45 protein-coding genes are annotated in these 48,670 nt (G+C 60.6%); 31 read left to right on the plus strand and 14 right to left on the minus strand.

The features are described from left to right. Nucleotides 1–16 precede the first annotated feature (16 nt). From serB to VWZ85_RS04700, 5 genes are all read left to right on the plus strand, one after another. A complete protein-coding gene (gene serB, locus VWZ85_RS04680; protein ID WP_416539851.1) occupies nt 17–892 on the plus strand; it encodes a phosphoserine phosphatase SerB in 876 nt (291 codons plus the stop codon). Nucleotides 893–896: 4 nt separating this feature from the next. Continuing rightward, nucleotides 897–1,655, plus strand: coding sequence for a TSUP family transporter (locus VWZ85_RS04685; RefSeq protein ID WP_416538108.1), 759 nt, complete (start codon nt 897–899; stop codon nt 1,653–1,655). Between the two features lie 98 nt (nt 1,656–1,753). Then, entirely contained in the window at nt 1,754–2,074 is a 321-nt protein-coding gene (locus tag VWZ85_RS04690) for an ArsR/SmtB family transcription factor (protein WP_340547200.1), read from the plus strand. After that, nucleotides 2,071–2,499, plus strand: coding sequence for an SRPBCC family protein (locus VWZ85_RS04695; RefSeq protein ID WP_416539849.1), 429 nt, complete (start codon nt 2,071–2,073; stop codon nt 2,497–2,499). The genes VWZ85_RS04690 and VWZ85_RS04695 overlap by 4 nt, the downstream gene beginning before the upstream one ends. A 62-nt stretch (nt 2,500–2,561) precedes the next feature. Continuing rightward, entirely contained in the window at nt 2,562–2,876 is a 315-nt protein-coding gene (locus VWZ85_RS04700; protein ID WP_340547202.1) for a hypothetical protein, read from the plus strand. A 72-nt stretch (nt 2,877–2,948) separates the two neighbouring features. On the opposite strand, the gene VWZ85_RS04705 is transcribed toward VWZ85_RS04700, so the two are convergent. Then, on the minus strand, nt 2,949–3,947 hold the full coding sequence (locus tag VWZ85_RS04705) for an asparaginase (protein WP_416534301.1): 999 nt from the start codon (nt 3,945–3,947) through the stop codon (nt 2,949–2,951). A gap of 174 nt (nt 3,948–4,121) precedes the next feature. On the opposite strand from VWZ85_RS04705, the gene VWZ85_RS04710 reads away from it, so the two are divergent. The 3 genes from VWZ85_RS04710 to rlmN all read left to right on the plus strand — a co-directional run bounded on the left by VWZ85_RS04710 (nt 4,122) and on the right by rlmN (nt 6,458). Continuing rightward, entirely contained in the window at nt 4,122–4,652 is a 531-nt protein-coding gene (locus VWZ85_RS04710) for an invasion associated locus B family protein (RefSeq protein WP_340547204.1), read from the plus strand. A gap of 141 nt (nt 4,653–4,793) precedes the next feature. Then, a complete protein-coding gene (locus VWZ85_RS04715; protein ID WP_416548906.1) occupies nt 4,794–5,177 on the plus strand; it encodes a lysozyme inhibitor LprI family protein in 384 nt (127 codons plus the stop codon). 96 nt (nt 5,178–5,273) lie between these two features. Next, entirely contained in the window at nt 5,274–6,458 is a 1,185-nt protein-coding gene (gene rlmN, locus VWZ85_RS04720; protein ID WP_416538111.1) for a 23S rRNA (adenine(2503)-C(2))-methyltransferase RlmN, read from the plus strand. 30 nt (nt 6,459–6,488) lie between these two features. Here rlmN and VWZ85_RS04725 read toward each other — a convergent pair whose 3' ends face one another. Further along, nucleotides 6,489–7,730, minus strand: coding sequence for a metallopeptidase (locus tag VWZ85_RS04725; protein ID WP_416587262.1), 1,242 nt, complete (start codon nt 7,728–7,730; stop codon nt 6,489–6,491). Nucleotides 7,731–8,236: 506 nt separating this feature from the next. Here VWZ85_RS04725 and VWZ85_RS04730 point away from each other — a divergent pair. After that, the gene (locus VWZ85_RS04730; RefSeq protein ID WP_340547208.1) at nt 8,237–8,446 is read left to right on the plus strand and encodes a hypothetical protein; all 210 of its coding nucleotides are present in this window, start codon (nt 8,237–8,239) and stop codon (nt 8,444–8,446) included. Between the two features lie 79 nt (nt 8,447–8,525). Here the strand turns inward: VWZ85_RS04730 and VWZ85_RS04735 are convergent, their stop codons facing one another. Beyond that, the gene (locus tag VWZ85_RS04735) at nt 8,526–9,374 is read right to left on the minus strand and encodes an LOG family protein (RefSeq protein ID WP_340547209.1); all 849 of its coding nucleotides are present in this window, start codon (nt 9,372–9,374) and stop codon (nt 8,526–8,528) included. A gap of 193 nt (nt 9,375–9,567) precedes the next feature. Here VWZ85_RS04735 and VWZ85_RS04740 point away from each other — a divergent pair, with 193 nt between their 5' ends. The 3 genes from VWZ85_RS04740 to dapD all read left to right on the plus strand — a co-directional run bounded on the left by VWZ85_RS04740 (nt 9,568) and on the right by dapD (nt 12,113). Further along, nucleotides 9,568–10,503 carry a threonine/serine dehydratase gene (locus tag VWZ85_RS04740; protein WP_416587263.1) on the plus strand — a complete coding sequence of 312 codons (936 nt, stop codon included), beginning with the start codon at nt 9,568–9,570 and terminating at the stop codon, nt 10,501–10,503. A gap of 58 nt (nt 10,504–10,561) precedes the next feature. Further along, the gene (locus VWZ85_RS04745) at nt 10,562–11,161 is read left to right on the plus strand and encodes a GntR family transcriptional regulator (RefSeq protein ID WP_340547211.1); all 600 of its coding nucleotides are present in this window, start codon (nt 10,562–10,564) and stop codon (nt 11,159–11,161) included. A gap of 124 nt (nt 11,162–11,285) precedes the next feature. Then, a complete protein-coding gene (gene dapD, locus VWZ85_RS04750; RefSeq protein ID WP_340547212.1) occupies nt 11,286–12,113 on the plus strand; it encodes a 2,3,4,5-tetrahydropyridine-2,6-dicarboxylate N-succinyltransferase in 828 nt (275 codons plus the stop codon). Nucleotides 12,114–12,300: 187 nt separating this feature from the next. Here dapD and hutU read toward each other — a convergent pair whose 3' ends face one another. The 4 genes from hutU to hutI are packed head-to-tail and all read right to left on the minus strand — an operon-like array spanning nt 12,301 to nt 17,493. Beyond that, entirely contained in the window at nt 12,301–13,980 is a 1,680-nt protein-coding gene (gene hutU, locus VWZ85_RS04755; protein WP_416587264.1) for a urocanate hydratase, read from the minus strand. Then, nucleotides 13,977–14,762, minus strand: coding sequence for an N-formylglutamate deformylase (hutG, locus tag VWZ85_RS04760; protein ID WP_416587265.1), 786 nt, complete (start codon nt 14,760–14,762; stop codon nt 13,977–13,979). Before hutG ends, hutU begins: the two co-directional genes overlap by 4 nt. Continuing rightward, nucleotides 14,759–16,282 carry a histidine ammonia-lyase gene (gene hutH / locus VWZ85_RS04765; RefSeq protein ID WP_416587266.1) on the minus strand — a complete coding sequence of 508 codons (1,524 nt, stop codon included), beginning with the start codon at nt 16,280–16,282 and terminating at the stop codon, nt 14,759–14,761. The genes hutG and hutH overlap by 4 nt, the downstream gene beginning before the upstream one ends. Further along, entirely contained in the window at nt 16,279–17,493 is a 1,215-nt protein-coding gene (gene hutI / locus VWZ85_RS04770; RefSeq protein ID WP_416587267.1) for an imidazolonepropionase, read from the minus strand. The genes hutH and hutI overlap by 4 nt, the downstream gene beginning before the upstream one ends. A gap of 74 nt (nt 17,494–17,567) precedes the next feature. Between hutI and VWZ85_RS04775 the strand changes: the two genes are divergently transcribed. The 3 genes from VWZ85_RS04775 to VWZ85_RS04785 all read left to right on the plus strand — a co-directional run bounded on the left by VWZ85_RS04775 (nt 17,568) and on the right by VWZ85_RS04785 (nt 20,107). Next, on the plus strand, nt 17,568–18,935 hold the full coding sequence (locus tag VWZ85_RS04775; RefSeq protein WP_416587268.1) for a formimidoylglutamate deiminase: 1,368 nt from the start codon (nt 17,568–17,570) through the stop codon (nt 18,933–18,935). Nucleotides 18,936–18,995: 60 nt separating this feature from the next. Next, complete coding sequence (locus tag VWZ85_RS04780) at nt 18,996–19,697, plus strand: GntR family transcriptional regulator (RefSeq protein WP_416587269.1); 702 nt, start codon at nt 18,996–18,998, stop codon at nt 19,695–19,697. Nucleotides 19,698–19,759: 62 nt separating this feature from the next. After that, nucleotides 19,760–20,107, plus strand: a complete 348-nt coding sequence (locus VWZ85_RS04785; RefSeq protein ID WP_340547219.1) for a hypothetical protein — start codon at nt 19,760–19,762, stop codon at nt 20,105–20,107. Nucleotides 20,108–20,173: 66 nt separating this feature from the next. Here VWZ85_RS04785 and VWZ85_RS04790 read toward each other — a convergent pair whose 3' ends face one another. From VWZ85_RS04790 to VWZ85_RS04800, 3 genes are all read right to left on the minus strand, one after another. Further along, complete coding sequence (locus VWZ85_RS04790; protein ID WP_340547220.1) at nt 20,174–21,229, minus strand: transporter substrate-binding domain-containing protein; 1,056 nt, start codon at nt 21,227–21,229, stop codon at nt 20,174–20,176. 75 nt (nt 21,230–21,304) lie between these two features. Continuing rightward, nucleotides 21,305–22,432 carry a Hint domain-containing protein gene (locus VWZ85_RS04795; RefSeq protein WP_416587270.1) on the minus strand — a complete coding sequence of 376 codons (1,128 nt, stop codon included), beginning with the start codon at nt 22,430–22,432 and terminating at the stop codon, nt 21,305–21,307. A 4-nt stretch (nt 22,433–22,436) separates the two neighbouring features. Continuing rightward, nucleotides 22,437–24,011 (minus strand): Hint domain-containing protein, encoded by a 1,575-nt coding sequence (locus VWZ85_RS04800; protein ID WP_340547222.1) that lies wholly within the window; start codon nt 24,009–24,011, stop codon nt 22,437–22,439. Nucleotides 24,012–24,428: 417 nt separating this feature from the next. Between VWZ85_RS04800 and dapE the strand changes: the two genes are divergently transcribed. Both dapE and rnr read left to right on the plus strand, forming a co-directional pair. Further along, nucleotides 24,429–25,598: a succinyl-diaminopimelate desuccinylase gene (dapE, locus tag VWZ85_RS04805; protein ID WP_416538122.1), complete on the plus strand. Its 1,170-nt coding sequence runs from the start codon at nt 24,429–24,431 to the stop codon at nt 25,596–25,598. A 103-nt stretch (nt 25,599–25,701) separates the two neighbouring features. Next, on the plus strand, nt 25,702–27,972 hold the full coding sequence (rnr, locus tag VWZ85_RS04810; RefSeq protein ID WP_416587271.1) for a ribonuclease R: 2,271 nt from the start codon (nt 25,702–25,704) through the stop codon (nt 27,970–27,972). 24 nt (nt 27,973–27,996) lie between these two features. Here the strand turns inward: rnr and VWZ85_RS04815 are convergent, their stop codons facing one another. Then, nucleotides 27,997–28,443 (minus strand): DUF1801 domain-containing protein, encoded by a 447-nt coding sequence (locus VWZ85_RS04815; protein WP_340547225.1) that lies wholly within the window; start codon nt 28,441–28,443, stop codon nt 27,997–27,999. An 86-nt stretch (nt 28,444–28,529) separates the two neighbouring features. Between VWZ85_RS04815 and VWZ85_RS04820 the strand changes: the two genes are divergently transcribed. Beyond that, nucleotides 28,530–29,264, plus strand: a complete 735-nt coding sequence (locus VWZ85_RS04820) for a helix-turn-helix transcriptional regulator (protein WP_416587272.1) — start codon at nt 28,530–28,532, stop codon at nt 29,262–29,264. Between the two features lie 102 nt (nt 29,265–29,366). Next, nucleotides 29,367–30,761 (plus strand): lytic murein transglycosylase, encoded by a 1,395-nt coding sequence (locus VWZ85_RS04825; protein ID WP_416587273.1) that lies wholly within the window; start codon nt 29,367–29,369, stop codon nt 30,759–30,761. 5 nt (nt 30,762–30,766) lie between these two features. Here the strand turns inward: VWZ85_RS04825 and ubiB are convergent, their stop codons facing one another. Together ubiB and ubiE are read right to left on the minus strand one after the other, a co-directional pair. After that, entirely contained in the window at nt 30,767–32,305 is a 1,539-nt protein-coding gene (gene ubiB / locus VWZ85_RS04830; protein ID WP_340547228.1) for a 2-polyprenylphenol 6-hydroxylase, read from the minus strand. A 3-nt stretch (nt 32,306–32,308) separates the two neighbouring features. After that, nucleotides 32,309–33,061 (minus strand): bifunctional demethylmenaquinone methyltransferase/2-methoxy-6-polyprenyl-1,4-benzoquinol methylase UbiE, encoded by a 753-nt coding sequence (ubiE, locus tag VWZ85_RS04835; protein ID WP_340547229.1) that lies wholly within the window; start codon nt 33,059–33,061, stop codon nt 32,309–32,311. 105 nt (nt 33,062–33,166) lie between these two features. Here ubiE and mutM point away from each other — a divergent pair, with 105 nt between their 5' ends. The 7 genes from mutM to VWZ85_RS04870 all read left to right on the plus strand — a co-directional run bounded on the left by mutM (nt 33,167) and on the right by VWZ85_RS04870 (nt 40,661). After that, nucleotides 33,167–34,018: a bifunctional DNA-formamidopyrimidine glycosylase/DNA-(apurinic or apyrimidinic site) lyase gene (gene mutM / locus VWZ85_RS04840; RefSeq protein WP_340547230.1), complete on the plus strand. Its 852-nt coding sequence runs from the start codon at nt 33,167–33,169 to the stop codon at nt 34,016–34,018. Between the two features lie 64 nt (nt 34,019–34,082). After that, on the plus strand, nt 34,083–34,859 hold the full coding sequence (locus tag VWZ85_RS04845; RefSeq protein ID WP_340547231.1) for an enoyl-CoA hydratase: 777 nt from the start codon (nt 34,083–34,085) through the stop codon (nt 34,857–34,859). Between the two features lie 281 nt (nt 34,860–35,140). Then, nucleotides 35,141–35,404, plus strand: coding sequence for a 30S ribosomal protein S20 (rpsT, locus tag VWZ85_RS04850; RefSeq protein WP_340547232.1), 264 nt, complete (start codon nt 35,141–35,143; stop codon nt 35,402–35,404). A gap of 592 nt (nt 35,405–35,996) precedes the next feature. After that, nucleotides 35,997–37,418, plus strand: a complete 1,422-nt coding sequence (gene dnaA / locus VWZ85_RS04855) for a chromosomal replication initiator protein DnaA (protein WP_340547233.1) — start codon at nt 35,997–35,999, stop codon at nt 37,416–37,418. A gap of 309 nt (nt 37,419–37,727) precedes the next feature. After that, the gene (gene dnaN, locus VWZ85_RS04860; RefSeq protein WP_340547234.1) at nt 37,728–38,849 is read left to right on the plus strand and encodes a DNA polymerase III subunit beta; all 1,122 of its coding nucleotides are present in this window, start codon (nt 37,728–37,730) and stop codon (nt 38,847–38,849) included. Between the two features lie 97 nt (nt 38,850–38,946). Next, entirely contained in the window at nt 38,947–40,044 is a 1,098-nt protein-coding gene (gene recF, locus VWZ85_RS04865) for a DNA replication/repair protein RecF (RefSeq protein ID WP_416587274.1), read from the plus strand. Then, nucleotides 40,041–40,661 carry a LysE family translocator gene (locus VWZ85_RS04870; protein WP_340547236.1) on the plus strand — a complete coding sequence of 207 codons (621 nt, stop codon included), beginning with the start codon at nt 40,041–40,043 and terminating at the stop codon, nt 40,659–40,661. The genes recF and VWZ85_RS04870 overlap by 4 nt, the downstream gene beginning before the upstream one ends. 20 nt (nt 40,662–40,681) lie before the next feature. Here VWZ85_RS04870 and VWZ85_RS04875 read toward each other — a convergent pair whose 3' ends face one another. After that, nucleotides 40,682–41,275, minus strand: a complete 594-nt coding sequence (locus tag VWZ85_RS04875; RefSeq protein WP_340547237.1) for a TetR/AcrR family transcriptional regulator — start codon at nt 41,273–41,275, stop codon at nt 40,682–40,684. A 101-nt stretch (nt 41,276–41,376) separates the two neighbouring features. Here VWZ85_RS04875 and VWZ85_RS04880 point away from each other — a divergent pair, with 101 nt between their 5' ends. From VWZ85_RS04880 to VWZ85_RS04900, 5 genes are all read left to right on the plus strand, one after another. Continuing rightward, nucleotides 41,377–41,970, plus strand: coding sequence for an NAD(P)H-dependent oxidoreductase (locus VWZ85_RS04880; RefSeq protein WP_416542751.1), 594 nt, complete (start codon nt 41,377–41,379; stop codon nt 41,968–41,970). 85 nt (nt 41,971–42,055) lie between these two features. Then, nucleotides 42,056–44,473, plus strand: coding sequence for a DNA topoisomerase (ATP-hydrolyzing) subunit B (gene gyrB / locus VWZ85_RS04885; protein ID WP_340547239.1), 2,418 nt, complete (start codon nt 42,056–42,058; stop codon nt 44,471–44,473). A 623-nt stretch (nt 44,474–45,096) separates the two neighbouring features. Then, complete coding sequence (locus tag VWZ85_RS04890) at nt 45,097–45,825, plus strand: hypothetical protein (protein ID WP_416595428.1); 729 nt, start codon at nt 45,097–45,099, stop codon at nt 45,823–45,825. Between the two features lie 148 nt (nt 45,826–45,973). Continuing rightward, nucleotides 45,974–47,053 (plus strand): peptidoglycan-binding protein LysM, encoded by a 1,080-nt coding sequence (locus tag VWZ85_RS04895; protein WP_416587276.1) that lies wholly within the window; start codon nt 45,974–45,976, stop codon nt 47,051–47,053. 11 nt (nt 47,054–47,064) lie between these two features. Next, complete coding sequence (locus VWZ85_RS04900) at nt 47,065–48,090, plus strand: transporter substrate-binding domain-containing protein (RefSeq protein WP_416587277.1); 1,026 nt, start codon at nt 47,065–47,067, stop codon at nt 48,088–48,090. Nucleotides 48,091–48,670 lie beyond the last annotated feature (580 nt).

Genomic DNA, 48,670 nt, shown 5'->3' on the forward strand with positions numbered 1-48,670 from the left:
CCCGATGGAGCTTGCCATGTTTGTCGCCACCCTGCTTTGCAATCCGCAAACCCCCTGCCTTGCACCCGCGCTAACCGAATCGCTGCGCAATGCCTGGGGGGGAGGTGATGTGCAGTGGCTGGCACCGGATATTGCGGCTGAATTCTCTCTGCAGGTGCGGCCGGATAATCACTGGGACGTTTGGGCGGATCTGCAGGATCTCGGCGTGGATCTGGTGATCCAGCCGACAGCGGGGCGCCGGAAGAAGATGCTGCTGGCGGATATGGACTCCACCATGATCCAGCAGGAGTGCATTGACGAACTGGCCGAAGAGGCCGGTGTGGGTGCGCAGGTGAAGGAGATCACGGCGCGGGCCATGAACGGTGAGCTGGATTTCGACGGTGCCCTGCGGGAGCGTGTCGCGCTGCTGAAAGGTTTGCCCGTCGCGGTGATTGATCAGGTTCTGGATCGCCGTATCACGCTGATGCCGGGCGGCCCCACGCTGCTGGCAACGATGAAGGCCGATGGAGCCTATGCCGCCCTGGTGTCTGGTGGTTTTACCGCCTTTACCGAATGCGTTTCGGATCGGTTGGGGTTTGATGAGAACCGGGCAAACACGCTGCTTGTGGCGGATGGCGTCCTCAGCGGTGAGGTCGGTCTGCCGATCCTGGGGCGGGCGGCCAAGGTCGACGCGCTAGAGCAGATCACTGCGCGTCTGGGATTGACCGAGGCGGATGTCATGGCGGTTGGCGATGGTGCGAATGATCTTGGCATGTTGGGGCGTGCCGGGGCGGGTGTAGCACTCCATGCCAAACCATCGGTTGCCGCAGAATGCGACATTCGTATCAACCACGGTGACCTGACGGCGCTTCTTTATATTCAGGGCTATGCCCTGAGCGATTTCAAAGGCTGATATTATGTTCGAGGTTGGGTTTGAAGTCCTGCTGCTGTTGCTGGCAGCAGGGTTTGCGGCTGGGTTCATTGATGCAATAGCCGGTGGCGGCGGGTTGATCACGGTGCCAGTTTTGCTCTTGGCTGGAGCCAACCCAATCACCGCCCTTGCCACCAACAAGATTCAGGGATTGTTCGGGGCGGCCACCGCTGCCCTCAGCTATGCGCGCGGCGGTCACGTCGATTTGCGCGGGCAGGCTGGATCTGCGCTGATTGCAGGTATTGCGTCAATCTGCGGCGCGCTGTTGATTTCGGTGCTGCCGACGACGTGGATCCGGTGGATCCTACCGCTGTTGCTGATCGGAATTGCCGTGTTCTTTGCCACCAAGAAGGGGCTTGATGACAGCGATCGGGCGCGGCGCCTGTCGCCAGCGATATTTGCTGCCACCATCGTGCCGCTCTGCGGTTTCTACGACGGATTGCTGGGGCCGGGTGCTGGCAGCTTCTACATGCTTGGTTTTGTGTCTCTGGCCGGGCTTGGCATCCTGCGTGCGACGGCACATACGAAACTACTGAATTTCGCGTCCAATGCCGGAGCACTGCTGGCCTTTGCTTTTGTTGCGACGCCATGGTGGGGCGTTGGCTTGGCGATGGGTATCGCGCAGATCGCCGGTGCCCGGGTCGGTGCCGGGTTGGCGCAGAAGCAGGGCGCTCGCATGATCAAGCCATTGCTGGTTCTGACCTCAGTTGTTCTGGCGCTGCGGCTGCTGTGGGACATGCTGTGATCTTCTGGACGTCGGCGTCAACGCGGCAAGACGGATCACAACACTGCTGCGATAAAATTTAACCTATCCATTAATTAACCCATGTGTTAATATTGGGTATGACTCCATTACTCAAATCATTCTCCGCCCTCTCTGACGGCACGCGTATGGCCATCATCGAACAGCTGATGGAACACGGAGAACTGCCAGCCGGTGATCTGGTGCGGGGATCGGGCATCACTGCGCCGGCGATCTCGCGCCATCTCAAGGTATTGCGTGAGGCTGGATTGGTGGCGCAGCGCGCCGATGGGACACGCCGATTGTATTCAGCGCGGCCTGAGGGACTGAAGCTGATCGCAGACTGGACCCTGTCGCGGCAATCGTTCTGGCAAAGCAGCCTCGATCGGCTGGAAGCAGCACTAAGGGAGGAAATGGAATGACGGATTTGCGCTTGGAACGCGAATTCCAGGTGTCGCCGGACCGGCTGTTTGCCTGGATCAGCGATACCGAGAAGCTCCTGCAATGGTGGGGACCAGAGGGGCTGACCGTGCCTGAATATACGCTGAATTTCCATCAGGAGGGGCCGTGGTCCACGGTCATGATGAATGCCGATGGAGACCGTTATCATGTCTCAGGTGTGGTCACCCATGTGCGTCCGCCGCAGTCGATCGGATTTACCTGGGCGTGGCACGACGAAGCAGGCGCGCGCGGGCACGAAAGCCATGTCACCCTCACCGTTGAAGCTATTGAGACGGGTGCTCGGCTGATTGTTGATCATCGGGATCTGGACAACTCTGAGATGGCCGAAAACCACCGGGTCGGATGGGAATCGTCTCTGAGAAAACTGGTGTCCAAGCTCCCGTGATTGCGGGCTTGCGACAATGAGAAGCTGTTTTAACCAAGACCTAAATAGGGAAGGAGTACCCAATGCCACAGTTCATTTTTGCATATCACGGCGGCAAGACACCGGAGACACCGGAAGAGGGCGCCAAGGTCATGGATGCCTGGAAAACCTGGATGGGCGGGATGGGCGACGCGCTTGTCGTGCCGGGGAATCCTGTCGGCATGTCAAAGACGGTTCAGAAGTCGGGCGTCGCGGACAACGGTGGTGCCAATCCGCTCTCCGGCTATTCCGTGGTCGAAGCGGTCGACATAGATGCCGCCTGTAAAATGGCCAATGGCTGCCCGATGGTGACCAGCGGTGATGGTTCTGTTGAGGTCGCCGAAATCATTGAAATGTGACCACATATAGCTGTCTTGGAACACGCCTTTGATTGCCCCGGTCCGCGTTCTGCGTGCCGGGGCAATCTTTGGTCAGAACTGCATTTCAGCTGAGGGCCGGATCGAACCACAGTCGATGCCTCGGCGATTGATCAGGGGGGCGTTGCGATATTTCAGTGTTGCCGGATGGTCGGCATCCAGAACGCCGAGCCCCACTAGAATGCTTGCAATTGCGCATTCGCTGGCGCGGGTGGCACCGTCGGTGATCTTCAGCGCCACACCCAGTTTCTGTTCGGGCAGGATGGCGATGAAGACGGCTTCAGCGCCGGTTTTGATCGCGACCTTGCCACCCATCGCACGCATAAGGTTGGTGCAGGCGCGGGTTTCGCCAGCGACCAGTTCGGGATGCGCTGTCATCGCGGCCACCAGCTGCTGCGCGGCATCGGCATCGCGGTCCGAACGGTCAGAGGCGGAGGCAAACCAGGCCATCGCCCGTGCCAGACCCTTCACGGAGGTTGCGAAATTCGGCGCTGAGCACCCGTCGATGCCATAGCCAGGGCTGGATTCGTCGGTCACCTGCTCAAAGGCGCTCCGGCAGGCCTGTTGTACCGGATGGTCGATCTCTACATATTCGGGTCCGGCCCCCAGGTGCTGGGACAGCGTCAGAAAGCCTGCATGCTTGCCGGAGCAGTTATTGTGAACCTGACACGGGCTTGTATCGGTTTTGATCAGCGCGTTTCGCGCCGGAATATCGTCTGGCAGCTGCGGGCCGCAGCGGAAATCATGATCGGTCATGGACAGCTGATCCAGCCAGGCGTTGACGCGGCTGGTGTGGATCTCGGCACCATTGTGCGAAGCACAGGCGAGGGCGAGCTGCTCAGAGGTCAGCCCGTATTTTGCCGCTGCGCCCGATGTGATCAGAGGCAGCGCCTGGATCATCTTGGCGGAACTGCGCGGGTAAATAATCGCGTCGGGATCGCCCCAGCTGCGCACGATCTCTCCCTTGGCGTTACAGACAACGGCATGGCCCAGATGCAGGCTTTCCAAGAGCGGACCGCGCCACACTTCAGTCATCGGTACGGGTTTGGTCATCACAAAACGCCTTTCCTGTTGGCAATTTCCCGCCAAAACGGGCTTTCACACGTGGCGATAGTTACGATAGTGTGTATGAGTACACAAGCGAGGGGATCGGGACCAGACGGCGAAGGTAACGCCGCATGTACCCTGGCTTATTTGAGGTAACGACAGTCTTTGGAGTTGGGACAAATGGCATCAAAACTCGTCCGCTGCGTCGCGGGCCTGTGTCTGGCCGCAATGGCCACCAGCGCATCCGCACAGCAGGCAGAATCTGACAATCGCGTCGCGAGCAATGTCGACTGGAGCGTGTTTCAAGGCGAAAGTCCCAAGGAATGCTGGGGTGTCTCCGCTCCGAAAGAGACCGTAAACACCCGTGACGGCCGCGTGAAAGCCGTGCGTCGTGGCAAGATCCAACTGTTCGTTTTCTATCGGCCAGAAACCGGCGACAAGGGGCAGGTGACTTTCACCGGCGGCTATCCCTTTGCGCCGGGCTCAACCGTGAATCTCGCAGTGGGCGATACCGAATTTGAGCTGTTCACAGAGGGTGAGTGGGCCTGGCCTGCAACGGCTGCGGATGACGCCAAGATCATCACCGCGATGAAACGTGGCGCGCAGGCTGTTCTGACAGCCCGGTCCGCACGTGGGACACAGACCAAGGACACGTTCTCGCTCCTTGGCTTTACCGCCGCGGTCGAGGACGCCGAAAAACGCTGTAACTGATTGCGCTCGGCGGTCGCCCCCAGAGCGTCGCGCACGTGCGAGGAGACCCGGCCTGCATCCGGGTTTTGAGCTGTCGAACGGGTCGGAGGTGTTTTGCCCGGCCCGATAACATCTGTCATGACACCCTAGGAGTTCCACATCATGCGGCGCCACATCGTCACACTCGCCCTGGCATTGCCGTTGCCGGTTCTGGCGGATCCTGCAATGGAATGCAGCGGTGCTGTTTCTCAGGTTGACCTGCGCAGCTGCCTTGAGGCGGATGAAACCCGCGCCAATATGGCTCTTTCACAGGCGTTTGATTATGCCCGCAATACGATGGCCGAACTTGATGATACCACCGGACGACCTGCCGCAATCCCTGCACTGGAGGCGGGGCAGGCATCCTGGGAGACGTTCCGTGACGAGCATTGCGCGTTTGTCGGGGAGACCTTTGCCGGCGGTTCGGGAACCGGTATCGCGGTTCTATCCTGTCGTATTGGCCTGACACGGGATCGGGTCGACGCGCTGATGGATTACGCCCGGTAAGAGAGTGCCGAAGCAAAATCGGGAGGATTCCTTTTGATCTTTGGCAAGAATCCTATATAGAGCCGCATCCACCCAAACAGACCGAGTCTTTTTGCCATGACCGCCAATGCGCCGATCACCCAGGACGTCCTGACCCTGCCTCGCAAGATGCCTGAGGGCGGCAAGATCAATCTAGTAGGTCTGACCCGCGACCAGTTGCGGGAAACACTGATCGCACATGGTACGCCGGAAAAGCAGGCCAAAATGCGGGTCGGGCAGATCTGGCAGTGGATCTATCAATGGGGCAAGCGCGACTTTGCGGAGATGACGAATCTCGCAAAGGCTTATCGCGCGCAGCTGGACGAGCATTTTGAAATCGCGATTCCCGAGGTGGTGAGCAAACAGGTCTCTACCGATGGCACACGCAAGTATCTGGTGCGTATCGCTGGCGGCCATGAGGTCGAGGTGGTCTACATCCCTGAGGAAGGGCGCGGTACACTGTGTATTTCCTCGCAGGTGGGCTGCACCCTGACCTGTTCGTTCTGCCATACCGGCACGCAGAAACTGGTCCGTAACCTGACGGCGGCCGAGATCGTTGGCCAAATCATGATGGCGCGTGACGATCTGGACGAATGGCCGGTTCCCGGCGCGCCCAAGGATGAGACGCGCTTGCTGTCGAATATCGTGCTGATGGGGATGGGAGAGCCGCTCTACAACTTTGACAACGTGCGCGACGCGATGAAGATCGCGATGGACCCCGAGGGGATCAGCCTGTCTCGGCGTCGCATTACCTTGTCAACTTCCGGTGTGGTGCCGGAAATCGCGCGCACGGCCGAGGAAATCGGCTGCCTGCTGGCTGTGTCCTTTCATGCGACCACCGATGAGGTGCGCGACAAACTGGTACCGATCAACAAACGCTGGAATATCGAAGCACTACTGGACGCTCTCCGCGCCTATCCGCGCCTGACCAATTCGGAGCGGATCACTTTTGAATATGTGATGTTGAACGGCGTGAATGACAGCGACGAAGACGCCCATCGTCTGGTTGAGCTGATTGATGGGATCCCGGCGAAGGTCAATCTGATCCCATTCAATGAATGGCCAGGTTCGCCCTATACGCGTTCGTCAAACAACCGGATTCACGCCTTTGCCAACATTATTTATCAGGCCGGCTATGCCTCTCCGATCCGTACACCACGGGGCGAGGACATTCTGGCGGCCTGTGGTCAGTTGAAATCGGCTACCGAGCGTGCGCGCAAGAGCCGTAAACAGATTGAGGCCGAGGCGGGGCTAAACCCCTGACCTCGACCTCCAGGCAGGTCCCCGGCTGCCTCAACTGAATATGAAATCCGCTCCCGTGAGGGTGTCGGTGTAGTTGGTCAATTCCACTTCGAACCAATTGGAATAGGAGATGGTGGTGCTGCCGTTGTCTTCGACGATGTCGAGCTGGTCGAGACTGCCGATCCAGAGGCCAGACACGTCAATCACATCTGCGCCACGGCCAAAGTCGGTGATCCGGTTGACGTCATAGGCATCTGCCTGATCAAAGACAAAAGTATCCGCACCGGAGCCGCCGGTCAGCGTATCGCTGCCATCGCCGCCGACCAGCGTGTCACGCCCGACCCCGCCCAGCAGTTGATCGTCGCCGGATCCGCCATGGAGCAGGTCGTGCCCACGCTTGCCGTGGAGGATGTCGCTATCGCTACCGCCGGAATAGGCATCATCAGTGGTGCCGCCTATCAAGAGATCTGCACCACTGCCGCCGAACAGCCGGTCTTCGCCCAAGCCCCCGATTATGGTATCGCTACCACCGGCACCGCGCAGGGTATCATCTGCCTCGCGCCCCTGAACATGGTCATTACCACCTCTGGCGTTGATCGTGGTGTTCTGGTCGGTGCCGATCACCGTTTCCGCCGCATTTGTGCTTCGGATGATAATGGGATCACTGCCACCGCCGAGGATCTGCCAACCTGCGAAGCTGTCGCTGCTTCCATAAACGTGCTGCATCGCCTGAATGTCGAACGTACCCAGCTCCGTTACATATGTAGGGCTGTGATTGTATGTCATTACCGTGTTTTCAGGCGTGTCGGCGTGGTGGTCCAGCGTCAGCCCGCCATCATGCGAATGCTGCAAGCCAAGGGCATGGCCAACCTCATGCAAAAGCGTAACATAACCATAGGTACCCTTGGTCATGATGGCTGTGTCGATGGTCAGGTCACCGCGACCGGTGAAGCCATCCCCGGACATCGCAATATTGGCCCAGCCGCCCGCCGTGCTACCGGTCGAGCCAAAGGCATTGATCATGCCTCGGCCTTCGACTTCGATGAAACGCACCCCCGAAATATCTTCGTATTGAGACAGGCTTTCGCGAAACAGATCGCGTTGATCGTCATCAAAGGCCCAATATTCGGTCGCGCCATAGGGGTCGCTCTCAGCCGGATCCGCGAGGCTACCTGTTTCGGTAAAGCTGTAGGTGATGATGGCCTGCGTTCCCAGATCTGCCGGGGAATTCCAACGGAAGTGGTCGCCGTCGAGGTAGTATAGAAGGGCTGAATAATCCGAAACTCGGGGCATGCGACAACTCCACTTGGGTTGTCGTCAATCTGGTCAATGAATGTGGCGCTGATGGGCCGATTCTTGGGGAATTTTTGGGGCGCTCGACGCCGCTACAGATAGAAAGGGCACGAACTGGGCCGGTCGGTACCCCAAGTTTCAGTTCTGTGATGCGCTTGATATTTCTGTTTATTCAGAGGCTTAACCTGATCGCCCTGGCTCCCTCTCGGATGTCGCTCCTAGGGGCTGCGAAAAATGGCGTTTCGGCGCCAAAGCCTCACATTGTGAACAATAGCATTAAATTTGACCGATTCTGATGATTGAGAACTGTCGCGACCGGGGAACAGGAGCGGTCACCGATTGAATCGTCACCAGTTGGTCTGATCTTGCGTTGTCGGCGCGTATTTACTGCTGTGTATACCAAGAATCGCGGTGCTGCCCAGAAATTTCCACAATACGGGTACATTTCCGCCATTCCGACGGAACAGTTTCCAAATTGTAGACAGTCGATGGAAGGGAAAGAGATCATGGCAAGTCATACAGCGGCCGCTGCGCCGATTGAGCCCACCGTATTGGATCTGGTTCGCGAGGAACGTGGCAAGGCGTTGAGCCCGCGTGAATGGAAGTTTCGCCTGCGTGGCTATGGTTATGCGATCAAGGATATCGAAGGCGCGCAAGTTCTGACACGTCTGCCCCACGGCAAGCCTCTGGGTGTTCTGCCGCCTGAATTCGCCTGAGCCATCCCTTTCTAGGGGCGGTTCCCTTCGGCAGGCCCCGCCACGCGCGCTTGGCGGCGCGACGGGGATTCCTGGGTAATCATCCGTTACGACCGGGCAAGCTGTCACGGGGCGGTGCCGGCTCCCAGTTGTCGATGATGTGAATCGCCTCCTCGGCGGTTTCCACGAACCGGAACAGGTCAAGATCTTCCTCCGAGATGGTTCCGGCATCCGCCAGAGCGTCCCAGTTGATGATTTTTTCCCAGAACTCACGGCCAAACAGCAGGAACGGTACGCGTTCCATGCGGCCGGTCTGGATCAGCGTCAGGCTTTCGAACATCTCGTCCAGCGTGCCAAAGCCGCCGGGAAACACGGTAATGGCCCGGGCGCGCATCAGGAAATGCATCTTCCGGATCGCAAAATAGTGGAAGTTAAAGCAGAGTTCCGGCGTGACGAATTCATTTGGTGCCTGCTCATGGGGCAGCACGATATTCAGCCCGACAGAGGCGCCGCCGGCGTCAACTGCGCCGCGATTGCCTGCTTCCATCACTCCAGGTCCGCCACCGGTCACGATGACATCTTTCCTGCCACCTGTGGTCATTGATTTCTCGGTCATGAGCTTAGCGAACTTGCGAGCTTCATCATAGAAATGGGACAGGTCCCGAAGCGTCTGCGTGCGCGCTTGCGCCTTGTCTTTTGGCGCCGGGATACGTGCACCACCGAACATGACGATGGTGCTTTCGATACCATGCTCATCCAGCATCAACTGCGGTTTCAGCAGCTCAAGCTGCAACCGAACCGGGCGCAGCTCCTCGCGACAGAGAAAATCTTCGTCTGCAAAGGCCAGCCGGTATGCCGGAGATTCGGTCTGCGGTGTCGATGGCATATGCTCGGCGCGATCCCTGTCAGAATGTGCATCCCGGAATCGGCTATGGCGATCGTCATTCATTGCAAACCTGCTATGTTATTTCAAAAAATACGGAGTTCTATTTCTACCGCTTTGGCGGGCGTGACGCTAGCCCGGATCCATCGCCTTGATATGAAGGTGATCCGGGGTGAAGCCCATCGAAGATGCAAGGAGGGCTTGCACAAGCTGGCACAGGGCTTACGGTCAGCGCGCCGACGGGAAAAGAGGACTGCTCATGCATTGGACACAAGATATTGGCGCCGCTGAAACGCGGATCCGCCCTTATATTCAGCGCACACCGATATTGGAAACCGTCGGCTTCGGCTTCGACCATCCGATCATGATGAAGCTGGAGCATATGCAGCACACCGGCAGCTTCAAGGCGCGTGGTGCCTTCAACACGCTTTTGGGCGGATCGGTGCCGGAGGCTGGGCTGGTGGCTGCATCCGGCGGCAATCATGGCGCGGCGGTCGCCTACGCTGCCAAGAGGCTCGGCTTTCGCGCGCGTGTATATGTTCCGGAAATGGCTGGCCCGGCAAAGATCGCATTGATCAGAGCCTGCGGCGCGGATCTCGAGGTTGTTCTGGGCGCCTATGCCAATGCCCTTGAGAAAGCGCAGGCCTACGAGCAGCGGACTGGTGCAATGCAGGTCCATGCCTATGACGCACCGGCAACGGTTATCGGGCAGGGTACCTGCTTTGCGGAATGGGACGCACAGGGGCTCGTGGCTGACACGCTATTGATTGCGGTGGGCGGAGGCGGGCTTATAGCGGGCGCCATGGCCTGGTACGGCGGATCGAAGAAGATCGTGGCGGTTGAGCCGGAAACCAGTTCGGCCTTAAATAGCGCGCTTGCCGCAGGCAAGCCCGTCGATGTTGAGGTTTCAGGCGTGGCTGCAAATGCTCTCGGCGCGCGGCGGATCGGCAATATCTGCTACGAGCTGGCTGAGGCTCAATCACATGCGGTGACCTCGGTGACGGTGCCCGACGATGCAATCACCGCGGCCCAGACGGCGCTGTGGCAGGAACGCCGCCTGCTGGTGGAGCCGGCAGGGGCAACCGCATTGGCTGCTCTGACCAGCGGCATCTACCAGCCGGCAGCAGGTGAGCGGGTTGCGGTGCTGCTCTGCGGTGGCAATATCGCCAATGATCCAGTTGGAGGCACCTCATGATCCTGCATAGCGCTGGGCCGGGATCTGTGATCGAGCCCCGACGTCGGAGCGACGCTGCATGAGCGCTACGATCTCCGACCGAATTTACCACGCGCTGAGCGAACGGATCGTGACCGGCGCTCTGCCTGCCGGCGAAAAGCTGCGTCAGGACCATATTGCACGCGAGTTCAACGCCAGCCACGTTCCGGTGCGCGAGGCCCTGTTGAGACTGGAGGCGCACGGACTTGCCCAGTCGATTCCACGGCGTGGCATGCGGGTGACAGCATTGGATCCTTCGGAAATACGCGAAGTCATCGAAATGCGCGTCTCGCTCGAGCTGCTGGCCTTGCAAAACGCCTTTGCCCATCTGGGACCCTCGGAGCTGGAAGCGGCAGACACCGCAAGACTCGCCTGCGATGCCGCAACAGACATGGCCGATTGGGAGCAAAAGAACCGCGCCTTTCACCGGGTCATCTTGTCGCCCTGTGCAATGCCGCGTTTGTTGGCGACAATTGACGACCTGCATATTGCCTCGGCTCGTCATCTTTTTGCCAATTGGAAACACCGCTGGAGCCAACGTGTCGACACCGATCATGCGCTGATCGTGCAGGCCATGCGACGTCGGGATGTAACCACCGCCTGCGATATTCTACGCCGCCATCTGCGGCGGGTCCGCTAGAACCACGCCGCTGCCGCCACGATTGGCCGCTGCGGGTGGGGATATTGACGCAATCCGCACATGACCCCGGAGTAAAATGAGGTTATGTAGCGGCGAAACCAACCACACGCCGGAGAAACCCCAGATGTCCAACGCCCAGCTGGAAACCGCAATCGAGGCCGCTTGGGAGGCCCGTGACACCATCACATCCGCCACCACAGGTGAGCAGCGCGAGGCTATCGAAGACACGTTGAACGCCCTGGATTCGGGTAAACTGCGCGTGGCCGAGCGCCAGGACAACGGGGATTGGCATGTCAATCAATGGGCCAAGAAAGCCGTTCTTCTGGGCTTCCGCATCAAGGATATGGAAGAGCAATCCGGCGGCCCCCAGGGTTCTGGGTGGTGGGACAAGGTCGATAGCAAGTTCAAAGGGTGGCGCGCATCCGAATGGAAAGAGGCGGGATTCCGGGCCGTTCCCAACTGCGTTGTTCGCAAATCGGCCTATATCGCCCCCGGCGTGGTCCTGATGCCATCCTTCGTGAACCTTGGTGCCTATGTCGACGAAGGCACGATGGTCGACACCTGGGCAACCGTTGGCTCCTGCGCTCAGATCGGCAAGAATGTGCATCTTTCCGGTGGTGTCGGTATTGGCGGTGTGTTGGAGCCGATGCAGGCAGGCCCGACCATCATTGAAGACAATTGCTTTATTGGCGCGCGCTCCGAAGTGGTTGAAGGCTGCATCGTGCGTGAAGGATCTGTCCTTGGAATGGGTGTGTTCATCGGCCAATCAACCAAGATCGTGGACCGCGAGACCGGTGAAGTCATGTATGGCGAAGTGCCGCCTTATTCGGTGGTGGTCGCCGGCTCCATGCCCTCAAAAAATGGCGTCAACCTCTACTGTGCGGTGATCGTGAAACGGGTAGACGAAAGAACCCGATCCAAGACCGGGATCAACGAGCTGCTGCGCGACTGATCCCATCCCTGCAGTTCGAGCGCATGGAACGCGCCCCACAGGGCGCGTTTTTATTTGTGCTAATTGCCGGGGCCTTGCCCCGGACCCCAGAGTATTCTTGGAAAGATGACAGGTAGGCCGAGCTGTCACTTTTCTCCAAATACTCTGGGGTGAGGCCGTTAGGCCGAGGGGCAGAGCCCCATTGGCGTTAGAGGATACCGGGCAGGTTCAGCCCGTGTTCGCGCGCGCAGTCCTTGGCAATGTCATAGCCTGCATCCGCATGGCGCATGACGCCGGTGGCCGGGTCGTTCCACAGCACCCGTCCGATACGGCGGTCTGCGTCCTCGGTGCCGTCGCAGCAGATCACCACGCCGGAATGCTGCGAGAAGCCCATGCCAACGCCGCCGCCGTGGTGCAGCGACACCCAGGTGGCGCCGGAAGCGGTGTTCAGTAGAGCGTTCAAGAGCGGCCAGTCGGACACCGCGTCGGAGCCGTCCATCATCGCCTCGGTCTCGCGGTTCGGGGAGGCCACGGAACCCGAATCCAGATGGTCGCGGCCAATGACGACGGGCGCCGACAGCTCGCCGTTGCGGACCATCTCGTTGAAGGCGAGGCCCGCCTTGTGGCGGTCGCCGAGGCCGATCCAGCAGATCCGTGCGGGCAGGCCCTGGAAGGCAATCCGCTCCTGCGCCATGTCCAGCCAGCGGTGCAGCCCCTCGTTCTCGGGGAACAGCTCCTTCATCTTGGCGTCGGTTTTCCTGATATCCTCCGGATCGCCCGAGAGTGCGGCCCAGCGGAACGGGCCGATGCCGCGGCAGAACAGCGGGCGGATGTAGGCGGGCACGAAGCCGGGGAAGTCAAAGGCGTTTTCCAGCCCCTCCTCCAGCGCCATCTGGCGGATGTTGTTGCCGTAGTCGACGGTGGGAACGCCCATCGCGTGGAAATCGCACATCGCCTTGACCTGCACGCGCATACTGGCGCGGGCGGCCTTTTCAACCGCTTTCTTGTCCGTTTCGCGGCGCTCTTTCCACTCACCCATGGTCCAGCCCAGCGGCAGGTAGCCGTTGACCGGGTCGTGGGCAGAGGTCTGGTCGGTCACGATATCGGGACGGATGCCGCCTGCTTCGGCGCGCTTCACCAGCTCCGGGAAGATCTCAGCCGCGTTGCCCAGAAGGCCCACGGATTTCGCCTCGCCCGCAGCGGTCCAGCGCTCGATCATCTCCAGCGCCTCGTCCAGGGTCTCGGCCTTCTCGTCCAGGTATTTGGTGCGCAGGCGGAAGTCGATGCTGTCGGGGTTGCACTCCACCGCCAGGCAGCAGGCACCGGCAAACACGGCTGCCAGCGGCTGCGCGCCGCCCATGCCGCCCAGGCCGCCGGTCAGGATCCACTTGCCCTTGAGGTCGCCGCCGTAGTGCTGGCGGCCGGCCTCGGCAAAGGTTTCATAGGTGCCCTGCACGATCCCTTGCGTGCCGATATAGATCCACGAACCAGCGGTCATCTGGCCGTACATCATCAGGCCCTTCTTATCGAGCTCGTTGAAGTGGTCCCAGTTGGCCCAATGCGGCACCAGGTTGGAGTTGGCGATCAGCACCCGCGGCGCATCCTTGTGGGTCTGGAACACGCCCACCGGCTTGCCGGACTGCACCATCAGGGTCTGGTCTTCCTCCAGGTTCTTCAGGGTCTCGACGATCAGGTCGAAATCCTTCCAGGTGCGCGCGGCGCGGCCGATGCCGCCGTAAACCACCAGCTCATGCGGGTTTTCGGCGACGTCGGGGTGCAGGTTGTTCATCATCATCCGCATCGGCGCCTCGGTCATCCAGGACTTGGCGGTGATTTCCGGGCCGGTGGGCGGAAAGATGTCGCGGGTGTTCTTGCGGGGATCGCTCATGCCGAGGGCCTCCAGTTTGTGAGATCAGTCAGAATTCGGGTGAGATGGGCGCGCAGTTGTTCCGCGCGCTCCGGCAGATAGGTCCAGGGCGCCGCCTCTTCGCAGTAGGTGGCCTGCGCCAGCTCCATCTGGATCGCGTGCAGGCCTTCGGCGGGGCGGCCATAGTGGCGGGTGGTCCAGCCGCCCTTGAAGCGCCCGTTCAGAGTGGAGGTATAACCCTCCGCCGCCTCGCAACGGGCCACGGTGAGGGCTTCGATAGACGGATCGCAGGTTTCGCCCATGTTGGTGCCGACGTTGAAATCCGGCAGGCGGCCCTCGAACAGGAAAGGAATATCGCCGCGGATCGAATGGCAGTCATAAAGGATCGCAAAACCGTGGATCGCCTTTACCCGTTCCAGCTCTGCCATCAGCGCCGCGTGATAGGGTGCGTGATAGGCATCGCGGCGGCGCGCGATTTCCGCCTCATCCGGCTCCTGCCCTTCGCGCCAGATCGGCAGCCCGTCAAAATCCGTGAGTGGCACCAAAGTGGTGGTGTTTTGCCCCGGATAGAGACTGGTTCCGGCGGGATCGCGGTTCACGTCGATCACATAGCGGTGGATCGGCGTGCGGACGGTCGTGATGTCTTCTGCCAGCCCAGAATACAGGTCATGGATATGCCAGTCTGTGTCGGCCAGCGCCCTGCCGGTGTCGTTCAGACACTCCCAGATTCCCGCTGGCACATCGGTGCCGGTGTGGGGCAAGCCTAGTACCAGCGGCGAGCTGCCTTGGGTCACTTCGATCATGCCGCCACCTTCACGCCAGCGGCCTCAGCAACCCGGCCTGCGCGGACCATGGCGCTGGCTGATTCAATATCCGGCGCCAGATAGCGGTCCTCTGCCAGCGCGGGGATATGGGCCCGCAGCATTGCCAGCACGTCCTGCAGCCGCGCGGAGGTCTGCAGCGGCGCACGCGCCTCCACCCCTTGCGCAGCACAGAGCATTTCGACGCCCAGGATCACCGACAGATTGGCGTTCATCCGTCCCAGACGCAGCGCGCCATGGGCCGCCATCGACACGTGGTCCTCCTGGTTTGCTGACGTTGGGGTTGAGTCTGTGACGCAAGGATTCGCCAAATGCTTGTTTTCACTCATCAGCGCGGCGGTGGTCACTTCGGCGATCATGAAGCCGGAGTTGAGACCCGGGTCAGGCGTCAGGAACGGCGGCAGGTCGTGGCTGAGGGTCGGGTCCACCATCAAGGCCACCCGGCGCTGCGCGATGGCGCCGATTTCCGCCACGGCGAGCGCGATCTGGTCGGCGGCAAAGCCCACGTATTCGGCATGGAAGTTGCCGCCGGATACGATGCGCCCCTCGTTCACGAGCACCAGCGGATTATCCGTTACGGCGTTGGCCTCGATCTCCAGCGTTTTGGCGGCCATCCGCAGCACGTCCAGCGCCGCGCCCACCACCTGCGGCTGGCAGCGGATGCAGTAAGGATCCTGCACCCGGGTGTCATCCTCGCGGTGGCTTTCGCGGATCTCGGACCCATCCATGATATCGCGCATTTGCTGCGCCACGTCGATCTGCCCGGCATGGCCGCGCAAGGAGTGGATGTCCGCCACCAGCGGCGCGGTGGAGCCCATGATGGCGTCGGTGGTGAGCGAGGCAATCGCCATCGAGGCCTCCGCCATGCGCCAGGCGTCAAACAAACCGGCCAAGGCGCAGGCGGTGGAGAACTGGGTGCCGTTGATCAGCCCCAGGCCTTCCTTGGGACCCAGCACAATAGGCTCTAACCCGGCCTTTTTCAGGGCATCAAGGCTGGACATGCGGGTGCCTTCGAACGTGGCCTCCCCTGCCCCGATCATCGCCGCCACCATATGCGCCAGCGGCGCCAGATCGCCGGAGGCGCCGACGGAGCCCTGCGACGGGATCACCGGCACCACGCCGCGCGCCAGCATCTGTTCGATCTGTTCGATCACCAGCCAGCGCACGCCGGAGGCGCCGCGGCCCATCGACAGCAGTTTCAGCGTCATCATCAGCCGGGTTTTATCTTCCGGCAGTGCCTCCCCTACCCCGCAGCAATGGCTGAGGATCAGGTTGCGCTGCAGGGTGGCGGTTTCTTCCGGCGCGATCTTGGTCGAGGCCAGCTTGCCGAAGCCGGTGTTGATGCCATAGACGGCGTCCTCACCTGCTGCCGCTTCGGCCACCATCTGCGCTGCGGCCTCCACCGGCGCACGCGCCGAGGCATCCAGCTTGGCCGGGGTCAGGTTGCGGTAGATATCTTCCAGCGTGGACAGCGTCACCGTGCCGGGGATCATCTCGATCATTGTTTGCCCTCATAGATACGGGTGTAAAGCGGGTTGAAGCCGATGCGGTAGGCGAGCTCGCCGGGCGTTTCCACGTCCCAGACCGCCAGATCGGCGCGCATACCGGCGGAAATCTCTCCGCAGTCCGTCAGCCCCAGCGCCCGGGCTGCGTTGCGTGTGACGCCTGCCAGCGCCTCCTCCGGGGTCATCCGGAACAGGGTGCAGCCCATGTTCATCGTCAGCAGAAGCGAGGTCAGCGGCGAGGAGCCGGGGTTGCAGTCGGTCGCCAGCGCCATCGGCACGCCGTGGGTCCGGAAGTGCTCAACCGGCGGCATCTGGGTTTCGCGGATGGTATAGAACGCACCCGGCAGGATCACCGCGACGGAGCCGGAGGCGGCCATCGCCCGGGCGTCGTCTTCGGTGGCGTATTCCACGTGATCGACTGACAACGCACCGTACTTTGCCGCCAATGCGGTGCCGCCCTGATGGCTCAGCTGCTCGGCATGCAGTTTCACCGGCAGGCCAAGTTCTTTGGCAACCTTGAACACCCGTTCGATCTGCGCAGGCGCAAAGGCGATGTTTTCGCAGAAGCCGTCGACCGCATCCACCAGCCCCTCCGCAAAAGCGGCGCGCAGGGCGGGGATGCAGACCTGATCAATATAATCATCGTCCCGGCCCTTGTACTCCGCCGGGGTGGCATGGGCGCCAAGGAAGGTGGTTTTCACCGTCACCGGGCGCAGCTCGCCCAGACGGCGGGCGGCGCGCAGCATATTGAGTTCGGTGTCCAGATCCAGCCCGTAGCCGGATTTCACCTCCACCACCGTGGCACCTTCGGCGATCAGGGCATCCAGACGCGGCAGCGCGCCCTGTACCAGCTGCTCCAGCGACGCCTCGCGGGTGGCTGAAACGGTCGAAACGATGCCACCCCCAGCGCGTGCGACCTCTTCATAAGAGGCCCCATTCAGGCGCATTTCGAACTCCAGCGCCCGGTTGCCGCCAAAGACGATATGCGTGTGGCAGTCGACCAGACCCGGTGTGATCAGGCGCCCGCCCATCGAGACACGGTCCCAGTTTTCATAGTCTTCTGGCAGCTGATCCTCTGGGCCGACCCACTGGATGCTGCCGTCTTTCACTGCGACGATACCGTCTCTGATCAGACCGTAGGGGGCGTCCCTATCGGCCATCGTGGCTAGCGTAGCGTCGCAGATCAGATAGGAACGGGGGCTGTTCATGGCATCCTCGCAAAAAGCTTGATGATATGAATGTATGTATATAACATTATTATGTCTATACATAAGAGGGGCAAATGCAGTCAATATTTGCACACCACGCGCGCCTGCCTCAGGGGTGGGTCACTGATCTGCGATTGACGGTTGCGGATGGCCGGATCGTCATGCTTGAACCCGGCGCGGTTGCACAGCCTCAGGATCATTGTGTCATGGCGCTGGTCCCGGCCCTCGCCAATCTGCATTCTCACAGTTTCCAGCGGGCCATGGCGGGCATGACCGAAACGCGCGTCTCGGGGAAAGAGAGTTTCTGGTCATGGCGCAAGCTGATGTATCAATTTGTCGATCACCTGACACCCGAACACTATGAGGCGATTGCTGGACTGGTCTTCATGGAAATGCTGGAGGCGGGTTATGCCTCGGTTGGGGAGTTCCACTATGTGCACCACCAATCCGGGGGACGGCCCTATGCCGCGCTGGGCGAGTTGAGCAATCGCGTCTTTGCGGCGGCGGACCTGACCGGGATCGGACTGACCCATCTGCCGGTTTTATACAGCTATGGCGGGGCAGGGCAGGTGCCTCTTTCCGGGGGTCAGCAGCGGTTTGGCAATGATGTGGCGCGCTATGCGGACCTTCTGTCCGATTGTCGTTCGATGGTGACGAAGAGCCTGCCGTCAGATGCGCGTGTCGGCATTGCGCCGCATTCGCTGCGGGCAACCGCACCACAGGATCTGAAAGAGGTCCTGTCGCTGCGGTCGGGCGCGCCGGTGCATATACATATTGCAGAGCAACCGCAGGAAGTGACCGATATCAGCACTTGGCTGGGAGCGAGACCGGTAGAGTGGTTGCTGGAGAATTGCGGTGTCGGCGCAGATTGGTGCCTTATCCATGCGACCCATATGACAGCGCAGGAAACCCGCGATCTGGCGCAGAGCGGTGCCGTAGCCGGCCTCTGCCCGATTACCGAAGCCAACCTGGGCGACGGTCCCTTCAACGGTGGGGCGTTTCTGAGCCACGGAGGGAACTTCGGTGTCGGATCAGATTCCAACGTGCGGATTTCCCTGTCGGAAGAGCTGCGCATGCTTGAGTATTCGCAGCGGCTGCGGGATCTGGCGCGCAATGTGATGGTACCGCAAGAGGGGTCCGTCGGAACGACCCTATATCTGGGTGCGGCCGAGGGTGGTGCGCAGGCGCTTGGCCGCGAGGCCGGTCGTCTGGAAGTCGGTGCTCTGGCGGATCTGATGGCTTTTGATACGACGCATGTCTCACTATGTGCGCTGCGCCCGGACCAGCTCCTTGATGGTCTTTGCTTCGCTTCCGATGATTCCGTGGTCAGCGATGTCTGGTCTGCAGGGCGTCATGTCGTCAGCGGCGGGCGCCATGCAAAGCGTGATCAGATCATCGCGGCTTATGCCTCAGCGGTTGCTGCGCTCCTTGACGCGCTTTAACAGAAGACACTGCTGCGCGCTGGCTGCCGGAGCAGTGGTCGAGCAGACTGGGGGACAGGTATGGTAGAACGGACAAAAATGGGTTTTCAGGATGTCCGTGACAACGTGCTGAAACGCATTCAGGACCGGGTCTGGGCGCAGGGCGACCTGTTGCCGACAGAGCAGGAACTGGCTGAGGAATTCGGATGTGCCCGCGCCACTGTGAACCGTGCGCTGCGTGAGCTGGCGGAGCGAGGTATCATCGACCGCAAGCGTAAAAGCGGAACGCGGGTGGCAATGTTACCCGTGAAACAAGCCAAGCTGGAGATCACGCTGACGCGGCAGCTGGTCGAGGACCGAAATGCCACCTACCGTTACGCATTGGTCCACCGGAGAGAGGGTCCGGCGCCGGGCTGGCTGGCATCGCAATTGCAACTGGCACCAGCGTCGCCCGTTTTGCACGTGCGCGCCATGCACTATGGCGACAACCAGCCGTTCCAATATGAAGATCGCTGGATCAATATCGCCGCGGTGCCAAAGGTGACAGAGGCCGATTTTAGTGCGGTCGGACCAAATGAATGGCTGCTCGCCGAGGTGCCGTTTTCCACCGCCGAGCTGAGCTTTGGTGCCATTTCTGCGGATGCTGAATTGGCCGAGTATCTTGCCTGTCCGGTTGGCGCGCCACTGTTCCAGATGGAGCGGTCGACCTGGTTTCAGGCCCAGCCGGTCACCTTTGTTCGGATGAGTTTCCATCCCGGCTACCAGATGCGCAGCCGCTATTAGATCGCCCGACCAAGCGGCGATCCGTATTGACCAAACCCATGCCGCAGGGATATGGCGAGCGCATGGAAAAAAAGAAAATCTCCCGTCAGCAGGTCTACACGCTTGTGGTTCAGATCGGTCGCAAGGAAGGTGATGGTCTGCCCGAAGGGGCCACTGGTGCCGCCCTGATGATCTATGCCTCTGGCGTGGATGAGGCTGAAGCCGTGCGTGAAACCGTTGCAATTCTGAAGCAGGCCGATACCGCGCCGCTGGATGTCACCGGCTATGGCACATTGGCCGATCGCGAGGCCGAGGATCACGACATCTCGGATGAGGAACGTGAGCTGATGCAGCGTGCACTGGATGAGAATTCGGTGATCGTTGCGCAGATGACGCCCTTTTTTGACGACGGGCCTGCAACCCTGCACTAGCACGCAGGCCTCGCGTCTGCCGACCAGACTGCCGCCTAAACGGCGACGGGGTGCCGGGCTGTCAGGTCAGGGCGCCTTGCCGAACCACTTTCGATAGATATCGTCGTATTCGCCGTTTTCGCGTAGGGCCAGCAGCGCGCGGTTGATATCTTCCAGATGCTCGGAGCTATCGGGGAGCAGCAAGCCGTAGTCCTCGCGCAGGAATACCTGTCCGACGGCGCGGCCATGCAGACGACCTTCGCCTTCCATGTAGTGGTCCAGAACCGGGGCGTCGAAGACGACAACCCTGGTCTCACCGCTTTCGAAATCCTTCAGCAAGGACGCCAGATCCGAATATCCGCGATAGCTGATGTCACGGCGTTCGAGAAACCGCGCCGCCGTAGAGCCGTCGAGTGTGCCGACGTCCTTGTCATAGAGGTCATTCACTGAGTTGATCGACCCGCTGATCGCCTCGACCGTCATGACGGCTGTGATCTTGGCCACGAAAAGCGACACTACGAACAGGGATGAGACGACGAGGATAACGCCAAATATGCGCCCAATCGGGGTGCGTGGGACGCGTTCCTCAAAGCCGCCGTTGACCACGAGGTTCAGCGCCCACCAGAAGGAGGGGAACCAGGCCTCTTTCAGTGGGCGGTCGAAATAGGGCTGGGCACGTCGCTCCAGGCCCCACATCAGCATCCCGCCCCCCATCAGCAGGACCACAGCGACTGCAATTGCAAGCATCAGGTCGGCGGAAAACAGCACGCGGATCAATGAGGGCGCACGGACATCGGCGGCCGCTACCATGATCCGCAGACCGCTTTCGAAGATCGGGTGGCTGAAGTCCATTTCGGTTTCGCGTGCCGAGGTGATCGAAATATTGGCCGCTGCCATATCCACCTGGCCGCTGCGCACCAGATCCAGCATTTCGCCGAATGTATCTGTCCGCACCAGCTGATAATCCCAGCCCAGCCGGTCGCTCAGGCTGCGCACCAGATCAATGGAAAACCCGGTGTCGCGATCACCCTCTGTCATCGAAAACGGCGGGCGCGTGACCGTGCTGACAGTCAGAGTCTCGGCGGCCGCTGCCAGCCCCCACAGCAGATAGATCAGGACAAATGGAGCAAGAAAACGGCGCAACGGAACGATAGAACCCCATGAGACATCATTCGTTTTGTCCTTAGAATGTCCCACAGGCTCAGGCAAGCGTCGTGGTCAGGCGATGCGTCGTTCTGCCAGAACTGCGGCATCAAAGCTGCGCAGCAACGGGGCCGGGTCCACTGCATGTTCGGGAATCGTATTGCGATCCAGATGCGCCAGTGCGCTGGCGTCATAGGCGGCGCGGTTGCGGCGCAAACGCCCCAGATAAAGGCTCTCGACCGCGGTGCCTGCCGCTATGAAACGCTCATGGCGTGGCAGGATGAGCTGCGCCAGATCGACCAGCGGGAAGGGAGCCTGAGGGTCATCGGTAGGATCGGTATCAGCTTGCGTTACCAGCGCAGTCCCCAGCATCATCGCCGCAGTCAGACGGACGTCTGGACGACCAAAAAGGTAGTCGACATCGGTTCCCGAGACCACCAGTGGCTGCTGCGGCGCCAGCAGCAGGTCATCTGTCAGCCCGAAGAACGGTGCGCGCAGTCGCAGGGGCGTATCATGGCCAATCGCGGGGACGCGGCGATCTAGCCGATGCAGGACCGGAACAGCTTCTCCTTCGGGTGTCAGAACCAGATCTCCGCGTTGCAGCTGCCCCAAGGGTATATTGCCGTCCGGCGTGGCAACCTTGGTGTGTGGCTCCAGCCCGCCCAGTGGTGACATCTGTACGATTTCGCTGCTGAGAGAGGCGGAAAGCAGGCCGCAGGCCTCGGCTGAGGCGGGCAGCGCTGCGAGAAGCGTTCTTGCATCGCCGATGCGCAGCGGTGGCGGCGCCTGCAGGTCGGCCGTTGCGATAGTGCTCCCCGAGGCGGTCATCAGCGCAAGTCGCCCCCAGCGTGCCAGACTATCCCAGGAATAGATCAGACGTGCCGCGTTGCTTTCGCTGCCCGAAGGGTTCGGGGCGAGGATGCGTTGGTCCAGATGGCAGCCGGGCTGGCTGAGCGTCAGGGTGACGCCGCGGCCCAGGTTGCGTTTGAGCCGCAATAGCAGCGGCCAACCTTCGCAATCATCCACCGAACGGTCCAGCAGCAGCAGGTCGCCGCTCGGCCTGGCCTCGTCCAGCGACAGATCCAGACACAGGCTGCCCCGTGTCATCAAAATGTCGTCGGGAGCGTTGAGGCAGGTCTCGCGTTCAGTCACCGCAACCGCGATGGACGCCCGTTCGATGCTGCGTGTTGCCAGCCAGCTCATCCGATCAGCGCGCTGCAAGCGTGGCACGCAGAAGCCGCGCTTCATAGCTGCGCAGGCTGGGACGCGCCGCGGGGCCGTACCCTTTTCCGGTGAGCGGATCCAGCTCCGGGAACAGCGCTTGCAACTCGGCCAGAACGTCAGCGTCGAAATGTCGGCTGGTCTGTGGTCCCGGCAGGAAACTCTCGGTCAACAGGCCTTCACTGATGACCAGCTGATGCTCATCGAACATCACATGCACATAGGTCACCCGACCTCCCGGGCGGCGGGTAATCGACTGATCGTTGATCAGATCTTTTGCTGCGATCAGTACCTCATGGGCGCCAAAGAGCATCTCTGCCATCCCGTCGCTGAGCAAGATGCGGTGCTGTGGCGATACCCAGAGTTCTTCATGATCTCCAAGCGCACCCGCCTTGATACAGATCGGAGCAAACCGCCCCTCGGCCTGAACCTGTCTTGAGCCGATCCAACGTAGCGGCTGCAAGCCGTTGTCGCGCGTCATGACCAGATCGCCGGGCCGCAGGGTCTCGACAGGTTGCAGCCCTTTGTCGGTCAGCAGGCGACTGCCGGTCACAAAGCAGGGGATGCTGGTGGCCTCGACATAGCCAACGTCACTATTGGTGCCGTTGCTGGCTGTATAGGTAAAGGCGAAGTCCTCGACGTCGCCATCGCCGATCAGGGTCAGCGTGCCGTTTGCATTCAGCTGAACCTGCTGGCCGGTGCCAAGGGTAACAACGTCCCCGGCGACAACCGCGACCCCATTGATATGGGTGATCGTCAGCGTGCTTGTGGAGGTGTTGGTGTCATTGGCCAGCACATTGACCACCCGGGATCCATTGGCATCAACACGGGCGAAATCGGTCTGCGCGATCACATCGGTTTGTGCCGAATCGGCAGCGATCAGAAGATTGCTGTCGTAGCTGCCATCCGACACATCGGCGATGCCGATCCGGATGGTGTTTTCCACGCCCGGATCAACCTGCATGGTCAGCGTCATCGTGACGGTCAGACCATCCATTTCGGTGTTGTAGTCGTCGTTGGCGTTGTCGAGATAGATATTGGAGTTCGTATTGGAGTTCACGTTGCCGGGATCGGTATCGCCGTTACCGAACTCCAGGTTGACCATCTCGCCGTTGACCCAGACGCCCACAAAATCCTGAAAGACAGAATCCTGGTATTCCGGGTATTCCTCTGAGGCGAAGACAAATTGAATCGTCATCACCGAGCCATCGGGCACAAACGTGACATCCAGATAGGAGGCGTCGAAGGTCTGCGTGCCAGCGGCGGCATTGAACGTGGGATCTCCGTTGGGGCCGTCGCTTGCGGTGGTCTGATTGGTGGACTGGTTGGCCTCTCCGGTTGAGTTGGTATAGGCGCTGGCCTGCCCGGTGGAGAGGATGATGCCGGTGTCCGACGGCGTCGCACCGGGCGCAATAGAATCACCGTTGGAATAGATAGCCGACGCGCGGGTGTCACCGGTGTAGCTTGCGCTGATCACCTGCACGCCATCGCCAAAGATGGTCTCGGCCATCTGCACCGCAGTGGCGTTTATGTCATATGTCAGCTCGGATGCTGCAACCATTGTCTTGTCCCACCTCTTCACGATGAGGCAGCGCATGGTCTGGAACATGACACCTCCGCAAGGGGTGCCCCTGCGCCGCCTTAGGGCGACGCGATGTCCGATCTGCTCTGTGGCCCCGCTGTTACGGTGGATCCACGGCGATTGATGCTCTGCCTCGAGTCGTATTTTAAGGATTTATTAACACTCTCACCTCCCGCTTGTCCGGTTGGCGCAGACGGGCGTTGGAAATAATGCTGATCTGCGCGGCATTTGCGCCACAAACCGGCGTTTGGATTTAGCCGCTGTGTGGCAGGGGACGTGGATCCGCAGTCTTCTCCCTCTCCGGCAGCAGGAGATTTGCACCGCCGACAGAACCGAGGTAGCCAGAGGTCATGGAAGGGGGCCAGCCATGTCCGGCCCGAGAACCGGAGGACCCAAATGATGCAGCCGCCCGCGCATTCGCCGCTTGACCCGCAACAGCTCACCGCTGACCTGATCCGCTGTGCCTCGGTGACACCGGAGGAGGGCGGCGCGCTTGTCCTTCTCGAGAAAATCCTGACTGCAGCGGGGTTTTCCTGCAGCCGGGTTGATCGCGGCGAGGTCAGCAATCTGTTTGCCCGTTGGGGGCAAAAGGGGCACCCGCGCACCATCGGCTTCAACGGCCATACCGATGTGGTGCCGGTTGGCGATACCGCCGCTTGGACCGTCGATCCCTTTGGCGCAGAGGAGAAAGATGGTTTCATGTACGGGCGGGGGGCGACCGACATGAAGTCTGGTGTGGCGGCATTTGTAGCGGCTGCCGTCGATCTGGTTCAGACCGCGCCACCCGAGGGTGCCATTGTCCTGACCATCACCGGCGATGAAGAGGGTGACGCAGTCGATGGCACCACCGCGTTGCTGGATTACATGGACCGGGCGGGTGAGCAGATGTCGGTTTGCCTCGTGGGGGAGCCGACCTGCCCAAATGAAATGGGCGAAATGATCAAGATCGGTCGTCGCGGCTCGCTGTCAGCGTGGTTCACGGTGACCGGTGTGCAGGGGCATTCGGCCTATCCGCATCGTGCCAAAAACCCGTTGAGTGCAATGGCGCGCCTTATGGATCGTCTCGCCAGTCATGAGCTGGATCAGGGAACCGAACATTTCGACGCCTCCACCCTCGCCGTGGTCACGATCGATACCGGTAATCCTGCGACCAATGTGATTCCGGCAACGGCCCGTTCGACGGTGAACATCCGGTTCAACGACGCCCATTCCGGTGCCGGTCTCAGCGACTGGCTGCGGGCAGAAGCGGATCGCATCGCGGAGGAGTTCGGTGTTGAGATCGGTTTGGAGATCAAGATTTCGGGCGAGAGCTTCATCACTCCGCCCGGCCCGCTGTCGGATCTGGTGAGCACAGCGGTTGAGGCCGAGACCGGGCGCAGACCAGAGCTGTCCACGACGGGCGGCACCTCTGATGCACGTTTTGTGAAACACCATTGCCCGGTTGTCGAGATCGGGCTGGTTGGCAAGACGATGCACCAGGTTGATGAACGTGTGGAGATCGCCCAGATCCATCAGTTGAAATCGATTTATGGCCGTATCCTGCGGGATTACTTCGCCGGGAAGTGACCGGCAGGTGATCTGGCACATGAAGAGCGCGCGCGTCGGACAATGACATCCGGCGCGCGCTTTTCACGATGACCTTGGAGAGCGGGCGTGGTAGCTCAGACCTATGACCCGTATTCCTTCCAAGGCAGAAATCCTCGAGTGGATCTCAGCCCATCCGACCCATAACTCCAAACGCGACATCGCCAAGGCTTTCGGCATCAAAGGCTCCGACAGGATCGACCTGAAAAGGACCCTCAAGGAGCTCGAGGCAGAAGGCCATCTGGAGAAGCGCAAGAAAACCTACCGCGACCCGGAGCGCCTGCCGCCGGTCAGTGTCCTTCAGGTTAAGGCACCGGACAGCGATGGCGATCTTTTTGCGCGTCCGCTGGAATGGCACGGCGAAGGCGTAGAACCCATCGTGCTGGTGATGCCGCGCGCGTCCGACCCTGCGCTGGGCGAGGGGGATCGGATCCTGGCACGGCTAACCCTGGTTCAGGACGCCGAATATCACTATGAGGCACGGCTGATCCGCCGTATTGGCACGAACCCGCGCCGGGTCATCGGGATCTTCCGCAAGGGTGATGAAGGCGGTCGTATCGTGCCTATCGACAAATCGGCATCGACGGAATGGGCAGTCGCGGAAAACGCCACCCATGGTGCGCGCGACGGCGAACTGGTTGAAGCTGAGCAGGCCGGACCGAAATCGCGTCTTGGCCTGCCGCGGGCCCGCGTTGTCGACCGTCTTGGTGATCCGTCAGCGCCCAAGGCGGTCTCGTTGATTGCCATCCATCAGCACGGCATCCCCGACCATTTCCCCGATGAGGTAATTGCGGAGGCCGATGCGGCCAAACCCATGGGGCTGAAGGGGCGCGAGGATCTGCGCGATCTGCCGTTGATCACCATCGACCCGGCGGATGCACGGGACCATGACGACGCCTGCTATGCCCATGCGGATGACGATCCGAAGAATCCCGGTGGCCATGTCATCTGGGTCGCGATTGCCGATGTCGCGGCCTATGTGCGCCCCGAGTCGATGCTGGATCGCGAGGCCCGTAAACGCGGCAATTCCAGCTATTTCCCGGATCGGGTCGTGCCGATGTTGCCTGACCGTCTGTCCGGCGATCTCTGCAGCCTCCACGAAGGGGTGCCGCGCGCCTGTATCGCCGTTCGGATGCAGATTGATGCGCATGGAAACAAGATCGGCCATCGCTTTGTGCGCGGGTTGATGCGGTCTGCGGCATCGCTGCACTACGGGGAAGTGCAGGAGGCCATGGATGGGACGCCGAATGATCGCACGGGCCCCTTCTTAGAGCCTGTTATCAAGCCGCTTTATGCTGCCTACGCAGCCTTGGTCAAAGCGCGCGCAGACCGTCAGCCGCTTGATCTCGACCTACCCGAACGCAAGATTGTTCTGGACGAGAACGGCACGGTCGTCTCGGTTAATTTCCGCGACCGGCTGGATGCGCACAAGCTGATTGAGGAGTTCATGGTGCTTGCCAATGTGGCGGCCGCCGAGACCCTGATCAAGAAGCGTACTCCGCTGTTGTTCCGCGTGCATGAGGAACCGGCACCAGAGAAGCTGGAAGCGCTCCGCGAAACCGCCCGCGCGGCCGGGCTTTCGCTGGCCAAAGGGCAGGTGTTGCAGACCCGTCATCTGAATGCACTGCTGCATGGGGCTGCGGGCACCGATGACGCTGAGTTGATCAACATCTCGACTCTGCGCTCCATGCAGCAGGCCTATTATGCGCCTGAGAACTTTGGGCATTTCGGTCTCGCCCTGCGCAACTATGCGCATTTTACCTCACCGATCCGCCGCTACGCCGACCTTATCGTGCACCGGGCGCTGATTTCAGCCCATGGCTGGGGCGACGACGGTTTGGCGACCTCCGAAATTGAGCGGCTGGAGCAGATCGCCACCCATATCTCCGAGACTGAGCGGCGGTCGATGATGGCGGAACGGGACACCACCGATCGTTATCTGGCGGCCTATCTGGCCGAACGGGTCGGCAATGAATTCGAAGGCCGGATCAGCGGCATCGCGCGCTTTGGCGCTTTTGTGAAACTGGACGAAACCGGGGCTGATGGCCTGGTGCCCGTCCGGTCCATCGGCCGGGAGTTCTTTCACTTTGATGCCGAGGCGGGAACCTTGATGGGCTCCGATACCGGGTTGATCATCGCCATCGGCCAGCGGGTGAAGGTGCGATTGGCACAGGCGACCCCGGTGACCGGTGGGTTGGAGCTTGAACTTCTGTCTATCGACGACAAGCCGATGCCTGCGGGGGGCGGCAGCGGACGCCGCAGCCCGGCCGGGCGCTCGGTGAAACGCAAATCCGCCAAAGCAAAGGCCAAGCGCAGCAAGATCAAGCGCAAGGTGGAGAGAAAGCGCCGCAGCTGACAGCGGCGCGCCCCTTGTTAGGCTCTAGTTGAAACGGTCCGGGTCAACCCGGGTCTCACCGGCTACGGTCGTGGAGGCATGATAGGTCAGCGCGTGACGGATCAACCAGCCGTGGCGCAATGGCTCCACATCTTCGACCCGGTCGAACAATACGCCGCGGGTCCCGTCGAATTTGTCCCAGGCTGGATAGCGACTGGCAAAATTGTCGATCACTCTGCTCTGGCAGTGAACCAGCAGGGCGAATCGCGCGTGCTTCGATGGACCCAGCCGCAGCGGTGTTCCAAGCCCGGAGCGCGCCGCCGCATATGACGGCTGACCCCATTTCAATGTCTCGGCCACCGCCCCGACCTCCGGGGCATTCTCTGCAACCTCAAAGATCAGCTCCCGCAGACGCAACAGGCCTTCGCGCGCGTCCGGGGGGGCTTGATCAAAGACGGCAGCGACTTCGGCGCTGGCAAAGGGGCGTATCATATCCGTTTGGCTCCTTGATGAATGGTCTCTCTGTTTTAGCGGCGCGTGATGACAGAAACTGTCATTAGGGTTAGAGAGTATGAGACATGTCTCGATCTCATCGTCTCTTTCAGCTTATGCAGTTGCTGCGCCAGGGTGCCGGTCCTCATACCGCCGCCGGACTGGCGCAGGATCTGGGAATTTCGGCCCGCAGCGTGCACCGGGACATCGCAACCCTGCGCGAGATGGGGGCGATTATCGACGGAGAGGCAGGCTATGGCTTCACCCTGATCGAAGACAACGCATTGCCGCCCATGGGGTTTCGCGACACTGAATTGGAAGCGCTGGTTCTGGGACTGCGCGAAGTTCAGCAGATCGGCGATCCGGAACTGGCGGATGCCGCCGCCGAGGCCTTGCGAAAGTTGCAGGCCAGATTGCCGGACCGGCAGGCCCACAGGCTGCGCCATGCTGTCCTGTCAGCCTATCGCTTTCAGAGACCGGAGCCGCCGGGTATTGCGCTGGCGGATCTGCGCCGTGCCACATGGGACGAGGTCGAGGTCCTGCTGGACTACTGCGATGCCAAAGGCGCGGTCACCAAGCGGCAGGTGAAACCGCTCGGTCTGGTCTATTTCGATCGCTCCACGGTGCTGATCGCCTGGTGCGGGCTGCGCGATGATGTGCGGGTGTTTCGGGTGGATCGGATTGCCGGGTTCGAGGCGACAAACATCAGCTTTCGCCCGCAACGCGTCCCGATGCTGCGGGATGCGCTGGTCCAGATGCGAGCCGACCGTGTCGCCTGCGAGCCAGTCCAAACAGCAGCCCCGGATCCGCCCGAGGCTTGATCCCGGCAGATCGGCAAACCTCCGCACATCCCTTCAGCGGCGCTTTGTGGGAACCTGCGATGCGGGTAGACTGGCGGCGAGCAGAAAAAAATGAGGTGTAAGATGCGATACGATCTTGGCGCCCGAAGGCAGATACTCCTGAAAACGGCGATGGTTGCGGCATTGATGATGACCGCTGTTGGCGCCCAATCCAGCCCGCCGGCTGCAACCGGACGACAGGTGGTGGAGGGGGCGACGTCGCAGCCGCCGCAGGTTTCCCTAAGACCGATTGCCCGCCCGGTGGCTGTTTCGGCTGTGACGGAGCCGCGATTGCGGCCTCGGACGCGCCCGCTACAGCAGACAACGGCAGCGGAACAGCCCAGCGTTTCGGCCGCCAAGCAGCGCGCCTTTCAGGCCTGGATAACGGCCTTTCATCCCCGGGCAAGGGCCGAGGGGCTGTCGCAGGCCACTTTGGACCGTGCGTTTGCCGATGTTAGTTTTGACCCGGATATTGTGCAGCGGGATGGCAATCAGTCAGAGTTTGTCACTCCTATCTGGACCTACCTTGAGCGCGCGGTTTCCGAGGCGCGGATCGACAACGGCAAGGCGGCGCTGCGCGACCATGCGCAGACGCTGGCACGAATCGAGGCCCGCTATGGCGTCGACAAGGAAGTCGTTGCGGCTGTTTGGGGCATGGAAAGCAACTATGGCCGGTTTCGTGGGGAGCGTGAAATCATCCGTTCGCTCGCCACATTGGCTTTTGACGGGCGGCGCGGGGCCTTCTTTGAGAGCCAGCTGATCGCCGCCTTGAAGATTCTTCAGGCTGGCGATGTCTCCCCGCGTGCCATGACGGGCAGCTGGGCAGGGGCCATGGGGCATACGCAGTTCATGCCGACATCTTATCTGGCCTATGCCGTGGATTTCACCGGGGATGGCAAACGCGATATCTGGTCGGAGGATCCCACAGACGCGCTGGCCTCAACCGCAGCCTATCTCAAGCGGTTTGGCTGGGTAAAAGGTCAGCCATGGGGGCTGGAGGTCCGACTGCCAGCCGGTTTCGACTATGCGCAGGCGGATCGCAAGATCACCAAATCCGCAGAGAGCTGGCGCAGGCTCGGCGTTACCCTTGCAGATGGCAGCCCCTTGCCCGACCATGGCGAGGGAGCGCTGCTGCTGCCCGCAGGCGCGCAGGGCGCGGCCTTCATGGTCTATCGAAATTTCGCGGCCATCGAACGTTACAATGCAGCTGATGCCTATGTTATCGGCGTGGGTCATCTGAGCGACCGGCTGCGGGGCGGTGGTCCGATTCTGGCCAGCTGGCCGCAGGACAGCCGCCCCCTGACCTACAAGGAGCGGCGCGAACTCCAGCAGCGGCTGACAGGGGCGGGATATGGCACCGGCGGCGCGGACGGGCGGATCGGGCCAAAAACCCGCGCCGCCCTGCGCGCCTATCAACTGGCGATGGGTCTGACGCCCGATGGTCACCCCTCGCTCACGGTATTGAATCGGCTGCGCTGACGGCCCTAGCCGAGCGCAGCCGTTGCAAAGGCAATGGCCAGTCCCAGCCCCAATCCGCAAAGACCGGGCACAACCCAGCCGGACGCCCCTTGGCGGCGTCGGCTTCGGTCGTCGTTTTCATGGGTCTGCGCGATCAGCGCCTGTTCGACCAGTGCGGGCAGGCGGGGGCCGAAGCGCGCCATCACCTTGGCGGTGCTCATCAGATCGCCGACCACCGCGCGCGGGCCGATGGATTTTTTGATGTAATCCTCAACCACGGGGCGCGCTGAATTCCAGATATTGATATGCGGATCCAGCGACCGCGCCACGCCTTCCACCACCACCATGGTGCGTTGCAGCAGAATCAGCTCGGTGCGGGTCTCCATGCCAAAACGTTCGGTCACCTCAAACAGGTAGTTGAGCAAGCGACCCATTGAGATATGGGTGGCATCCATGCCAAAAATCGGCTCGCCCACGGCGCGCAACGCACGGGCAAATTCATCGACATCGCGGTCGGCCGGTACGTAACCGGCCTCGAAATGCACCTCGGCCACCCGCTTGTAATCACGCTTGATGAAGCCAAAGAGGATCTCGGCGTAGACGCGGCGGGTGTATTCGTCGATGTGCCCCATGATGCCAAAATCATAGGCGATGATATCGCCATTGGCGGCGACCTTCAGGTTGCCCTGGTGCATGTCGGCATGGAAATAGCCGTCGCGCAACGCATGGCGCAGAAACAGCGAAAGCACGCGCTCCGCCAACACCCGGCGATCGTGGCCAGCGGCATCCAGCGCGGCATTGTCGCCAAGTGGGAGCCCATCGGCCCAGCCCAGTGTCATGACCCGGCGGGCCGAGTGATTCCACAGGATTTCCGGCAGCTGAAATCCGTCGTCATCCTTGGTATTGGCGGCAAATTCCGAGGCTGCCGCGCTTTCCAGTCGCAGGTCCAGCTCACCCTGCACCACGCCGTCGAAATGCTTGATCACATCCATCGGCTTGAGCCGCCGCGCGCCGGGCGCAAACAAATCGGCGATCCGTGCGGCAAAATAGAATGCGTCCACATCCTTGCGGAAGGCGCGTTCGATGCCGGGGCGCAGAACCTTCACCGCCACTTCGCGACCGCTCTCGACGAGCCTTGCGCGATGGACCTGCGCGATGGAGGCAGCCGCAATCGGTTCGCTGAATTCGGAATAGATATGCTCGACCGGCTGGCCCAACTCGTGTTCGACCTGTGCCATGGCTTCGGCTCGGGAAAACGGCGGCAGCTTGTCCTGTAGAACGCGCAGCTGTAGCGCCAGATCGTCACCGACCACATCGGGTCGGGTCGATAGCACCTGACCGAACTTAATGTAGGCAGGCCCCAGCGCGGTCAGCGCTCGGGTGGCGGGCGGCATCGAAGGATCGCCCTTGTAGCCGAGCCATTTGAACGGCCAGCCAAGGGTGCGGGCCAGAATACGCAGCGGTTTCGGCGCCTCGAAAGCATCAAGCACCACGTTCATCGCGCCAGTGCGCTCAAAAGTGGCGCCTGTGCGGATCAGGCGGATAATATTGTGGGGTCCACGCATGGATCAGATCTTCCAGCCGGAGTGCAGCGCAGCGATTCCCAACGACAGGTTGCGGTATTTGGCATTGGCAAAACCAGCCGCGCGCACCATCGACAGAAAGGTCTCCTGATCGGGGAAGTTGCGGATCGATTCGACCAGATACTGGTAGCTGTCATAATCGTTCGCGATCATCTGCCCCATGCGGGGAATCACGTTGAAGGAATAGAGGTCATAGGCCTTTTGCATGGCCGGGTTCGGCAGCTGGCTGAACTCCAGCACCATCAGGCGCCCTCCCGGCTTCAAGACACGGTAGGCTTCATTCAGGGCTTCCTGAGGGCGGGTGACGTTCCGAATGCCAAAGGAGATGGTGTAGACATCAAAGCTATTGTCCTTGAACGGCAGCGCCATGGCATCGCCGGTGACCCAATCCAGGCTATCGGCCATCTGCGCGGCTTCAGCGCGTTTGCGTCCCTCTTCCAGCATCGGGGCTGTCAGATCGAGCACCGTAGAGTGGCCATAGCCTGCGCGCTTCAGAAACCGGAAGGAAATGTCACCGGTCCCGCCGGCAACATCCAGCAGTCGCTGGCCGGGGCGCGGCGACAGCCAGTCCATCATCGCATCTTTCCAGATACGATGAATTCCCATGCTCATGACATCGTTCATAACGTCATATTTTGAGGCGACCGAGTTGAACACGCCCTGCACGCGCCCTGCCTTCTCCGACTCGGGCACGGTTTCGAACCCGAAATGGGTGGTATCTTCAGATCTCTGAGTCATGCGGCTTGCCGTTTGTTGTGTGTCGCCCCAGTTATAGGGCGCTGGAAGGGCGGTACAATGCGGCCCTTCGGCCCCATGTTGGTGCAATGTGTCAGGAGGGATGTAATGCCAGAATTGCCCGAGGTCGAGACGGTGCGCCGCGGATTGTCCCCCGCGATGGAGGGCGCGGTGATCGAAAAGGCCACTGTAAATCGCCCGGATCTGCGCTGGCCCTTCCCGGAGCGTATGGCGGAACGGCTGACAGGCCGCCGCGTCAATGCGCTTCGGCGGCGATCAAAATACATCCTGGCCGACCTCGACAGTGGCGAGACATTGCTGGTGCATCTGGGCATGTCGGGCCGCATGACGGTATCTGGGGATCCCTTGGGACAGTTTGTTCATGATCATCCGCAGGCGCAGAAACATGATCATGTGGTCTTCGATATGGATAATGGGGCGCGCATCACCTTTAACGATCCGCGCCGGTTTGGCGCCATGGACCTGCTGGATACGGCCACGGCGGATGAGCACAAGCTGCTGGCAGTTCTGGGACCGGAACCGCTGGGCAATGCCTTTCACGAGGATCATCTGATTTCTGCCTTCAGGGGGCGCAATACGCCGGTGAAATCGGCGCTGCTGGATCAGGGAATCATCGCGGGTCTCGGCAATATCTATGTCTGCGAGGCGCTTTTCCGCGCGGGAATATCACCGCGGCGCAAGGCCGGGCAGATCGCCGCGCAGCGGGTTGCCACCCTGGTCCCGATCATCAAGGAGGTCCTGGCAGACGCCATCAAAGCGGGCGGATCATCGCTCAAGGATTTCCGACAAGCTGATGGAGAACTTGGATATTTTCAGCACAGCTTTGATGTATACGGCCGCGAGGGAGAGCCCTGCCGACGCGCCGGATGTGACGGGAGCATTGCGCGGCTAGTCCAGTCCGGGCGATCATCCTTCTACTGCGGCAAATGCCAAAGATAGCTTGATCGCGAGGTGTCGCGTGATAATGACTCTTCCCTGAACGGAACAATCGAAAGCGAATACCATGGCCTATGAGACGATCAACGTCGAAGTGCAGGACCACGTTTGCCAAATTAAACTGAACCGGCCCGAAGCGTTGAACGCGCTCAACTCCGAGCTTTTGAGTGAACTTTGCACCGCCCTGGAAGAGGCCGATGCCAGCGACAAGGTGCGCTGCATTATCCTGACCGGATCGGAAAAGGCCTTTGCCGCCGGCGCCGATATCAAGGAGATGTCGGAACAGAGCTTTACCGAGGTTTTCTCGAACAATCTGTTTGCCGATGTGAACGACCGTATCAGCGCGATCCGCAAGCCGATCATCGCAGCTGTGGCCGGCTACGCACTGGGCGGCGGCTGTGAGCTGGCCATGCTCTGCGATTTCATCATTGCGGCAGATACTGCCAAATTCGGTCAGCCCGAGATCAATCTGGGCGTGATCGCCGGCATTGGTGGCACCCAGCGCCTGACTCGTTTTGTGGGCAAATCCAAATCCATGGATATGAACCTGACCGGTCGTTTCATGACCGCCGAGGAGGCAGAGCGCGCCGGGCTTGTCTCTCGCGTGGTGCCCGCCAAGAAACTGCTGGATGAGGCGACGGCCGCTGCCCACAAGATTGCGGAGAAATCCCTGCTGACGGCGATGGCCGTGAAAGAAGCGGTGAACCGCAGCTACGAGCTGCCGCTGAACGAAGGCCTGCTGTTCGAACGTCGTGTGTTCCACTCGATGTTTGCCACCGAAGATCAGAAAGAGGGCATGGCTGCCTTTCTTGAAAAACGCGAAGCCCAGTTCCGCGACAAGTGACCGACAGCATCGAATGAATGAAAACGGCAGGCCCTGGGCCTGCCGTTTTCTTGCTTAACCTTATGCAGAATGACTGCGCGTTTCCGTGCAGATGCGGATATTCCGATGGCCACTCACCAGCGCGGACGAGGTGGCTTGCATTCCGTCGGTTTTGACGCTACTACCCGCCGCCATACATGCGCGTGCAGCCCGCTTGGCTAGAATCACACCGGTGGATCGGATCCGGGTTCGGCTGGCATTGCGCCTATTGAAAACACGAAACCAAAGTTAGGTCCTACACCATGGCAAATTCGCCTCAGGCAAAAAAGCGCGCCCGTCAGAACGAGAAACGCTTTGCTGTCAACAAAGCCCGTCGTTCGCGCATCCGTACCTTCCTTCGCAAAGCTGAAGAAGCTATCGCATCCGGCGACAAAGAGGCAGCCGCCGCAGCCGTGCGCGCAGCTCAGCCCGAGCTGATGCGTGGCGTGACCAAAGGCGTCTACCACAAGAACACAGCAGCGCGGAAAATCTCCCGCCTGACAGCGCGCGTCAAAGCGCTGGGCTAATCGGGTCTTTCGTAGGCGCCTGCTGATTCCATCGCACCCGCGTTCAGCTGCCCCTCGACAAGCCGGAAAAAACACAAAGGCGTCGCGTTCAGCGGCGCCTTTTGCATTTTGGTCACAGCTGGTGCGGTGGTTGCGGGCGCAGGGGATTCTTTGTCCCCAATCCCTGAGTCAACATCATAGTTTCGTTGCTGCCACCCCTCCCGAATTGCTACCACTGTTACAGCGATTCACTCGCTGGGGGGACAGGCTGCTCGCGGTATCCTTGATGGGACTCAAGGAGGCTGATTGTGCTGGTACACAGGTATTTCGATACACCGTGCACCGCGCTCCTGCTGTGTTTCTGGATCTATCCAGACGGCGGGCCTGTTCCAATTGTGTATGTATTTGGTTCGACCATTCGACCGCTGCAAAGCGACTTGCCGGTTGATTTAGACGCGATCCTGAACTTTGCCTTCTGCAAGGCAGTGCTGCCCAAACTATGGGTCAGTACACACATCCGTTGTGCGTGAACGTCGTCTGGGATTGGGCCAGACTGGGGATGAAACAAGAGGCCAAATAAGGGCCGATGCTATTGGGACGCGTGAGGCGCAGAATGACGGAAGATAACTGGGGACGGTTGAGACAGCGTTTGTTGAAAACCGTGGGGCAAAACAACTTTACAACTTGGATCGAACCTCTGGAGTTTACCCGTGTTGATAATGGCGTTGCCATCTTCAACGTGCCGACGAACTTCATGGGCAACTACGTCAGCCAGAACTTTGCTGACCTGATTCTGCATGAGCTGAATATGTCGGGTGAACCGGTCCAGCGCCTGGCTTTCAAGGTTGCGGCCAATACGACGGCGCGACCGGCTGCCACTGCGACCAAGGGCGCTGCCGATGATCTGCCGCTGGACCTGGATGACGAGGCGCTGACCGAACTGCCGCGCGCCCGTGCTGCCACAGGTTACGCTGCCAAGGATCAGGGCGACACGCTGCAGGCTGCGCCTTTGGATCCGCGCTTTACCTTCGACAGCTTTGTCGTCGGCAAGCCGAACGAGCTGGCCCATGCCGCCGCTCGCCGCGTCGCCGATGGCGGTCCTGTTACGTTCAACCCGCTGGTGCTTTATGGTGGTGTTGGTCTGGGTAAAACGCACCTGATGCACGCGATTGCATGGGAGCTGACAGCGCGAAATCCAGAGTTGAATGTGCTCTATTTGTCGGCAGAACAGTTCATGTATCGTTTCGTGCAGGCCCTGCGCGAACGCAAGATGATGGACTTTAAACATCTGTTCCGCTCGGTGGACGTGCTGATGGTCGATGACGTCCAGTTCATCGCCGGCAAGGACAGCACGCAGGAAGAATTCTTCCACACGTTCAACGCGCTGGTTGACCAGAACAAGCAAATCATCATTTCCGCCGACCGCGCCCCGGGTGAGATCAAGGATCTTGAGGATCGTGTCCGGTCGCGTCTGCAATGTGGTCTGGTCGTTGACCTGCATCCGACCGACTACGAGCTGCGTCTGGGCATTCTGCAGTCCAAAGTGGCGCAGCAGATGCAGACCTATCCGGATCTGCGCATCGCCGACGGCGTGCTGGAGTTCCTGGCGCATCGTATCTCGACCAACGTGCGTGTTCTCGAAGGTGCTCTGACACGTCTCTTCGCCTTTGCCTCCCTCGTCGGTCGCGAGATCGACATGGAGCTCACCCAGGATTGTCTGGCCGATGTTCTGCGCGCCTCCGAGCGCAAAATCACGGTCGAAGAGATTCAGCGCAAGGTCTCCGAGTATTACAACATCCGCATGTCCGATATCATCGGCCCCAAGCGTCTGCGTTCCTATGCGCGCCCGCGTCAGGTAGCGATGTATCTGTGCAAGCAGCTGACCAGTCGCAGCCTGCCGGAAATCGGTCGGCGCTTTGGTGGTCGCGATCACACCACGGTCATGCACGGTGTGCGCCGCATCGAAGAGCTGAAGACAATCGACGGCCAGATCGCCGAAGATGTCGAAATGCTGCGCCGCTCTCTGGAGGCGTAAGACACTCCTGTTGTTCTGGCAGATCGCGCGTTGATCATCGCCCCAGGCGGTAAACCCAATAGTCCCGCAATGACCCCGGCCCGTCCGGGGTCTTTTGCCCTCCGGGTCAGGACAGCTGGGCGCGCGCGGCGGCGGGTGAAGCCGGCAAACCATGCCAGAGCGCCACGTTTATCGGGGATAAATCGAGCCCGGGGTCATCCGCCCTTGACGCTGCGGGCAATCCCTTGGACAAATCCATAAAAAGCCTTGTGCCGAAGGGGTAAAGCGTTACGTTGCTTCTCCCGGCCAGACGTTAGAGGACTTAGGGACATGAAGATCAGCATCGAACGCGGCACCCTGTTGAAAGCTGTGGCTCAGGCCCAGTCTGTGGTTGAGCGTCGCAATACCATTCCGATCCTGGCAAATGTGCTGATTGAAGCGGAAGGGGACATCGTTCAGTTCCGTGCCACCGATCTGGATATCGAGGTGGTCGACAAGGCCCCGGCCCAGGTCGAGCGGGCAGGCGCCACCACCGTGGCCGCCACCACGCTGCATGAAATTGTGCGCAAACTGCCGGATGGCGCTCTGGTCACACTCACAGCCGATGCCGCAAGCGGCCGTCTCACGGTTGAGGCAGGCCGATCAAATTTCTCGCTGGCGACGCTGCCGCGTGAAGATTTCCCGGTCATGGCTTCTTCGGAATATCATTCCAATTTCACGGCCAACGCCGCAGTGTTGCGTCGGCTGTTCGACAAGTCGAAATTCGCCATCTCCACCGAGGAAACCCGCTATTATCTGAACGGCGTCTATATGCATGTGGCGGATGGGGTTGAAGGCGGCAAGGCGCTGCGCTGTGTGGCTACCGATGGCCACCGCCTGGCGCGTATCGACGCCAATCTGCCGATGGGGGCAGAGGATATGCCCGGCGTGATCGTACCGCGCAAGACGGTGGGCGAGCTGCGCAAGCTGCTGGATGACGACGAAATGGATATCGCGGTTTCGGTGTCCGAGACCAAGGTCCGGTTTGCCACGCCCAGCATTACCCTGACATCAAAGGTGATCGACGGAACCTTCCCCGATTACACACGCGTCATTCCGGCAGGCAATACGCGCCGTCTGGAAGTGGACGCGGCGGAGTTTGCCCGCGCTGTTGACCGGGTTGCCACGGTTTCCTCCGAGCGGTCGCGTGCGGTGAAGCTGCAACTGGATGAGGATCGGCTGATCCTGTCCGTCAACGCACCGGACAGCGGCGCTGCCGAGGAAGAACTGGCCGTGGCCTATCGCGATGAACGGCTGGAAATCGGGTTCAACGCCAAATACCTGCTGGAGATCGCCAATCAGGTTGATCGTGAAAATGCGGTGTTCATGTTCAACTCCTCCGGCGATCCGACCCTGATGCGCGAAGGCAGCGACGAAAGCGCCGTTTATGTCGTGATGCCGATGCGTGTTTGACGTGGCCGATGGCACGGCCTGCTCTCCTGGCGGCTGAGCCGCCCGCCGCAACGGGCGATTTGAGTATTTTTGGAAAGATGACATCGGATCCCGCCCCATGCTGGCGCTGACTGAGCTGACACTGTCGCACTTCCGCTCGCATCTGCGGGCGGATTTGCATTTGGACGGGCGCCCGGTTGCCATCCATGGCGCCAATGGTGCCGGTAAGACCAATATTCTTGAGGCTGTTTCGCTGTTTTCGCCGGGACGGGGCCTGCGGCGGGCCAGTGCCGCCGATATGGCGCGGCGGCCGGAGGAGCTGGGATGGAAGCTGAAAGGGCAGCTGACCGTTGCGCGCCGGAGCTACGAGGTCGAGACCTGGTCCGAGGGCGGGAAGGCGCGACAGGTCAAGATCGACAACAAATCCGCAAGCCAGATTGACCTCGGCCAGATCTGCCGGGTGGTCTGGCTGATTCCTGCGATGGACCGGTTGTGGATCGAGGCCGCCGAAGGGCGCCGCCGGTTTCTGGACCGGATCGTGCTCAGCTTTGATCCCGGCCACGCCGAGGCGACGCTGCTCTATGAAAAGGCGATGCGTGAACGCAACCGCTTGCTGAAGGAACAGATCCGCGACCCCGCCTGGTACCGGGTTCTGGAAACGCAGATGGCTGAGAGCGGGCATCGCATACATGCAGCGCGCACCGCGGCGGTCGATCGGCTACGTATGGCGCAACAGGCTGCAGAGACGGCTTTTCCTGCGGCGGAACTGGAGTTGATCCAGTCCGACGGCGGTTTGCCGGACAATGCGTCGGATCTGCGCGAGGCGTTTGAGGAAGGGCGGTTCCGTGATCTGGCAGCGGGGCGGACCTTGCTCGGACCTCATCGCACCGATCTGCTGGGCACCTATGAGGCGAAGGCGCTGCCCGCGCGCGAATGTTCGACGGGCGAGCAGAAGGCGTTGCTGGTATCGCTGATCCTCGCCAACGCACGCGCGCTCATTGCGGAAGGCGGCGCGCCTCCTATCCTGCTGCTGGATGAGGTTTCGGCGCATCTGGATGTGGGACGCCGCGCGGCGCTCTATCAGGAAATTGTCCTGCTCGGGGCGCAGGCCTGGATGACTGGCACCGGCCCTGAATTGTTTGAAGAATTTGAGGGGAAGGCGCAGATGCTTACCGTAGAGGAGGGCGCCATGGGCTCCGAGGTGGTGGCGGGATGAGCATCTCTGTCTGGGATTTGATGCTTTATGCGGGTGGGCTATTCGTTCTGTTCCTGACGCCGGGTCCGGTTTGGCTGGCAGTGATTGCACGGGCCATGTCGGGCGGGTTCCAGGCGGTCTGGCCGCTGGCCCTGGGCGTGGCCTGCGGCGATATTCTGTGGCCGCTGGTTGCGGTGGCGGGCGTGTCGTGGATTGTGTCTGAGATTGCCGGGCTGATGGAGCTGCTGCGTTGGGTCGCAAGCGCGATGTTTCTGGTTATGGGGGGTATGTTGTTGCGACATGCAGATGCCCGAATCGAAAGCGACAGCGCCCTGACCCGTCCGGGGCTCTGGGCTGGATTTATCGCCGGCATCGCCGTCATTCTGGGCAACCCAAAGGCGATCCTGTTCTACATGGGTGTCCTGCCGGGGTTCTTTGACCTGCGCGCTGTGACGTGGCTCGATATCCTTGCCATTGTGGTGCTGTCGTTCCTGGTGCCATTGGTGGGGAATCTATGTGTGGCCGCTCTGGTGCACCGGGTGCGCTGGCACATCACATCCCCGCCGACGCTGCGCCGGATCAATATCGTGTCGGGCTGCCTGCTGATCGGTGTCGGCTGTCTTATTCCCTTTGTCTGATCAGTTCCGCCCTGCGTTGCTCACTGCTGTGGGGCCAGCCAGGGTGTGAGATATAGCAGCAGATCCTCGCGGAAGCTGCTGGGCGTATCATGCGCTGCACAGAATGACAGGGCGAGCACATGGTTGAGGAACGCCTGCATCCCCTCGGCCAGGACATTTGCGGGCTGATCCTGGCGCAGGGCGCCGCTGGCTTGCAGCTCTGCCACCCATCCCGACCACAAAGAGATCTGGCGGAAGAAACTCTGGGTGATCACCGCATCGGTTTCGGTGCCGGTGGTGCCTGAGTAGCGCAGCAGCAGATCGAAAATCACCCGATCCTGCGCCACGAACTGAACCACCGGCAACAGACGATCAATCAGCGCGTCCAGAGTGTCGGGGGTAGGGAGGGCTTCGGTTTCGTCGAGCACGGCCATTATGCGCGGGCCGATCAATGCGGCGAGCAGACCGTTCTTGTCGCCGAAATGCGAAAACAGCGTGCCCTTTGCAACGCCGGCCTCAGCCACGACATCCTCAACCCTCAGCCCGCTGTAGCCAGCGGTGAGGATCTGCGCGTCGGCGACCTCCAACAGGCGGGCGCGGGTTTCCAATCGACGTTGCTGCGGAGGGCGGGACATGGCGACCTTTCATAGAATTTGACCGTGGTCATTTTATATATTGACCACGGTCAGTTTTTGAATAAATTGACCTTAGTCAGTTTTAGGATTCAGAGGTTCTCATGTCCACGCGAAAAATCATCATCCTCAATGGCCACCCGGCGCCCAGCTCACTGTCGCAATCGCTCTGCCAGGCCTATCAGGCCGCAGCTGAGGGAGAGGGGCACGCGGTCCGGTATCACGATTTGTCCGCGATGCGCTTCGACATGGACTATGGCCAGGCGGGGTATCAGAATGTGAAACCTCTGGAGCCGGATCTGGCAGCATTTCTGACCGATCTCGAATGGGCCGATCACGTTGTGATGGCGACCCCGATGTGGTGGGGGGCCGTTCCGGCAAAGCTGAAGGGCGTTTTTGACCGGGCGCTATTGCCGGGGCGGGCCTTTGACACGCGAAACGTCAACTTCATGGGCGTACCTGCACCGATGTTGACCGGCAAAACCGCGCGGGTGCTGCTCACTTCGGATACGCCCGCTCTATGGCTGCGGCTGATCTACGGCAATGCCATCAAGCGGATTATCAGCAGTCAGATCCTGGGGTTTGTGGGCATCAAGCCGACCCGGTTCTCTTCCTTTGCCCCGGCCACGGACGCTTCTGAGGGGACCGTAAATTCCTGGCTGCGCAAGGTTGCGTCCCTGGGCGCCAGAGCGGCTTGATTCAACCAAGAAAAAAAGGGGCTTGCGCGTGACATTCCCGGCCAGACTTCGTATAAAATCCTGAAGCAAAGACAGGAAGATGTGAATGTCCGGAAACGAGCAGGCCCCCGCAGAATATGGCGCGGATTCCATCAAGGTTCTCAAAGGGTTGGAGGCGGTTCGCAAACGTCCCGGCATGTATATCGGGGACACCGATGATGGCTCTGGGTTGCACCATATGGTGTATGAGGTCGTCGACAACGGCATCGATGAAGCCCTGGCCGGTCACGCGGACCGAGTGGTTGTGAAAATTCACGCCGATTCCAGTGTTTCGGTGCACGACAACGGGCGCGGTATCCCGGTCGATATTCATGCTGAGGAAGGCGTCTCAGCCGCTGAAGTCATCATGACGCAGCTACATGCCGGTGGTAAGTTTGACAGCAACTCCTACAAGGTGTCTGGCGGCTTGCACGGTGTGGGCGTGTCTGTGGTGAATGCGCTCTCCGATTGGCTGGAGCTGCGTATCTGGCGCAACGGCAAGGAGCATGTCGCCCGGTTTGAGCGTGGCGATACCGCGGAACATCTTAAGGTGGTCGGCGACTGCGGGGATCAGACCGGGACCGAGGTCCGTTTTCTGGCCTCGACAGATACCTTCTCCAACCTGGAATACTCCTTTGAAACGCTGGAAAAGCGCCTGCGCGAACTGGCCTTCCTGAACTCTGGCGTGCGGATCGTCCTGATTGACGAGCGTCCGGCCGAACGGCTGGAAGTGGAGCTGTTCTATGAGGGGGGCGTCAAGGAATTCGTCAAATATCTCGATCGGTCAAAATCCCCTGTTATGGAGGCGCCGATCTATATCACCGGTGACCGGGATGATATTGGGGTCGAGGTCGCCATGTGGTGGAACGACAGCTACCACGAAACCGTGCTGCCGTTTACCAACAACATTCCACAGCGCGATGGTGGGACCCATGTTGCGGGTTTCCGTGGCGCCTTGACCCGGACCATCAACAACTATGCGCAATCCTCCGGCATCGCCAAGAAGGAAAAGGTCTCCTTTACCGGCGATGATGCCCGCGAAGGGCTGACCTGCGTCTTGTCGGTCAAGGTGCCGGATCCGAAATTCTCCAGCCAGACCAAGGACAAGCTGGTCTCCTCAGAAGTGCGGCCCGTGGTTGAAAGCCTCGTCAATGAGAAGCTTGCCGAATGGTTCGAAGAAAACCCAAATCAGGCCAAGCAGATCGTCGGCAAGATCATCGAAGCCGCCCTCGCGCGGGAGGCTGCCCGAAAGGCCCGTGAACTGACACGCCGCAAGACCGCGATGGATGTCAATTATCTGGCAGGCAAGCTCAAGGACTGCTCAGAGAAAGATCCCGCCAAAAGCGAAGTCTTCCTGGTCGAGGGTGACTCAGCCGGCGGTTCCGCCCAGACCGGCCGGGACCGGATGACACAGGCAATTCTGCCCCTCCGCGGCAAGATCCTGAACGTCGAACGCGCACGGTTTGACCGGATGCTGGGCAGTCAGGAAATCGGCAACCTCGTTATGGCGCTTGGTACCGGCATTGGGCGCGATGAATTCAACATCGAGAAACTGCGTTACCACAAGATCGTCATCATGACGGATGCCGACGTTGACGGCGCCCACATCCGCACGCTGCTGCTCACCTTCTTCTATCGTCAGATGCCCGAGTTGATCGAGGGCGGGTATCTCTATATCGCCCAACCGCCGCTCTATAAGGTGTCGCGCGGCAAATCCGAGGTCTATCTCAAGGATCAGGCTGCGCTGGATGAATATCTGATCAATCAGGGTGTCGACGGCGCGGTTCTGAAACTGGGCAGCGGCGAGGAGCTGGTGGGTCAGGATCTGGCCCGTGTGGTTGATGAGGCGCGCCAGCTGAAGCGCGTTCTGGATGCCTTCCCGACGCATTATCCGCGCCATATCCTTGAGCAGGCGGCAGTCGCCGGTGCCTTTGTACCCGGCGCCGTTGATGCCGATCTTCAGGGAGTCGCCGACAAGGTTGCGCAGCGTCTTGACCTGATTGCGCTGGAATATGAACGCGGCTGGCGTGGTCGTATCACTCAGGATAACGGTATTCGCCTGTCGCGTATCCTGCGCGGCGTCGAAGAGCTCAGGACACTGGACGGTCCGATGCTGCGCTCTGGTGAGGCACGGAAAACAGGGAGCTTTACCAACAGCCTGCAAGAGATCTACGGCTCAACTGCCACGCTTGTGCGGCGTGACCGCAGCCAGGCCATCCACGGCCCGCTCGGTCTGCTGAAGGCGATCCTCGATGAGGGTGAAAAAGGTCTGGCGCTACAGCGTTACAAAGGCCTGGGAGAAATGAACCCGGATCAGCTGTGGGAAACCACGCTGGACCCCGACGCGCGCACCCTGTTGCAGGTGCGGGTTGAGGATATGGTCGAAGCGGATGATCTCTTTACCAAGCTGATGGGCGACGTCGTGGAACCTCGCCGCGAATTTATCCAGAAAAACGCGCTCAGCGTGGAAAACCTGGATTTCTGATCGCATGTAGAGATCCGATAGCGCGGCGGGTTTACCCTCGACGCGCGTTCCATTCTTCGGACTTTGATGCCCCGCAGGTCACTGCGGGGCATCTTCCTGTTGACAGGCTGGATGCTCGGGCCGCGCGGTTCACGCTGACAGGAGTGCCCTTTGCACCCTCAGGTCCACCCTGACCGAGGAGCTATTGTTGCGGATATTGAGTGCAGGCAGTTCGCACCTAGCCATTCAGGTTTGCTTTCGACAGGCGCAAGCCGCAGGGGCGTTCATCTTATGATTGCATATCTGAGAGGCTGCGATCATCGCAACACCTCCGCGCCGACGCCTTTCCTGCGGTCAGAGGTCTGCCTATCGCTCGGGGCAGCATGTAGCGGAAGCGATGCGCTTTACTCTCTATATGGGCGGGTTCATCGCAAGTTCTGTGTAAGTTTACCATTCTACCGCAGAATGTTGACGCAGAATCGCTCGAAGGTTAAGAATCGGTTAACAAAACGCGGCTGGACCGCGATTTTCGGAGCAGCCGGGGGTAGTTTGAGCCGATGTTGAGCTTAAAGAAAGACAGTGTAACAAGTTCCGAGGCCGCAGAGGCCGGTGATCGGTCTGCCCGCACGGTCAGGATTGATGGTGTGATTACCTCTAGCAACAGTGCGCTTCGCTCGCCCCAGACGGGAAAAACCCGCAACACGGCAAATATTGCCGCAGTGTCCTCGGTCGCCACGGGTCAGGCCCGATCAGGCGGTGCTGCCAGCTCGACCGCCAAACCGGGCACGCACGGAAACCATGTGGCAAAGCCAAAGGTAAGAGGGCTTGGCACCGGGATGTCCCCGATTGCGAAACTTGGCGCCGCTGCGGCTGTTCTGGCGCTTTTTGCCGTTGGCCTCGCCGTGTTGCAGTTCGGATCTGATGACGTGACAGAGCCTGCGGCTGCCAAGCCGCGTGTCGCCCAGCTGCTGACTCCGCAGGCATTGGCCGGGCTTGATCCCACTGCGACATCTGCCGAACGTGCCGCCGCCGAAGAGCTGCTGACAGCAGCAGTTGAAACGGCTGCCCCCCTCAGCGCCGAGGATGCGTTGGTTGCGCAGATGACTGCCGGGACGTTGGCGGCGCTGCGCCGTGGCAGCCAGACCGCCACTGCCGCACAGCCGGCGGCCCCGGCTCCCGCCGCATCACAGGCGCACACGGCCCTTTATAGTATGGTACTGCGTGCCGTTGGGCAGGGCCAATCGCCCGCCTATATCGACCAGATGGTGAATGATGCCTATCGCAGCCAGTCGATCACGGTCCCCGCAGCTTTGATAGGGGCCGATGGGCGCGTTGACACGGCAACCATCCTGGCGCTGTTCGTCGGCCAGTAATACCGGCGCAAGACGCCCGCGATTCCCGGTTTTCTGCATTGGCCGCAACGGATGCTTTGCAGAGATGCCTGCTTTCAACAAATCACGAGACAAAGAGGCGGCGCCCATCAGTGGCGCGGGACGCCCAGTTAAACCCAAGAGGGACAAGATGAGAAAACACCTGATCGCGGCGCTGTGTAGCGTCGCAGGCCTGCTGGCCAAACCCGTGGCGGCGGAAACCTGCGGCGGCACATATAAGGTGCGCCCCGGCGATAGCCTGTCGCTGATTGCCGACCGGCTTTACAAGGATGTGGGCATGTGGAGCGCAATCCATAGCCGCAATATCGACGCCATCGGCCCGCGCCCAGACGCGATCCGCGTCGGGATGGAACTGACCATGGCCTGCCTGAACGGGCTGCCCACCGGATTGCCCGGCGGCAAAGCGGTGGCGGATGCACAGCCCGTTGTCGCGGCGCCGGTCAGGGTGAAGCCCGGTACCGCCGCCGTGCGCAGCAAGATCAACCTGCTGACCGGCGACGACTATGCGCCTTTTACCTCCAAGACGGCACATAACGGCGGGTTGATCACCGAGGTGGTGAATGCAGCGATGACCGATGCGGCACCTGCGCAGGGGTTTGCGATCCACTGGGTGGATGACTGGGCGTCCCATTTCGACCCACTGCTGTCGAACGCGCTGCTGGACCTCGGCTTTCCCTGGTACCGCCCGGATTGCGATACCATGCCGGAGAGCTATCGCTGCGTGAACTTCCTGTTCTCGGACCCGATGTTCGAAACACTGATGCTGCTGTTCGTGGATAAGTCACGCCCCTTCACCTTTGAGAGTGACGCCGATATCGAGGGCAAGACCCTGTGCCGCCCGGCTGGTTATCTGACCTTCGATCTGGATGGCTATGGTCGCCGCTGGATGGAAGACAAGAAAATCACTCTGAAGCAGCCGCATAAGGTGGCCGACTGCTTCGAGATGGTCGCCCGGGGAGAGGCCGACGCCGTCGCGATCAACGAATTCACCGGGCGCAGCGTGATGAAGGAAAATGACCTGCTGGACCAGTTCGATGTGCTGCCGCTGCCCCTGTCCGTGCTGGGGATCCATGTGGTGGTTCACAAAACCCACCCGCAAGCTGACGATATGCTGTCGATGATCAACACAGGCCTGCGCAATATTCGCGGCAATGGTCAGTATCAGGCCATCATCGAAGACCACATGGCCAGGATCTGGGCCGGCTTCTGAGGGAGGGCGCCATGCTGAGACATCTTTCAACACTGGCGGTCGCATTGGTGATGGCCACAGGGCTTGCGCCCGGCGCGGCCCATGCCATCTGCAACGTCGATTACCGGGTTCAGCCCGGCGATACGCTCTTCTCGATTGCCGAAACCCACTATAATGACCGCAGCCGCTGGACGCTGATTTATTACAGCAACCAGCATGTGCTCGCAGGACCCAGCGTCATCCCGGGCAAGACCCTGCATATCCCTTGCGCGCAGCAGGCCTCAGAACCCGATGCCACACCTCTGCGTAAGGATGATGCCGAAATGAAGCTTCTGACCGGTGGCGGTTTTGCGCCTTTCACCGATCAGGCGCTGCCCGGACAGGGCATGGTCACCGAACTGGTGAACGCGGCGCTGGAGCTGACCCCGGCACCGGTCTCCTATTCCATCACCTGGGAGCAGGACTGGTCAAAGCATCTGTTCCCGATGCTGGATGAAAAGCAGTTCGACATGGGTTTTCCCTGGCTGAAACCGGATTGTTCGGCGACGCCTGACGACAAGCGGTGTGTGAACTTTCATTTTTCGGAACCGCTGATGACCATTCCGATCATGGTATTTGTGCGGGCGGATGCACCTTTTGCCTTCGACAGCGACGCCGACATGCTTGGCAAGAGGCTCTGCCGCCCCGAAGGCTACTACACTCATGATCTGGAACGCAGCGACCGCAAGTGGTTGAGCAGCGGTCAGGTCACTCTTGTGCAGGCGGCTGATCCTGGGGCCTGTTTCCGCAAACTGATGGCGCACGATGTAGATGCCGTCTCGCTGAACCTGTTCCTCGGGGCCAATACGCTGATTGCCGAAGGGCTGCGCGATCAGGTGATCCCGCTGGAGCGTCCACTGTCAGAAGAAGGGCTGCATGTGGTGATCTCGAAACGTCATTGGCGTGGCACCTCCCATCTGTACCGCATCAATGCGGGGCTGAAGGCGCTCAAGGCGGATGGCCGCTTCCAGGAAATCGTTTCACGTCATCTCGAGCTGTTCTGGGCTCAACTGCAATAATCGGCGGATGCTGTCGGCGGGTTATGCCTGCCGCCTCGCAGAGGCCTCCCGCCCGAATTGGAAAGAGCTCCCAATTCCGTTGGGCCAAGCGCCGCGTCCCCTGCCGGGGGCGCGGCGTGCGCATATTGAGGGGACAGCATATTGTGCTGTCCGTGTTCCGCTGGACTGCAAGGACTGTGCCTTTCGACCCGGCTGCGTGGCTCACACATCTGACGCATATAGTAGACACATATGACGAACGGGCTGCGGCAGGCACCGATAGGCAGGGGGATGTCTATCCAGGTGGCTCGATATGTCCGACCCTCATCTGCGCGGCGGACTTACCCCGCGCGGCCATGTACCCTCATCGAGCGGCGCATCACCCCTTACTTCTGGATTTTGCCTCGGGTCCTCCTGAAACCGTCTGAGGTTGACGGTGTTAGGTGTGATTCACGGGTTTTGGGTGTTCTGGGGTGTGGATATGTTGGGTGAGTCTGTGGGTAAGTTGCTTATGGGGGTTTCTGTGGGTGTGGTCTGGCGGTTTTCTGCGGGATTTCAGGTCAGGTCTGCTGACTTTGTTTCCATGTAAGTCATTGTAAAT

This window comes from Phaeobacter sp. JH20_29, from assembly GCF_048056175.1.
Lineage (GTDB): Bacteria > Pseudomonadota > Alphaproteobacteria > Rhodobacterales > Rhodobacteraceae > Phaeobacter > Phaeobacter bryozoorum.

Coding starts and splice junctions, on each gene's coding strand:
- serB (WP_416539851.1), top strand. CDS start 17: ATGTTTGTCGCCACCCTGCTTTGCAATCCGCAAACCCCCTGCCTTGCA.
- VWZ85_RS04685 (WP_416538108.1), top strand. CDS start 897: ATGTTCGAGGTTGGGTTTGAAGTCCTGCTGCTGTTGCTGGCAGCAGGG.
- VWZ85_RS04690 (WP_340547200.1), top strand. CDS start 1,754: ATGACTCCATTACTCAAATCATTCTCCGCCCTCTCTGACGGCACGCGT.
- VWZ85_RS04695 (WP_416539849.1), top strand. CDS start 2,071: ATGACGGATTTGCGCTTGGAACGCGAATTCCAGGTGTCGCCGGACCGG.
- VWZ85_RS04700 (WP_340547202.1), top strand. CDS start 2,562: ATGCCACAGTTCATTTTTGCATATCACGGCGGCAAGACACCGGAGACA.
- VWZ85_RS04705 (WP_416534301.1), bottom strand. CDS start 3,947: ATGACCAAACCCGTACCGATGACTGAAGTGTGGCGCGGTCCGCTCTTG.
- VWZ85_RS04710 (WP_340547204.1), top strand. CDS start 4,122: ATGGCATCAAAACTCGTCCGCTGCGTCGCGGGCCTGTGTCTGGCCGCA.
- VWZ85_RS04715 (WP_416548906.1), top strand. CDS start 4,794: ATGCGGCGCCACATCGTCACACTCGCCCTGGCATTGCCGTTGCCGGTT.
- rlmN (WP_416538111.1), top strand. CDS start 5,274: ATGACCGCCAATGCGCCGATCACCCAGGACGTCCTGACCCTGCCTCGC.
- VWZ85_RS04725 (WP_416587262.1), bottom strand. CDS start 7,730: ATGCCCCGAGTTTCGGATTATTCAGCCCTTCTATACTACCTCGACGGC.
- VWZ85_RS04730 (WP_340547208.1), top strand. CDS start 8,237: ATGGCAAGTCATACAGCGGCCGCTGCGCCGATTGAGCCCACCGTATTG.
- VWZ85_RS04735 (WP_340547209.1), bottom strand. CDS start 9,374: ATGAATGACGATCGCCATAGCCGATTCCGGGATGCACATTCTGACAGG.
- VWZ85_RS04740 (WP_416587263.1), top strand. CDS start 9,568: ATGCATTGGACACAAGATATTGGCGCCGCTGAAACGCGGATCCGCCCT.
- VWZ85_RS04745 (WP_340547211.1), top strand. CDS start 10,562: ATGAGCGCTACGATCTCCGACCGAATTTACCACGCGCTGAGCGAACGG.
- dapD (WP_340547212.1), top strand. CDS start 11,286: ATGTCCAACGCCCAGCTGGAAACCGCAATCGAGGCCGCTTGGGAGGCC.
- hutU (WP_416587264.1), bottom strand. CDS start 13,980: ATGAGCGATCCCCGCAAGAACACCCGCGACATCTTTCCGCCCACCGGC.
- hutG (WP_416587265.1), bottom strand. CDS start 14,762: ATGATCGAAGTGACCCAAGGCAGCTCGCCGCTGGTACTAGGCTTGCCC.
- hutH (WP_416587266.1), bottom strand. CDS start 16,282: ATGATCGAGATGATCCCCGGCACGGTGACGCTGTCCACGCTGGAAGAT.
- hutI (WP_416587267.1), bottom strand. CDS start 17,493: ATGAACAGCCCCCGTTCCTATCTGATCTGCGACGCTACGCTAGCCACG.
- VWZ85_RS04775 (WP_416587268.1), top strand. CDS start 17,568: ATGCAGTCAATATTTGCACACCACGCGCGCCTGCCTCAGGGGTGGGTC.
- VWZ85_RS04780 (WP_416587269.1), top strand. CDS start 18,996: ATGGTAGAACGGACAAAAATGGGTTTTCAGGATGTCCGTGACAACGTG.
- VWZ85_RS04785 (WP_340547219.1), top strand. CDS start 19,760: ATGGAAAAAAAGAAAATCTCCCGTCAGCAGGTCTACACGCTTGTGGTT.
- VWZ85_RS04795 (WP_416587270.1), bottom strand. CDS start 22,432: ATGAGCTGGCTGGCAACACGCAGCATCGAACGGGCGTCCATCGCGGTT.
- VWZ85_RS04800 (WP_340547222.1), bottom strand. CDS start 24,011: ATGGTTGCAGCATCCGAGCTGACATATGACATAAACGCCACTGCGGTG.
- dapE (WP_416538122.1), top strand. CDS start 24,429: ATGATGCAGCCGCCCGCGCATTCGCCGCTTGACCCGCAACAGCTCACC.
- rnr (WP_416587271.1), top strand. CDS start 25,702: ATGACCCGTATTCCTTCCAAGGCAGAAATCCTCGAGTGGATCTCAGCC.
- VWZ85_RS04815 (WP_340547225.1), bottom strand. CDS start 28,443: ATGATACGCCCCTTTGCCAGCGCCGAAGTCGCTGCCGTCTTTGATCAA.
- VWZ85_RS04820 (WP_416587272.1), top strand. CDS start 28,530: ATGTCTCGATCTCATCGTCTCTTTCAGCTTATGCAGTTGCTGCGCCAG.
- VWZ85_RS04825 (WP_416587273.1), top strand. CDS start 29,367: ATGCGATACGATCTTGGCGCCCGAAGGCAGATACTCCTGAAAACGGCG.
- ubiB (WP_340547228.1), bottom strand. CDS start 32,305: ATGCGTGGACCCCACAATATTATCCGCCTGATCCGCACAGGCGCCACT.
- ubiE (WP_340547229.1), bottom strand. CDS start 33,061: ATGACTCAGAGATCTGAAGATACCACCCATTTCGGGTTCGAAACCGTG.
- mutM (WP_340547230.1), top strand. CDS start 33,167: ATGCCAGAATTGCCCGAGGTCGAGACGGTGCGCCGCGGATTGTCCCCC.
- VWZ85_RS04845 (WP_340547231.1), top strand. CDS start 34,083: ATGGCCTATGAGACGATCAACGTCGAAGTGCAGGACCACGTTTGCCAA.
- rpsT (WP_340547232.1), top strand. CDS start 35,141: ATGGCAAATTCGCCTCAGGCAAAAAAGCGCGCCCGTCAGAACGAGAAA.
- dnaA (WP_340547233.1), top strand. CDS start 35,997: ATGACGGAAGATAACTGGGGACGGTTGAGACAGCGTTTGTTGAAAACC.
- dnaN (WP_340547234.1), top strand. CDS start 37,728: ATGAAGATCAGCATCGAACGCGGCACCCTGTTGAAAGCTGTGGCTCAG.
- recF (WP_416587274.1), top strand. CDS start 38,947: ATGCTGGCGCTGACTGAGCTGACACTGTCGCACTTCCGCTCGCATCTG.
- VWZ85_RS04870 (WP_340547236.1), top strand. CDS start 40,041: ATGAGCATCTCTGTCTGGGATTTGATGCTTTATGCGGGTGGGCTATTC.
- VWZ85_RS04875 (WP_340547237.1), bottom strand. CDS start 41,275: ATGTCCCGCCCTCCGCAGCAACGTCGATTGGAAACCCGCGCCCGCCTG.
- VWZ85_RS04880 (WP_416542751.1), top strand. CDS start 41,377: ATGTCCACGCGAAAAATCATCATCCTCAATGGCCACCCGGCGCCCAGC.
- gyrB (WP_340547239.1), top strand. CDS start 42,056: ATGTCCGGAAACGAGCAGGCCCCCGCAGAATATGGCGCGGATTCCATC.
- VWZ85_RS04895 (WP_416587276.1), top strand. CDS start 45,974: ATGAGAAAACACCTGATCGCGGCGCTGTGTAGCGTCGCAGGCCTGCTG.
- VWZ85_RS04900 (WP_416587277.1), top strand. CDS start 47,065: ATGCTGAGACATCTTTCAACACTGGCGGTCGCATTGGTGATGGCCACA.